At 46.5% G+C, this 56519-nt stretch carries 60 protein-coding genes and 1 riboswitch (1 of these 61 running past the window's edge); of the genes, 31 read left to right on the top strand and 29 right to left on the bottom strand.

Annotation, left to right across the window (positions count from 1 at the left end; translation table 11 throughout):
* Window positions 1–561: the 5' portion of a glutathione S-transferase family protein gene (locus BM099_RS16150; protein ID WP_090729407.1), read on the bottom strand. Its footprint begins 75 nt before the window's first position; only the first 561 of its 636 coding nucleotides appear in the window; its start codon is at window positions 559–561; the stop codon falls past the left edge of the window.
* A gap of 233 nt (window positions 562–794) precedes the next feature.
* Here BM099_RS16150 and efpL point away from each other — a divergent pair, with 233 nt between their 5' ends.
* Window positions 795–1361: an elongation factor P-like protein EfpL gene (efpL, locus tag BM099_RS16145; RefSeq protein ID WP_090729405.1), complete on the top strand. Its 567-nt coding sequence runs from the start codon at window positions 795–797 to the stop codon at window positions 1359–1361.
* A gap of 159 nt (window positions 1362–1520) precedes the next feature.
* On the opposite strand, the gene BM099_RS16140 is transcribed toward efpL, so the two are convergent.
* The gene (locus tag BM099_RS16140) at window positions 1521–1730 is read right to left on the bottom strand and encodes a cold-shock protein (RefSeq protein WP_054343568.1); all 210 of its coding nucleotides are present in this window, start codon (window positions 1728–1730) and stop codon (window positions 1521–1523) included.
* A 271-nt stretch (window positions 1731–2001) separates the two neighbouring features.
* Here BM099_RS16140 and BM099_RS20485 point away from each other — a divergent pair, with 271 nt between their 5' ends.
* Window positions 2002–2178 carry a hypothetical protein gene (locus BM099_RS20485; RefSeq protein ID WP_090729403.1) on the top strand — a complete coding sequence of 59 codons (177 nt, stop codon included), beginning with the start codon at window positions 2002–2004 and terminating at the stop codon, window positions 2176–2178.
* Between the two features lie 250 nt (window positions 2179–2428).
* Here the strand turns inward: BM099_RS20485 and BM099_RS16130 are convergent, their stop codons facing one another.
* A complete protein-coding gene (locus tag BM099_RS16130) occupies window positions 2429–3652 on the bottom strand; it encodes an aspartate aminotransferase family protein (RefSeq protein ID WP_090729402.1) in 1224 nt (407 codons plus the stop codon).
* Window positions 3653–3923: 271 nt separating this feature from the next.
* Here BM099_RS16130 and BM099_RS16125 point away from each other — a divergent pair, with 271 nt between their 5' ends.
* Window positions 3924–4958 (top strand): GlxA family transcriptional regulator, encoded by a 1035-nt coding sequence (locus BM099_RS16125; RefSeq protein WP_232348996.1) that lies wholly within the window; start codon window positions 3924–3926, stop codon window positions 4956–4958.
* On the opposite strand, the gene BM099_RS16120 is transcribed toward BM099_RS16125, so the two are convergent.
* The 6 genes from BM099_RS16120 to gatC form a co-directional block, all read right to left on the bottom strand.
* Complete coding sequence (locus BM099_RS16120; RefSeq protein ID WP_244889952.1) at window positions 4944–5474, bottom strand: DNA-deoxyinosine glycosylase; 531 nt, start codon at window positions 5472–5474, stop codon at window positions 4944–4946. The two genes, BM099_RS16125 and BM099_RS16120, sit on opposite strands and share 15 nt — an antisense overlap.
* A 10-nt stretch (window positions 5475–5484) precedes the next feature.
* Window positions 5485–5877: a hypothetical protein gene (locus BM099_RS16115; protein ID WP_090729399.1), complete on the bottom strand. Its 393-nt coding sequence runs from the start codon at window positions 5875–5877 to the stop codon at window positions 5485–5487.
* The gene (locus BM099_RS16110; protein WP_090729397.1) at window positions 5852–6847 is read right to left on the bottom strand and encodes a GTP-binding protein; all 996 of its coding nucleotides are present in this window, start codon (window positions 6845–6847) and stop codon (window positions 5852–5854) included. Before BM099_RS16110 ends, BM099_RS16115 begins: the two co-directional genes overlap by 26 nt.
* Window positions 6848–7068: 221 nt before the next feature.
* Window positions 7069–8520, bottom strand: coding sequence for an Asp-tRNA(Asn)/Glu-tRNA(Gln) amidotransferase subunit GatB (gene gatB, locus BM099_RS16105; protein WP_090729395.1), 1452 nt, complete (start codon window positions 8518–8520; stop codon window positions 7069–7071).
* 15 nt (window positions 8521–8535) lie between these two features.
* The gene (gene gatA / locus BM099_RS16100) at window positions 8536–9987 is read right to left on the bottom strand and encodes an Asp-tRNA(Asn)/Glu-tRNA(Gln) amidotransferase subunit GatA (protein WP_090729393.1); all 1452 of its coding nucleotides are present in this window, start codon (window positions 9985–9987) and stop codon (window positions 8536–8538) included.
* 33 nt (window positions 9988–10020) lie between these two features.
* The gene (gene gatC / locus BM099_RS16095) at window positions 10021–10308 is read right to left on the bottom strand and encodes an Asp-tRNA(Asn)/Glu-tRNA(Gln) amidotransferase subunit GatC (protein ID WP_090729392.1); all 288 of its coding nucleotides are present in this window, start codon (window positions 10306–10308) and stop codon (window positions 10021–10023) included.
* 148 nt (window positions 10309–10456) lie between these two features.
* On the opposite strand from gatC, the gene BM099_RS16090 reads away from it, so the two are divergent.
* From BM099_RS16090 to BM099_RS16060, 7 genes are all read left to right on the top strand, one after another.
* Window positions 10457–11494 (top strand): rod shape-determining protein, encoded by a 1038-nt coding sequence (locus tag BM099_RS16090; RefSeq protein ID WP_090729390.1) that lies wholly within the window; start codon window positions 10457–10459, stop codon window positions 11492–11494.
* Between the two features lie 61 nt (window positions 11495–11555).
* The gene (mreC, locus tag BM099_RS16085) at window positions 11556–12446 is read left to right on the top strand and encodes a rod shape-determining protein MreC (RefSeq protein ID WP_090729389.1); all 891 of its coding nucleotides are present in this window, start codon (window positions 11556–11558) and stop codon (window positions 12444–12446) included.
* The gene (gene mreD / locus BM099_RS16080) at window positions 12439–12927 is read left to right on the top strand and encodes a rod shape-determining protein MreD (protein WP_090729387.1); all 489 of its coding nucleotides are present in this window, start codon (window positions 12439–12441) and stop codon (window positions 12925–12927) included. The genes mreC and mreD overlap by 8 nt, the downstream gene beginning before the upstream one ends.
* 21 nt (window positions 12928–12948) lie before the next feature.
* A complete protein-coding gene (locus tag BM099_RS16075; RefSeq protein ID WP_090729385.1) occupies window positions 12949–13539 on the top strand; it encodes a Maf family protein in 591 nt (196 codons plus the stop codon).
* 57 nt (window positions 13540–13596) lie between these two features.
* Window positions 13597–15075 carry a ribonuclease G gene (rng, locus tag BM099_RS16070; RefSeq protein WP_090729383.1) on the top strand — a complete coding sequence of 493 codons (1479 nt, stop codon included), beginning with the start codon at window positions 13597–13599 and terminating at the stop codon, window positions 15073–15075.
* 117 nt (window positions 15076–15192) lie between these two features.
* A complete protein-coding gene (locus tag BM099_RS16065; RefSeq protein ID WP_090729381.1) occupies window positions 15193–19077 on the top strand; it encodes a YhdP family protein in 3885 nt (1294 codons plus the stop codon).
* Window positions 19077–19886: a carbon-nitrogen hydrolase family protein gene (locus BM099_RS16060; RefSeq protein ID WP_244889951.1), complete on the top strand. Its 810-nt coding sequence runs from the start codon at window positions 19077–19079 to the stop codon at window positions 19884–19886. Before BM099_RS16065 ends, BM099_RS16060 begins: the two co-directional genes overlap by 1 nt.
* Before the next feature lie 52 nt (window positions 19887–19938).
* Here BM099_RS16060 and yjgA read toward each other — a convergent pair whose 3' ends face one another.
* The 13 genes from yjgA to BM099_RS15995 form a co-directional block, all read right to left on the bottom strand.
* Window positions 19939–20475: a ribosome biogenesis factor YjgA gene (yjgA, locus tag BM099_RS16055; RefSeq protein WP_090729380.1), complete on the bottom strand. Its 537-nt coding sequence runs from the start codon at window positions 20473–20475 to the stop codon at window positions 19939–19941.
* Between the two features lie 4 nt (window positions 20476–20479).
* Window positions 20480–21832 (bottom strand): magnesium transporter, encoded by a 1353-nt coding sequence (gene mgtE, locus BM099_RS16050; RefSeq protein WP_090729378.1) that lies wholly within the window; start codon window positions 21830–21832, stop codon window positions 20480–20482.
* 98 nt (window positions 21833–21930) lie between these two features.
* Window positions 21931–22200 (bottom strand): HPr family phosphocarrier protein, encoded by a 270-nt coding sequence (locus BM099_RS16045; protein ID WP_090729377.1) that lies wholly within the window; start codon window positions 22198–22200, stop codon window positions 21931–21933.
* Window positions 22201–22235: 35 nt separating this feature from the next.
* Window positions 22236–23093: an RNase adapter RapZ gene (rapZ, locus tag BM099_RS16040; RefSeq protein ID WP_090729375.1), complete on the bottom strand. Its 858-nt coding sequence runs from the start codon at window positions 23091–23093 to the stop codon at window positions 22236–22238.
* Between the two features lie 10 nt (window positions 23094–23103).
* Window positions 23104–23562, bottom strand: a complete 459-nt coding sequence (ptsN, locus tag BM099_RS16035) for a PTS IIA-like nitrogen regulatory protein PtsN (protein ID WP_090729374.1) — start codon at window positions 23560–23562, stop codon at window positions 23104–23106.
* An 18-nt stretch (window positions 23563–23580) separates the two neighbouring features.
* Entirely contained in the window at window positions 23581–23871 is a 291-nt protein-coding gene (gene hpf, locus BM099_RS16030) for a ribosome hibernation promoting factor (RefSeq protein WP_090729373.1), read from the bottom strand.
* Between the two features lie 54 nt (window positions 23872–23925).
* Complete coding sequence (locus BM099_RS16025; protein WP_090729371.1) at window positions 23926–25419, bottom strand: RNA polymerase factor sigma-54; 1494 nt, start codon at window positions 25417–25419, stop codon at window positions 23926–23928.
* 70 nt (window positions 25420–25489) lie between these two features.
* Window positions 25490–26218, bottom strand: a complete 729-nt coding sequence (lptB, locus tag BM099_RS16020; protein WP_090729369.1) for an LPS export ABC transporter ATP-binding protein — start codon at window positions 26216–26218, stop codon at window positions 25490–25492.
* Window positions 26219–26220: 2 nt separating this feature from the next.
* The gene (gene lptA / locus BM099_RS16015; RefSeq protein WP_090729367.1) at window positions 26221–26730 is read right to left on the bottom strand and encodes a lipopolysaccharide transport periplasmic protein LptA; all 510 of its coding nucleotides are present in this window, start codon (window positions 26728–26730) and stop codon (window positions 26221–26223) included.
* Entirely contained in the window at window positions 26720–27289 is a 570-nt protein-coding gene (lptC, locus tag BM099_RS16010; RefSeq protein ID WP_090729365.1) for an LPS export ABC transporter periplasmic protein LptC, read from the bottom strand. Before lptC ends, lptA begins: the two co-directional genes overlap by 11 nt.
* Window positions 27290–27291: 2 nt before the next feature.
* The gene (locus tag BM099_RS16005) at window positions 27292–27828 is read right to left on the bottom strand and encodes a KdsC family phosphatase (RefSeq protein ID WP_090729362.1); all 537 of its coding nucleotides are present in this window, start codon (window positions 27826–27828) and stop codon (window positions 27292–27294) included.
* The gene (locus BM099_RS16000) at window positions 27828–28805 is read right to left on the bottom strand and encodes a KpsF/GutQ family sugar-phosphate isomerase (RefSeq protein WP_090729508.1); all 978 of its coding nucleotides are present in this window, start codon (window positions 28803–28805) and stop codon (window positions 27828–27830) included. The genes BM099_RS16005 and BM099_RS16000 overlap by 1 nt, the downstream gene beginning before the upstream one ends.
* Window positions 28806–28846: 41 nt before the next feature.
* A complete protein-coding gene (locus BM099_RS15995; protein ID WP_090729360.1) occupies window positions 28847–29803 on the bottom strand; it encodes a calcium/sodium antiporter in 957 nt (318 codons plus the stop codon).
* A gap of 188 nt (window positions 29804–29991) precedes the next feature.
* On the opposite strand from BM099_RS15995, the gene BM099_RS15990 reads away from it, so the two are divergent.
* From BM099_RS15990 to hisD, 9 genes are all read left to right on the top strand, one after another.
* Window positions 29992–30813, top strand: coding sequence for an ABC transporter ATP-binding protein (locus tag BM099_RS15990; RefSeq protein WP_090729358.1), 822 nt, complete (start codon window positions 29992–29994; stop codon window positions 30811–30813).
* A complete protein-coding gene (mlaE, locus tag BM099_RS15985) occupies window positions 30806–31588 on the top strand; it encodes a lipid asymmetry maintenance ABC transporter permease subunit MlaE (RefSeq protein WP_090729357.1) in 783 nt (260 codons plus the stop codon). The genes BM099_RS15990 and mlaE overlap by 8 nt, the downstream gene beginning before the upstream one ends.
* Window positions 31589–31591: 3 nt before the next feature.
* Window positions 31592–32050, top strand: coding sequence for an outer membrane lipid asymmetry maintenance protein MlaD (mlaD, locus tag BM099_RS15980; RefSeq protein ID WP_090729355.1), 459 nt, complete (start codon window positions 31592–31594; stop codon window positions 32048–32050).
* Window positions 32051–32064: 14 nt separating this feature from the next.
* Entirely contained in the window at window positions 32065–32694 is a 630-nt protein-coding gene (locus tag BM099_RS15975; protein WP_090729354.1) for an MlaC/ttg2D family ABC transporter substrate-binding protein, read from the top strand.
* A 3-nt stretch (window positions 32695–32697) separates the two neighbouring features.
* Window positions 32698–33006, top strand: coding sequence for an STAS domain-containing protein (locus tag BM099_RS15970; RefSeq protein WP_090729352.1), 309 nt, complete (start codon window positions 32698–32700; stop codon window positions 33004–33006).
* Between the two features lie 83 nt (window positions 33007–33089).
* Window positions 33090–33332, top strand: coding sequence for a BolA family protein (locus BM099_RS15965; RefSeq protein ID WP_090729351.1), 243 nt, complete (start codon window positions 33090–33092; stop codon window positions 33330–33332).
* 21 nt (window positions 33333–33353) lie between these two features.
* Complete coding sequence (gene murA / locus BM099_RS15960) at window positions 33354–34616, top strand: UDP-N-acetylglucosamine 1-carboxyvinyltransferase (RefSeq protein ID WP_090729349.1); 1263 nt, start codon at window positions 33354–33356, stop codon at window positions 34614–34616.
* Between the two features lie 12 nt (window positions 34617–34628).
* On the top strand, window positions 34629–35276 hold the full coding sequence (gene hisG / locus BM099_RS15955) for an ATP phosphoribosyltransferase (RefSeq protein ID WP_090729507.1): 648 nt from the start codon (window positions 34629–34631) through the stop codon (window positions 35274–35276).
* Window positions 35277–35279: 3 nt separating this feature from the next.
* On the top strand, window positions 35280–36587 hold the full coding sequence (hisD, locus tag BM099_RS15950; protein WP_090729348.1) for a histidinol dehydrogenase: 1308 nt from the start codon (window positions 35280–35282) through the stop codon (window positions 36585–36587).
* Between the two features lie 131 nt (window positions 36588–36718).
* On the opposite strand, the gene BM099_RS15945 is transcribed toward hisD, so the two are convergent.
* Entirely contained in the window at window positions 36719–37867 is a 1149-nt protein-coding gene (locus tag BM099_RS15945; protein WP_090729346.1) for a trypsin-like peptidase domain-containing protein, read from the bottom strand.
* 92 nt (window positions 37868–37959) lie between these two features.
* On the opposite strand from BM099_RS15945, the gene BM099_RS15940 reads away from it, so the two are divergent.
* Window positions 37960–38721, top strand: a complete 762-nt coding sequence (locus BM099_RS15940) for a Nif3-like dinuclear metal center hexameric protein (RefSeq protein WP_090729345.1) — start codon at window positions 37960–37962, stop codon at window positions 38719–38721.
* 108 nt (window positions 38722–38829) lie between these two features.
* Here the strand turns inward: BM099_RS15940 and BM099_RS15935 are convergent, their stop codons facing one another.
* Together BM099_RS15935 and BM099_RS15930 are read right to left on the bottom strand one after the other, a co-directional pair.
* Complete coding sequence (locus tag BM099_RS15935) at window positions 38830–39438, bottom strand: Z-ring associated ZapG family protein (protein ID WP_090729343.1); 609 nt, start codon at window positions 39436–39438, stop codon at window positions 38830–38832.
* Window positions 39439–39607: 169 nt separating this feature from the next.
* A complete protein-coding gene (locus BM099_RS15930) occupies window positions 39608–40345 on the bottom strand; it encodes a FadR/GntR family transcriptional regulator (protein WP_090729341.1) in 738 nt (245 codons plus the stop codon).
* A 112-nt stretch (window positions 40346–40457) separates the two neighbouring features.
* Here BM099_RS15930 and BM099_RS15925 point away from each other — a divergent pair, with 112 nt between their 5' ends.
* The 7 genes from BM099_RS15925 (at window position 40458) to BM099_RS15895 (ending at window position 47036) form a co-directional block, all read left to right on the top strand.
* Complete coding sequence (locus BM099_RS15925; RefSeq protein ID WP_090729339.1) at window positions 40458–41204, top strand: pseudouridine synthase; 747 nt, start codon at window positions 40458–40460, stop codon at window positions 41202–41204.
* A gap of 116 nt (window positions 41205–41320) precedes the next feature.
* The gene (locus BM099_RS15920) at window positions 41321–42928 is read left to right on the top strand and encodes an NAD(P)/FAD-dependent oxidoreductase (RefSeq protein WP_090729338.1); all 1608 of its coding nucleotides are present in this window, start codon (window positions 41321–41323) and stop codon (window positions 42926–42928) included.
* A 35-nt stretch (window positions 42929–42963) separates the two neighbouring features.
* Window positions 42964–43284 (top strand): MTH1187 family thiamine-binding protein, encoded by a 321-nt coding sequence (locus BM099_RS15915; RefSeq protein WP_090729336.1) that lies wholly within the window; start codon window positions 42964–42966, stop codon window positions 43282–43284.
* Between the two features lie 108 nt (window positions 43285–43392).
* Window positions 43393–43767 carry a hypothetical protein gene (locus BM099_RS15910; RefSeq protein WP_143083790.1) on the top strand — a complete coding sequence of 125 codons (375 nt, stop codon included), beginning with the start codon at window positions 43393–43395 and terminating at the stop codon, window positions 43765–43767.
* Between the two features lie 579 nt (window positions 43768–44346).
* Window positions 44347–44874 (top strand): peptide-methionine (S)-S-oxide reductase MsrA, encoded by a 528-nt coding sequence (msrA, locus tag BM099_RS15905; RefSeq protein WP_090729333.1) that lies wholly within the window; start codon window positions 44347–44349, stop codon window positions 44872–44874.
* A 79-nt stretch (window positions 44875–44953) separates the two neighbouring features.
* Window positions 44954–45937: an acrylyl-CoA reductase (NADPH) gene (gene acuI, locus BM099_RS15900; RefSeq protein ID WP_090729331.1), complete on the top strand. Its 984-nt coding sequence runs from the start codon at window positions 44954–44956 to the stop codon at window positions 45935–45937.
* Window positions 45938–46148: 211 nt separating this feature from the next.
* Window positions 46149–47036, top strand: coding sequence for a cobalamin-binding protein (locus tag BM099_RS15895; RefSeq protein WP_177201210.1), 888 nt, complete (start codon window positions 46149–46151; stop codon window positions 47034–47036).
* Between the two features lie 31 nt (window positions 47037–47067).
* Here the strand turns inward: BM099_RS15895 and BM099_RS15890 are convergent, their stop codons facing one another.
* The 4 genes from BM099_RS15890 to ppk2 all read right to left on the bottom strand — a co-directional run bounded on the left by BM099_RS15890 (window position 47068) and on the right by ppk2 (window position 50923).
* Entirely contained in the window at window positions 47068–47628 is a 561-nt protein-coding gene (locus tag BM099_RS15890; RefSeq protein WP_090729326.1) for a cob(I)yrinic acid a,c-diamide adenosyltransferase, read from the bottom strand.
* Between the two features lie 22 nt (window positions 47629–47650).
* Window positions 47651–49471, bottom strand: a complete 1821-nt coding sequence (locus tag BM099_RS15885; RefSeq protein ID WP_090729322.1) for a TonB-dependent receptor domain-containing protein — start codon at window positions 49469–49471, stop codon at window positions 47651–47653.
* A 33-nt stretch (window positions 49472–49504) separates the two neighbouring features.
* Window positions 49505–49669: riboswitch (cobalamin riboswitch) on the bottom strand.
* 109 nt (window positions 49670–49778) lie between these two features.
* Complete coding sequence (locus BM099_RS15880) at window positions 49779–50006, bottom strand: phosphatase (RefSeq protein ID WP_090729320.1); 228 nt, start codon at window positions 50004–50006, stop codon at window positions 49779–49781.
* A gap of 20 nt (window positions 50007–50026) precedes the next feature.
* Window positions 50027–50923: a polyphosphate kinase 2 gene (ppk2, locus tag BM099_RS15875; RefSeq protein WP_090729318.1), complete on the bottom strand. Its 897-nt coding sequence runs from the start codon at window positions 50921–50923 to the stop codon at window positions 50027–50029.
* 351 nt (window positions 50924–51274) lie between these two features.
* Here ppk2 and BM099_RS15870 point away from each other — a divergent pair, with 351 nt between their 5' ends.
* The 4 genes from BM099_RS15870 to BM099_RS15855 form a co-directional block, all read left to right on the top strand.
* Window positions 51275–53074, top strand: coding sequence for a type I secretion system permease/ATPase (locus tag BM099_RS15870; protein ID WP_090729316.1), 1800 nt, complete (start codon window positions 51275–51277; stop codon window positions 53072–53074).
* Window positions 53075–53076: 2 nt separating this feature from the next.
* Entirely contained in the window at window positions 53077–54420 is a 1344-nt protein-coding gene (locus tag BM099_RS15865; protein ID WP_090729314.1) for an HlyD family type I secretion periplasmic adaptor subunit, read from the top strand.
* Between the two features lie 442 nt (window positions 54421–54862).
* Complete coding sequence (locus BM099_RS15860; protein ID WP_090729312.1) at window positions 54863–55018, top strand: PEP-CTERM sorting domain-containing protein; 156 nt, start codon at window positions 54863–54865, stop codon at window positions 55016–55018.
* A gap of 252 nt (window positions 55019–55270) precedes the next feature.
* A partial coding sequence (locus BM099_RS15855; protein WP_280522156.1) for an SdrD B-like domain-containing protein occupies window positions 55271–56519 on the top strand: 1249 nt, incomplete at its 3' end.

Here is a 56519-nt window from a genome sequence, read left to right as displayed (position 1 = left end):
CTGTTGAAGCTTTGGATAATCTTGTGCCCGTCTTTCGTAGCGGCGACTCCAGTAGGCAATCATAAAAAGATGAAAGTCAGCACCACTTAATGTATCTCCCAGTATCCAGGGGCCTTTCTCGTGAAGGTCTTTTTCGATAACTTGCCAACAGCGTTCAAGCTCTTGAGAAGCTTTTGCTTGTAGCGAGTGTTGACCTGCTGTGTTATCACAGTAATGTTCGGGATGTGCCCAGCGGTTGGCGGCCTCTTGCAGAGTATTCGACATCCAGATGAGTGATTGGTAGTAACGGCCTCTTTGCGGTGACGTTGTGAGAGGGGATAAGCCTGATTCAGGGTGTTGATCCAGTAGGTATATAAGAATGGCGGCCGATTCATAAATAATATGGCCATCATGTAGCAGAGTGGGCACCTTGCCGTTTGGGTTAATGGCGAGATACTCAGGTGTTTTTTGCATCTGGCGAGTAAGGTCTATTTCAACAAGCTGATAATCAACGCCAAGTTCTTCCAACATTGCGTGAGTAGCCATGTTGGCACCGCCTCGATCCCAATAGAGAGTATAGATAAGGTACCTCCTGTCGAATTACTATTAGAAATGATTATACATAAACAAGCATCATCGTTTGTCTATTAATCTGAACAGATGCAGGCGCTTTAATAGTTAAGAAGCTGACTTGATGGTATGTCTACCAGACAAAATAGCTGCACTGTCTTCATCAGAAGAGATCACTTTTTCTTGCCTGTGAAGTATACTTCTGCTCCCCCTTTCAATAGCGTTTTTTTATTTTGGTCACTATCATGCCGAGAGCTTCAGAACTTAGAAAAGGTCATGTTGTAGAAATCAGCGGAACACTCTATCGAGTCCTGTATGTTGATGTGCGTAGCCCATCATCAAGAGGTGCGCAGACGCTTTATAAAGTGCGCTTTAATCAATTACCACAGGGTGGTAAGCGCGAAGAAACTTATACTGGAGACGATGTTATTACTTCAGTGGCGCTTGAACGGCGTCAGGTATCGCTACTTTATCGTGAGGGTAATGTTTACACCTTCATGGATCAGGATGACTACAGCCAGTACAGTGTCGAGGAGCCAATTATCAGTGAACAGCTAGCGTTTCTCAGTGATGGTTTGGGCGGTATTAATGCGATGCTGGTGGATGATCAGATCATTGGCCTGGAGCTGCCTACGACGATTGTTCTTGAAATCGTGGAATGTATACCGGGAATGCAAGCGGCTAGTGCTACAGGACGGACTAAACCAGCAAAATGTATCAACGGTTATCAGCTGCAAGTGCCTGAATATATAAAAGAAGGTGAAAAAGTGAGGATTAATACAGAAACGGGGAAATTCATTTCGCGTGATTGAGTTAATTCAGGTTTTACGGATGCTCTAAAACGACGAAAGCCCACACTAATGCGGGCTTTTCGAGCTTAACTCTGATCGGAAGATCGAGAGCGGTAAAGGTTAATCTACTGCTCTCAATTCAGCCTCAGCATTGTTATTCAACAATGCCCGAGAAGTTCTTTATACAGCTTCGATCTGGTCAGCCTGAGGACCTTTTTCGCCTTGTACTTCTACGAAACGAACTGTCTGTCCTTCGTGAAGAGTTTTGCGGCCTTCACCAACGATAGAACGGAAGTGGGCAAAAAGGTCTTTACCATTTTCACGCTCAATAAAACCAAAACCTTTCTCATCGTTGAACCACTTAACTGTTCCAGTCTGCTTGTCGGACATATTCAATATTTCTCATAAATAGTAAGTTAAAACCGGGAAGTCATAATGTCTTCAATACCGGTTGTTTTCAGATGTAGCTGATCAAAAAATCATATACATCAGAATCACAATACACAACTAATGTTAGAGATACAAGCTACTTAAGGGCAATCAAGGAGGGGAGTTAAATCAGAGATTAGGGGAGTTTGAGCGTTGCGACACTCAGGCCGCAAGATTCTTGCTTGTAAAACTGCTATACTAGGCCTCCAATCTCCCCAAAGGATTCTCTATTATGGCAGCTAAGCCTAAGAAAAAAGCAGCAACCGAAACTCATGACTCTATCGAAGAACAAACAGCGGCTTTCCTCCGTGCTGGTGGTCAGATTCAGCAAATTGCCAGCGGTGTTACTGGCCAGCAGAACCTTGCCGGGCCACGTCAGATTGTTTTGGGTAAGCCTGCGGACAAGTAATAGTCGGGATGGGCTGGTTGCGTATTAATCGAGTGCATGTTTAAACGAGTGTATCTTTGAATATGTACCGCCCTGTTTTTTTACCTCCTGTTTGACTGACAATCCTCTCCAGAAAATTCTTTTTGTCCCGTTCTGATTGCTAATAAGTGGTTGCTGAGCTTTATTCACACATCTGAAAGATGCCCGTGCTACTTATTACCTTACAAATAGCACTGGGCTTTGGTTACAAGTAGCACTGAGCTTTGGCAGATTAAGCGTTTTCCGCCATGAGTACTTTCGTTACGGCGCTTTCCAATAATGCCATACCGTCACGAATATCTTCATCGGGTATGATCAGAGAAGGTGCCATGCGCAGTACATTTGGGCCCGCCATTAAAATCATCAGTCCCTCTTCACGGGCGGCCGCCAGAAAGGACGCCGCTTTGCCATGCATGCTGTCGATTAATTCAACACCTATCAATAAGCCGTCACCACGAATCTCTTTAAAGATCTCATGTTTAGCGTTTATTTTTTGCAGTTCTTCTACAAACAATGCACGCTTATCAGCGACGCCATTCAGCAATTCGGGTTGATTGATCAGATCCAATGCGGTTTCTGCGACAGCGCAGGCCAATGGATTACCACCATAGGTGCTGCCGTGTGTGCCAAAACCGAAACTGGATGCGACTTTATTGGTTGTCAGCATAGCGCCAATGGGAAAGCCGCCTCCTAGTGCTTTAGCACTGGTCAGTATGTCGGGTTCTACCCCCATTCCCATATAGGCATACAGGTGTCCGGTTCGGCCTACGCCTGTTTGGATTTCATCGAAAACAAGCAGGGCGTTGTGTTGGTCGCATAGCTCACGTACGCCTTTGACGAATTCAGGATCTGCTGGAATAACCCCGCCTTCTCCTTGAATAGGTTCCATGACAACTGCACAGGTTTTATCTGAAATAGCGGCTTTGAGTGCTGCTAAGTCATTGAAGGGCACATGTGAAATACCACCTGGGGCAGGTTCAAAGCCTTCACGGTATTTGGCTTGTCCACCGACAGAGACCGTGAACAGTGTCCGGCCATGAAAACCTTGATAGAAGGCAATAATTTCATGCTTTTCAGGACCGACATTATCATAGGAGTATTTGCGAGCCAGCTTGAAGGCTGCTTCATTTGCTTCTGCGCCCGAGTTACAGAAAAATACTTTATCCGCAAATGTTGCATCGATTAGTTTTTTTGCCAGACGAAGCGCGGGTTCGTTGGTAAAGGTGTTGCTTAGATGCCACAGCTTATCTGATTGCTCTTTGAGTGCAGCAACCAGCGCCGGGTGCACATGGCCAAGTGCGTTGACAGCGATACCTCCAGCAAAATCGATATATTCATTATCTTCCTGATCCCATACTCGTGAACCACGGCCGCGAACTGGTACCATCTGTTGAGGGTTGTAATTGGGAACCATCACTTCATCAAAAAGTGCGCGGTTAACCGGTTGTTTCAACATGGGAGTACTACCTCATTAATAATTCGGAGCTTATGGTGGGCGTCCGTTCAGCCCAATATTAGGTCAAAGGCCAGTAACAACCAGCCTGTTGAGTTGTCTATATTCAGTATCAGTAAAAAACGTTCATGAAAACAGGCCTTTAATTTCTGTAGTGCGACATGAACTTGCGCTAAGCTGACATTTAGAAAAAAGGCTAAGGAATTAGGCTCTAAAGATCATTATTGTTAGGCTCAGATCTATTTACTAATAAGAATATGCAGAGGCAAGTCGGTTGGCAATATGGAAGCAGAGTACGCAAGAAAATAAACCCAGACCTAAAAAGTTTGGTTTTTTATTGCTGCCTAATTTTTCCCTCATTGCCTTCTCATCGGCAATAGAGCCGTTGCGGATGGCGAACTGGGTGAGTGGAGATGATCTCTACGAGACTGTCTTGGTGAGTCATGACGGTGAAGCGGTTGCCAGCAGCCTGGGTGTTGAGATTCTGGTAGATTGCAGCCTTAATGATATTCCCTCATTAGATACCGTTTTTGTCTGTGGTGCGAGTCCGATTGCCCGAACCGGCAATGAAGCCGTAATTGGCTGGTTACGACGCCAGAGCCGGGGTAGCATGGCATTGGGTGGTATCGGGACGGGCTCTTATCTGTTGGCTTGTGCGGGGCTTCTGAATAATTATAGGGCAACGATACACTGGTGGGATATCGCCAGCCTTAAAGATGAATTTCCCAATACTTTGGTAACAAATAACCTGTTTGAGATTGATGGCGCACGTTATACCTGCAGTGGCGGAACCGCTGCTATGGATATGATGTTGTTTTTGATTGCTCAAGGGCATGGTATGGAGTTGGCTGCATCGATATCCGAGCAGTTTGTTTATGAGCGTATGCGTACGTCAGAGGAGCAGCAGCGTATCCCCTTAAAGGCGCGAATTGGTGCCAGCCAGCCAAAATTGATCGAAGCGGTCACCTTGATGGAGATGAATATCGAAGAGCCCTTGTCGACAGATGATCTGGCACACCATGTCGGGGTTTCCAGGCGGCATCTTGAGCGCTTGTTTAAAAAACATTTGCAGACGGTGCCTTCTAAATATTACCTGGATCTTCGTCTGGAGCATGCGCGCCAATTATTACGCCAAAGCGATAAAACAATTTTACAGATTGGGTTAGCCTGTGGCTTTTCCAGCGCATCCTATTTTAGCACGGCTTACCGAAATCATTATGGTGTGACGCCACGAGAGGAACGAAAGCGTGAAACAGATCATAGTGGGGAGCAAAGTGCTATGGGGCGTTCTGTGTTAATGACGCCGTGAGGCGCCAGCGCGTAATATTTCTTTAACGATATGCCATGCTGCTAATTTATCAGCGAAGCTAAGCGAGGCATGTGCAGGGCTGGTAGATGGCAGGGTGATGAAAGAGATCCCGGGAGTGGTCAGCAAGTCTGGAAAATGTCGCTTAAACATTTTTGCTGCCGTTTGCCCGTTGAAGCAAATTGCCTGGATGCTCGGATTCGCTTTTAATAACCTGGCGATCTCGTTGGGTATGACGCTGTTTCGATCAATTTCACTGTCCAGGCTGCCGGGTCTGATGCATTGATGCGCAACATCCCACAGCGCAACGCCATGCCTCTGAATAATTTCTAATCGCTGTGTGTAATTCAGCTCATCATCAAATTCCAGCAGTTGCTTCATAATTTGCCAGAAAGCGTTACGAGGGTGTGCGTAATATTCTTGTTCCTGTAAAGATTTAACCCCCGGCATTGAGCCGAGAATCAAGAGCTTTGCTTGAGGCGCGACAATGGGGTTGAAGCTGGTGACGGGAGAGTTCACGATCTGTTTTTCAAACCTTAGGTGGGTGGGCTGAGGCTGCGTTTACAACTTTGCTCAAAATATTGACTGCACCACGAATAACTTTCTGGGCTTTGTGTACATCCTGATTCTGGCCAATCATGGATATATATAATGTATTGTTTTCTAGGCGGAAGCAGATCAAACGACGTTGTCCTAATTGCAAATGTGCTTCGTCGTATTTTTCTGCGATGTCATGAGTTGCCACTTTTTCAGCATCGGCTTTATCAGCATGTTTGAAAATGAGCGTAAATGCTTGCAGGGATAGCTTAAGGTAAACACTTTCTTCTTTAGTGAACGTGGTTGCGAGGGATTGACTGTTTTGCACAAGGGCGCTGCAATTTGTGCCGGCCATTCCCTCAAGTTTTCTGAGTATTTTCGACATTGTCGCTCCATTGGAGCAGGTCTTCTGCTTGTTGGCGGATCTGTTTGTGTGTAAGTGCAGGTAATGTCAGCAGCCCTAAAGACTGATCTTGTTCGAGAAAAACTGAAACTGAGTCTTTACGGGGCGCATGCAGTGAGATGTTACGTACCGGTTCGAGCTGAGGGGCTTTGCTTTTAATGGCTGCCGCCAGTTTGGCCAGGGATTTGAAAAGATTGTTACATTCCAGATCTTCCTGAGAGGTATCGATGGTATTAAATTCTTTATTCAGATGGGTGGCACCGGAAATGCCTCTTACTTGCATGGCTGCTTCGATAATAGATATTTTGGGCACATCCCGGGTTTTTCGTAGCCATTCAAATTGAGGAGAGTTGGGGTCAGGGTTGCGGTTCTTTAATTCGGTCATGGCAACGCGATGCAGGACTTCCGCCCAATCGATGTCGCTCTCTTGATTCAGAGCGGATACCACCAGATCCAAAACGTCCACCGACTTACGTGCATCGATGAAAAGAATAGGCGCCAGGATGCCTTTATCTTTCAGGTAGTTCTGGTAATCGGCCTCATTCGGACTAGCCATCAGGTCGGAACGTGTAACTGCGATAATAAAGTGTCGTTTGACAATGTAGTCCCAAAACTCACTCAGATAATAATCAATGTCGCGAAAAGGGTAGTTGCGTGTGTTGTCGATAAGCAGGATAAGCGCTGAAGCATCGTTCGCTAAATCGCTAACCATCAGATCCCACATGAACTTAAAACGTTCTTGTCCCGGCGTGCCATATAAATGAAGCACGCTATCCTCACCCAGGGATAACTTACCGTAGTCCATACCGACGGTCGTTGTTCTTTTTCGCTTAATAGTTGAGTCAGACACCTTAGTGTCGGTATCGACTACTTCTACATCGCTGATGGTTCTGATTGCTGTGGTCTTCCCCGAACCCGGTGAACCAACAAAAAGCACTTTATATGATTTCATGACGCACTTTTTATAAACTCCCTTTTGAGACTGTGTTTACGAGTGATATCAGCTGACAAGGTCAGAAGGCTGGTATTATCATGGAATTCGGTGAATCGACACTGAACTGAATTATAGCTTAAAAATTCCGATTGCTAGTCAGAGCGCTATAAATCTAAATAGAAAAGCCAGAAGCAATAAATTACTTCTGGCTTTTAAGTGGTTTTTCTATAGGGCAAACCCTAAGGGCAGAGAGCGTCCAGTTTTTGCTTCATCATGCCTTGTACCTGGCCTGGGTTGGCTTTGCCGCCTGATACTTTCATCACTTGTCCCATAAAGAAACCAATCATTTTTCCGCGCTTATCGGGTTCCGCAGCGACGTATTGATCAACTTGCTTTTGGTTATTAGCAATGACTTCGTCGACTATTTTTTCGATAGCGCCCGTATCGGTTACCTGTTTCAGGCCTTTTGCTTCGATAATTTCATCAGCACTACCGCCTTCTTTCCACATGGCCTCAAATACTTTCTTGGCAATGTTTCCTGAAACGGTATTATCTTTAATTCGCTGCAGCAAGCCGCCCAACTGCTCTGCCGATACAGGGCTGTCTTTGATGTCAGTATCGTGCTGATTCAAGTGCTTGGAGAGCTCCCCCATCACCCAGTTTGCGGAGAGTTTAGCGTCAGCCGATGTGGTGGCCACTGTTTCAAAAAAGTCAGATAGCGGTTTATAAGCAGATAACACGCCGGCATCATAAGATGATAATTGGTAAGTGTTGATAAAACGCGCCCGGCGGGTATCGGGTAATTCTGGCAGTGTTTTACGGATCGCGTCGATATACTCGTCATCAATGACGATAGGGAGCAGGTCCGGGCAAGGGAAGTAGCGATAATCGTTGGCTTCTTCTTTACTGCGCATTGAACGGGTTTCATCTTTGTCGGCATCGTACAGGCGGGTTTCCTGAGTAATGCGGCCACCATCTTCGAGAATATCGATCTGGCGCGCGACTTCACCCTTAATCGCTTTTTCTATAAAGCGAAAAGAGTTGATGTTTTTGGTTTCTGTGCGGTTGCCCAGAGCCTCTCCTTTGTAGCGAACAGATACATTGCAATCGCAGCGGAAAGAACCTTCTGCCATATTGCCGTCACAGATCCCCAGATTAGTCACCAGAGAGTGGATTTTTTTCACGTAGGCCACGGCTTCTTCAGCAGAGCGCATATCCGGTTCAGATACTATCTCCAGCAGTGGTGTGCCGGCGCGGTTCAGGTCGATACCTGTCATGCTGGCGAACTCTTCGTGGAGTGATTTTCCCGCGTCTTCTTCAAGATGGGCACGTGTTACGCCAATGCGTTTTGTGCTGCCATCCTCTAATTCGATATCAATGTGCCCTTCACCCACAATAGGGTAGAAAAGTTGACTGGTTTGGTAGCCTTTCGGCAAATCCGGGTAAAAATAATTCTTACGATCAAAGACAGATACCTTGCCAATTTCAGCATCAATCGCCGTACCAAACATAACGGCCATACGTAGCGCGTTTTCGTTGAAAACGGGTAGTGTACCCGGTAATGCTAAATCGACAGCGCACGCCTGGGTGTTTGGCTCCGCCCCGTAGGCAGTGCTGGCACCCGAGAAAATTTTAGTGGTTGTCGCGAGCTGAGCATGAATCTCCAGCCCGATCACTGTTTCCCATTCCATTATTCGTTATTCCTCTTAAAGACCTGCAGGCTTCAGGGTGTGCCAGTCAGTTGCCTGCTGGAATTTGTGGGCGACATTTAAAAGTTTTTCTTCAGCAAAATAGTTACCGATAATCTGTAAGCCTACCGGCAGACCATTGCTCATACCGCAGGGAATAGACATGCCGGGTAATCCTGCCAGATTTAACGATAATGTGAAGATATCTTCCATATACATTTCTACAGGGTCAGATGTCTTTTCGCCTAGCTTGAAGGCCGGCGTTGGCGTTGTTGGCCCCATGATGACATCGACTTCAGATAATACGCGCACAAAATCTTGTTGGATTAAGCGGCGGATCTGCTGCGCTTTTTTGTAGTAAGCATCATAAAACCCTTCAGAAAGGGCATAGGTGCCGACCATGATGCGACGTTTGACTTCGGTGCCAAAGCCTTCTCCGCGGGTGCGCTTATACATGTCTTCAAGATCTGTCGGATCTTCGCAGCGATAACCGTAACGTACACCGTCAAAACGGGACAGATTTGATGACGCTTCCGCTGGTGCAACGATGTAATAGGCGGGCACTGATAAGGCTGTATTTGGCAGGCTGACTTCTTTTACTGTTGCGCCTAATGCTTCATATTCTGTGACAGCGGCGCGAACCAGTGCGGCGATTTCAGGGTTCAGGCTGGCAGAGAAAAACTCTTTTGGTAAGCCAATTTTTAAACCTGCCAGTGGTGCATCCAGGTTGGCTGTGTAGTCAGGAACCGCACGCTCAACACTGGTAGAGTCGAGTGGATCCATACCTGCCATGACATTCAGCATCATAGCCGCATCTTCAGCCGTTTGAGCCATGGGGCCGCCTTGGTCTAATGAAGATGCGTAGGCAATCATGCCGTAACGGGAAACACGGCCATACGTAGGTTTAAGGCCTGTGAGGTTGCAAAATGCAGCGGGCTGGCGAATCGATCCGCCAGTATCTGTGCCGGTTGCTGCAGGCGCGAGTCCGGCGGCAATGGCTGCCGCTGAACCACCAGAAGATCCACCAGGCACATGCTGCGTATTCCAGGGGTTGCGGGATGGGCCGTAAAAGCTGGATTCATTTGACGAGCCCATAGCGAACTCATCCATATTGGTTTTACCCAGCGTCACTGAGCCTGCTGCATTAAATTTGCGGATAACTGTTGCATCATAAGGTGATATGAAATTATCCAGCATTTTTGAACCAGCGCTGGTGCGTACGCCTTGTGTGCAAAAAATATCTTTATGCGCAATTGGCAAGCCGGTCATTATGCTGGCGTTACCTGCTGCACGGCTGGCATCGGCAGCCGCGGCTTGCTGTAGTGCGAGTTCTTCAGTAACAGTAATAAAACTGTTGTATTTACTGTCTTCGTTTTTGATGCGCTGAAGATATGCCTGAGCCAGCTCAACGCTACTGAATTCGCCCTGTTGAAGCCCTTTGGCCAATCCGGCCAGTGTTTTATTTAACATCTTTATTTAGTCCTAAATCGTTCGCGGGCGCTATTATTCAATCACTTTAGGCACTAGAAACAGGCCGTTTTCTACTGCAGGTGCGGCTTGTTGAAGGTGCTCGCGCTGATTTTGCTCAGTAATGATATCCGCTCTCAGGCGCTGCACTGCATCGAGTGGATGGGCCAGTGGTTCCACATCGGAGGTGTCGATATCTTGCATCTGGCTGATAAGGTCCAGTATGTTGGACAGATTTTTTGCATATTCGGGTACATCGTTCTCATCTATTTGCAAACGCGCCAGATGGGCGATTTTTTCTACATCGGTTCTGTTTAGAGCCATGGTGATCTCGCTAACTGTCTCGGTTTTGGCGAAAAAAAGACTAACTTAACATATTTGCTCCTTGCTCTAAATGCCTGCCGTTGCTAGAGTTACGTGTTTTTAAAAATACCTCAGCTATACCTGTAACTCTTTAAGGTTTCCATTCGACATGTTCAAAAAAATACGGGGTCTGTTTTCGAGCGACCTATCAATCGATCTGGGTACAGCTAACACGCTGATTTTTGTACGTGATAAAGGCATTGTTCTTAACGAACCTTCTGTCGTTGCGATCAGACAAAGTGGTAATCAAAAGTCTGTCGCTGCTGTTGGTAAAGACGCTAAGCGCATGCTGGGCCGTACACCAGGTAATATTACAGCGATCCGTCCAATGAAAGACGGTGTTATTGCAGACTTTCATGTTACTGAAAAAATGCTGCAGTATTTTATTAGCAAAGTACATGATAATAGCTTTTTCTCGCCTAGCCCGAGAGTGCTTGTGTGTGTTCCCTGCAAATCAACGCAGGTAGAGCGACGTGCCATTAAAGAATCTGCTTTGGGTGCCGGTGCACGTGAAGTCTATCTGATTGAAGAGCCGATGGCTGCTGCGATAGGTGCTGGTTTACCTGTTGAAGAAGCCAGTGGTTCGATGGTTGTGGATATCGGCGGTGGGACTACTGAAATCGCCGTCATCTCTTTGAACGGTATTGTTTATGCAGAATCTGTGCGCATTGGTGGGGATCGCTTTGATGAAGCAATCGTTACTTATGTGCGTCGCAACTACGGTAGCCTGATCGGTGAAGCTACCGCTGAGCGTATCAAACAAGAGATTGGCTCTGCATATCCAAGTAAAGAAGTACTTGAAATCGATGTGCGCGGTCGCAATCTGGCAGAAGGTATTCCACGTAGCTTTACACTCAATAGTAATGAGATTCTGGAAGCTTTACAGGATCCACTTTCTGCTATTGTGCAGGCGGTTAAAAGTGCGCTTGAGCAATGTCCTCCTGAGTTGGCATCTGATATCGCAGAGCAAGGTATCGTGTTAACCGGTGGTGGTTCAATGTTGCGCCATATTGATCGTTTGATCAGCGAAGAAACAGGCCTTCCTGTTATTCTGGCGGAAGACCCTCTTACATGTGTAGCCCGTGGTGGTGGTCGAGCGTTGGAGTTGCTGGATAAGCACGCGTTTGAGCTGCTAACGTTCGAATAACAGCGGTTGTTGTTATGAATAGCTGTGAAACCCCTTCTTTGAGATTGAGGAGGGTGGTCGCGTGAAGCCAATATTTAAGGGCGGTATACCTCGTCTTTTTTTCATTGTTTTGGTCTTGCTTGCCATTTTATTTATAGTCAGCGACCTGAACTCTTCCCGTACTCGCGAAGCACGTAGTGTGCTCTCTCTCGTGATGACGCCTGTCCAGTGGTTGGTGGATCTGCCCACCCGTGTAGCAGATGATCTGTCTGATGTACTGGTGAGTCGTCGTTCTCTTGTCAGAGATAATATTCAGTTGCGTTCTGAAGTTATCCTGTTGGATGAGCAAGTCCAGCAAATGTCCGCACTGACGACTGAAAACTTGCGGCTTCGTGAGCTATTGAGCGGTCGTCAGCGGATTAAAAATGAGGTGCAGCTAGCCGAGTTGATTGGCGTTAATCCTGATCCCTTCCAGCATCAGATCATTTTGGGAAAAGGCCAGGAGGACGGTGTTTTCCTTGGTCAGCCTGTTTTGGATGCAAGAGGCGTGCTTGGGCAAGTCGTAGATGTATCGCACTATACCTGCCGGGTTATGCTGATTACAGATGCACGCCATGCGCTGCCGGTTGAGATTAATCGCAATGGATTTCGTGCTATTGCACTGGGTAAAGGCACATTGGATGAGCTGGAGTTAGAGCATGTTCCTGATACGGCGGATGTGCGTGTTGGTGATCTGTTGGTATCTTCTGGATTAGGAGGGCGTTTCCCGTATGGGTATCCGGTGGCGAAAGTGACCAGTGTTGTGCGTGACCCGGGGCGGCCATTTTCAATTGTAAAAGCAGTGCCTGCGGCACGCTTAGATAAAAGCCGGCATTTGTTACTGGTTGAGCCAGTGAGTGAGAATCGGGAAGAGCCCTTGCAAGACACTTTGCAAAACCCAGTGCTTCCTGAGGAAAAGAAAGCAGATGAATGAACGGCATAATGGGGGCGTGCTGATAGTTATCGGCACCTTGATCATTGGATTTATTCTAAGTCAAATGCCGTTGCCCGCCATGTTTGTTTGGTGGCGGCCTGAATGGGTTGCCATGATTGTTATTTATTGGGTCATGGCATTACCGCACCGTTTCGGCATTGGTATGGCGTGGGTATCAGGGCTGGCACTGGATGTGTTAAAGGGCAGTTTGCTTGGCATGAATGCGCTTTCACTAACGATGGTAGCATTCCTCACCTTGATACTGCATAAAAGGTTGAGAATGTATCCTTTGTGGCAGCAGGCGATGATGGTGCTGGTGCTGGTGGGTATTAATCAATTGATCTTCCACTGGATTCAATCTCTGTCCGGTAGTACCGGCGACAGTCTTATTTTTCTGTTGCCGGCTGTTGTTAGTGCGATTTTGTGGCCTTGGGTTTTTGTTATTTTAAGAGGCATACGACGGACTTTTCACGTCAATTAAATTTTCTGATTAGAGTCGCTTATGTGTGATTTGATTCTGGCTTCGGCTTCTCCCAGGCGCAAGGAGTTATTGGCACAGATAGGTGTTGTTTTTAAACAATGCAGTGTGGATATTGATGAAAGCGTCCTGCCTGGTGAGCGGCCTGAAGATTATGTGCGTCGTTTAGCCTGTGAAAAATCGCAAGCAGGATTCCAGCGCAACCCTCTCCCTAACTCTCAGCAGAGTGCAGTGTTGGGTGCAGATACGACGGTCGTTGTTGATGGCGTAATATTGGGTAAACCAGACTCTGAAGAACAGGCAGTAGAGATGCTGCAGCAATTGTCTGGCAGAACGCATCAGGTTATGACGGGTATCGCGTTGACCGGTAATGGTTATGCTAATAGCCAGGTGGTCGTGACACATGTTACTTTTAAAGCCTTGGATGTCGCGCAATGTCGCCGTTATTGGCAGACAGGGGAGCCATGCGATAAAGCCGGCGGATATGGTATTCAGGGATATGCCGCTGTATTTGTTGGCAAGATAGAAGGGAGTTATTCCAACGTTGTCGGTCTGCCATTAGCAGAAACCGCGGAACTCTTAGGTAAGGCTGGGATCAAAATTTGGCAAGTCTAATGTTTTAAAATCTAATATTTAAAAAGCTAACATTAAAAAATAGATAGGAATATTGCTGTGGCAGCAAACGTTGGAGAAGAAATCCTGATTAATTTCACCCCGATGGAAACCCGCGTTGCTGTTATTGAAAACGGGATGCCGCAGGAGATCTATGTAGAGCGTTCGGCGAAACGGGGAATAGTCGGTAATATTTATAAAGGGAAGGTCGTGCGGGTGCTGCCTGGTATGCAAGCGGCATTTATTGAAATTGGCCTTGAACGAGCCGCCTTTATTCATGTTGAGGATGTGTTACCACAGCCTGCCAATGGTGAAGAGAAAAGCAGTATATCGATTTCACAGGTGCTAAAAGAGGGACAGGCGCTGGTCGTACAGGTGACTAAAGACCCGATCGGTACTAAAGGCGCGCGTTTAACCACACATATTTCAATCCCTTCCCGCTATCTTGTTTATATGCCGGGTAACAGCCATGTGGGTATTTCGCAACGTATAGAAGATGTTGAAGAGCGCGAGCGGCTGCGTACGGCATTGCAGAACAGCGTTGCATCAGATGAGTCTGATACCGCAGGCTATATCTTAAGAACGGTGGCCGAAGGCGCTTCTGAAACAGAGCTAGTGGCCGATGTTCAGTTCTTAAGGCGTTTGTGGAAATCTATTGAAGCCGATATTAAGACCGCGGCAGTACCCTCAAATGTATATGAAGATCTACCGCTTAATATGCGTGCGTTGAGAGATATGGCACATACAGGGATGGAGCGAATTCGTATTGATTCCAAGGAAACCTTCCAGAAAGCGCAGTCCTTCTCGAAAGCGCTGGTGCCTGAAATATTTGATCACCTTGAGTATTATCCAGGTGAAAGGCCTATATTCGATCTTTATAACGTTGAAGACGAGATGCAAAGGGCGCTGGGGCGAAAAGTTGATTTAAAGTCCGGTGGCTATTTGATTTTTGATCAGACAGAAGCGATGACGACCGTTGATGTAAATACGGGTGGTTTTGTCGGTCATCGTAATCTGGAAGAGACTATTTTCAAGACCAACCTTGAAGCAGCGACTGCTATTGGCAGGCAGTTGAGACTAAGAAATTTGGGTGGCATTATTATTATTGACTTCATTGATATGGAGTTAGTTGAGCATCAGCGTCAGGTGCTGAGAACGCTTGAGCGGGTGCTTGAGCGTGATCATGCTAAGTGTAAAGTGACGGGTGTATCTGAGCTTGGGCTGGTCGAAATGACCAGAAAACGTACCCGGGAAAGTCTGGAGCATATTCTTTGCGAACCCTGTAGCCAATGTCAGGGGCGAGGTTCTATTAAAACCCCTGTCACGGTATGTTATGAAATTTTCAGGGAGATTTTACGTCAGCATCGGGCTTATGATACTGATGCTTATCTGGTGCTTGCCTCCGCCGCTGTTGTCGAATATTTAACAGATGACGCTTCAGACCATGTGGCCGAACTGGAAGCCTTTATTAATAAAACTATTCGCTTTCAGGTGGAAGCGATGTATAGCCCTGAGCAATTTGATGTTGTACTGCGATAACCGTGTTTGGTTAGTGGTATAGCGTATATTTTTCGCGTTATTTTTTCATTAATAGTACTTTCCGTAATAGTACTCTGCAAAACAGTACTCTCCGACACGGCGAGTGGATAAAGTCTGATGCTGAATCGTATCTATAGCTGGGTTGGTTGGGCAATACTGGTGTTATTGCTGTTAGTGGCAATATTGGTCGCGGTTAGCCGTCAGTTCTTGCCTTCTATAGCAGAACATAAATCTACTATTGAGCTTTTCCTTTCTGAAAGAACCGGGGCTGCGGTCAGTATTGGCGAACTTTCGGCGCATTGGGAAGGGCGTTATCCGGTTTTTCAATTGCGCGACATCAGAACCCTGACTGAGTCTGAAGCAGGACCTGATATTAACTTCAGTGTCCGACAGCTGGATGCTGAAGTGGATCTATTGGCATCCTTGTGGTCGCTGTTTCCTGTATTTGCGAAATTATCGGTTGAGCAGACGGAGGTAAACGTCCATCAGCGCGAAGGACGCTGGGGAGCCGCTGCTTCGAATGATAATATGCCTGCCAATGCCTCGGCTTTTGTTCGTCAAATTATCGCGATATTGTCGCGGCAACCTGAAGTCTCCTTTAGCAATGCCAGCTTGTCACTGTACCCGGAGCAGGGCGAGATGCAACGGTTATTCCCGATCACTTTTCTGTTAAACAATGCGGCTGAACAGCACTACCTGCATGGCTCGTTAACATTGCCAGTGGCGGGTAACAGTGAGTCTCAAGTTGAGTTTGCCATTGAAACAGAAAACCTTCCTTTAGATCCGTTGGCGGGCGATTACCGGCTTTATGCAAAAGTCAGTAATCTAGGGCAGCAGTTACTAAACCTGAACCTTATCGAGTTGCCGTTTAGTGTAAAACGCCTTGATATGGGTGCTGAGCTGTGGGGGCGTTGGAATAACCGCAGGCTCGACTCTGTGCAGGGGGCATTACAGATTACTCAGTTGTCTTTTGAGCAAAGTTCGCTGGAGAATATTACGGACAGCGCACTGACTTTTACGCTGCAACCGAGCAACCCCCAACAATTTAATGTCGTTGTATCTGATCTGATTGTTCAGAATAGTAAGGCGAAATTAACTATGCCTTTTGTCTCCGCCGACGTTATCTGGGGTAAAGATGAAGTCGCTTTGCAGCAGATCAATGTGAAGGAGATAGATCTTGGCATGTTGTCAGAATGGTTTACTGATAAGCCCTACCTTCCTGAGAGCCTTAACGATGCGTTGTTAAAACTCAATGCAAAAGGATCTCTGAAAAATCTGCAAATAGCCTGGTCAGATAGACATGATTACTCACGCTTCCAAGGCGCTGCTGATCTGCATCAGGTCAGTGTTGAGAATTATTATGGCGCGCCCGTATTAAAAAATGTAACGGGTCGTTTGGGCTTTACCAAGGATACGGGATCTATTGATCTTAATACTGAAAATTTCCACATGGGTTTTCCTCATCTTTTCCCACAGGGGTGGGAATATAGTCACGCCAAGGGTCGGGTTAACTGGGTTATCGAGAGCAGAGTAGGGCACGAGCGCCCAGTGGTGACGGTTAATAGTAGTTTACTCAATCTTGAAAGTTCAGCAACAACGGCAGCCGGGCGTTTTAGTATGTATCTGCCGTTAGATAGAGAGTATCAGACAGAGCTGACATTATTAATCGGCATGAAGGATACTGATGGTCGCCAGGCTTCTTTATATATTCCTCCTGAAGTCGTTGGCGAGTCGCTGCATCAATGGGTATCTGATGCTATTCAGGGAGGCCATGTTAATGAGGGGATGGTAGTTCTCAGAGCCGGCACCAGGAGCTTACCTGATCGCTTGCCGCCATCCGTGCAGCTCTACTTTGACGTGTCTGATGCGACCGTTAAGTTCCAGCCTGACTGGCCGGTTATCAGTCAGGCCGACCTGAAAGTTCGTCTGGATGAGACGGGATTAGATATTAAAGCAGAGCGTGGCGCATTGCTGAACAGCCGTGCCAGCAGGGTAGAGGTTCAGTTGCCGGCGGGATCGACTGATTTAAGTGTAAAAGCCACAGTAGCGGGAGATGCCGGCGATATTTTGACAGTCTTACGTACCACATCGCTGCACGATAGCGTTGGGGCAGGGCTGGATACCTGGGAACTCAGTGGGAAGCATAATACAGATGTCAGTCTAGTGGTGCCGTTACAGGGAAAAACAACACCTGTGGTGACGGTGAGTTCCCATTTGGCCAATAGCCTATTTCAGGATCGGGCGGCTAAATTGGCTTTTAGTCAGGTAGTTGGCGATATTAAATTTAGTTCAGAAAAAGGCCTCACTAGTAACAATCTTCAGGCAAGCCTAATGAACGCGCCGGTGAGTATTCGTATAGAACCGGTTGTAAAAAGGCAGGGGGTTCCGGCACTTACACGCGTCTACCTTTCCGGTAATATTGGTATTGATGCACTAAAAAAACAGATAGATTTCAATCTGTTACAAAGTGCGGCAGGAAGCGCCGCGATTAATGCACGGCTGGATATTTGTTCCGGTTCTGCCGCGTGTAATAAGCTGGTGATCGACTCCGATCTGAAGGGGGTGTCGTTACAGGCGCCGGTGCCGTTTGGTAAAGAGGCCGCTGCGCTTTTGCCACTGCAGATAGTTGCACAAATAGGTATTACAGACCCTGTCTGGCGCTATAAGCTCGGAGATCAACTTCGTGGTGTGACCAAGGCTATTGACGGTGCGCCACGTACGCGCATTAGTTTTGGTGGTAAGCGTCCTCTTGAGCCATCTGAGCCGGGGCTTTGGATAGAAGGGAGTCTTGCTCTGGTTGATATTGACGTACTAAAAGCCTTTATGATCCGTAACCAGTGGTGGGGTAATGAGAGTTCGTCTTCTTCCCGGGCAGGCCTGAAACAACTTGTTCTGAAAGTAGCGCGATTAAATGCAGGGAGTGTGCAGATCAATGATGTTGATCTGGTGCTGAGTACGGCTCCAGCTACCCATACAGCCATAGGTTTTGCTAGTCCAAAAGTTGCTGGTGAAATAAAAGTGCCTGTTAATTCAGGGCCTTATCAGATCAATCTTGATTATTTGTATCTGAATCAGAATAAGGAGCAGGGAGAGGATTCAGTCAGTAGTAAAAATGGCTCGCGGGTTATAGATACACAAGAGTGGCCAATGATAGACCTTACTATTAAGCAGCTGTATATCGATTCAAAAAAGTTTGGCCATTGGTCGATGCGAATTGAGCCTGATGTTGTGGGTCAGTTGACCATGAAAAACATTCTGGGCAGCTTTAATGACTTCATTATGAAGGGAGAGGCGGGTTGGCGACTGCAGAATAACAATGCCGATAGCTTTGTGAATATGACTTTGGAGGGAGGGGATCTTGGTAGCTTGCTCGGGCACTTTGGCTATAAGGGTGTTATCGAGTCGGAGTTTACGAAGATGCAGAGTGATTTCTCATGGCCAGGGTATCCGTGGGACTTTGAAACAAAGCGCTTGAATGGCCGTTACACTATGCTATTGAAAAAAGGGCGCATTATTGAAACAGGGGAGAGTAGTAATATTTTACGCCTGTTCGGTATTTTGAATCTCAATACTGTTGTTCGTCGTTTGAAGCTTAATTTTACTGATCTTGTTAAAGCCGGTGTGGCTTTTGATAGTATCAGAGCAAACTATTTGTTAAATAATGGTGTTGCCTACAGTCAGGAGCCCCTCACGATGGATGGCCCTTCTGCGAATGTAAACTTGCAGGGTAGTATCAATATCGCTGAGCAAACGTTGGATAGTAAGATGGATGTCGTGTTGCCATTAACCAGTAATGTACCTATTGCAGCCGTTTTACTCGGTGCGCCGCAAATAGCAGGAGCCGTTTTCTTGTTGGATAAACTGATTGGCGATAAATTTGAAAAAGTATCGACATTAACTTACCAGTTATCAGGGGCATGGGCAGAGCCCGAGATTAAAATTGTGACCCCTGGTAGTGCAAAATCGCGTAAGCTTCATCCCGGTTTATCAGGAGATAAATAGTGAGTTGTGTTGCTGTTATACAGATGGTTTCTACGAGTGACCTTAATAGCAATTTACGTGTGGCGGAACGCTTGATCCGCGAGGCTGTGCAGGCGGGTGCAAGATTAGTGCTGTTGCCAGAGAATTTTGCACTCTTTGATAGTCAGCAGCTTTTCAGGTTGGCAAAACATGAAACTGAAGCAGGCAATATAAGCCGTTGGCTGAGTGAGCTTTCGAGGTCTTTAAAGGTATGGATATTTGCCGGCAGTTTTCCGTTACTTGCCGAAACCCCTGAAAGCCAGAAAGTCCGCTCAGCACTGCGGGTATATAACCCAGAAGGTGATGTGGTAGGTCGTTATGATAAACGCCATCTGTTTGATGTGGATGTCAGAGATGGTCACGGCAGTTACCGTGAATCAGATGTGATTGCGCCAGGCAATGAGTTGATCGTGGTGGACACGGAGATGGGGCGGGTGGGTTTGAGCATCTGTTACGACTTGCGTTTTCCTGATCATTTCTGGAAATTGAGAGAGCTGGGCGCAGAGATCATTGTTGTGCCATCTGCCTTTACTAAGGTGACTGGAAAAGCACATTGGGAAGTGTTGTTAAGAGCTCGTGCGATTGAAACACAGTGTTTTGTCCTTGGCGCTAACCAAGGTGGTGTGCATAGCGTCTCACGTGAAACATCAGGTGATTCAATGATTATTGATCCATGGGGCTCGGTACTCTCTCGTTGTGAAAGCGGAGAAGCCGTTGTGTTAGCCGGGTTAGACTTTGAACTGTTGCGCCAAGTGCGGCAGCGTATGCCTGTTCTGCTGCATCGTCGCTAAAATACACAGGCCCGGGGTTGTGTCACTGTTTAACCCCTAAGCCTGTCTGATATTATTGGTTTTCTTCTAATTCTCGTAAATATTTAAATAATTTACGGGCGGCGGCCGGTGGCTTGTTTAGCGCAACTTCTTTCTGCGCATTTCTAACCAACTGGCGAAGGTGTTGAATATCGGTATGCGGGTATTCTGAGATGATAACATCCAGCATGCTGTTGTCTTTATCATTTGCAATCAGGCGGTCACGCCACTTTTCCAGTTTATGGAAAACTTTATTATGCGCCTCTTTTGTAACATCAAAACGGTCGATCGCTTCTGCGATCGCTTCTCCGTCAGCAAAACGCATCAGTTTGCCGATATATTGCATTTGACGACGCAGTGCGCTGCGGTGCGGTAAGGTTTTGGCGAAATCAATAGCGGTGCGCAATGTTTCATCGATAGGGAGCTTATCCAGATGGGCGGGTTTGAGTTCAACCAAACGCTCTCCCAATAACTGCAAAGCTTCCACTTCCCGTTTTTTTTGCGAGCGACTAACGAAGTTTTCGTCATCGTCATCGTCATGCTCTATATTTTCGAAATTATCTTCGTTCATTGTGTTATCCGTAGAAGTAGGTTGCCAGACCTAAAAATGCAAAAAAGCCTACAACATCAGTAATTGTTGTTAATAATACGCTGCCAGCCAAGGCAGGGTCGATTCCCCATGACTTAAGAATCATGGGGAGCAGAGTGCCGGCTAATGCCCCGGCAATCAGATTGATAATGATCGCTAGCCCAATGACTAACCCTATGGTGGTGTCATCAAACCAATAGATGGCCACAGCAGCGACCACAAGTGCCCACAGTACGCCGTTTAAAGTACCAACAAGCAGTTCACGATTTAATAGCCAACCGGCATTTGAGCGTTCTACGTGCCCTAATGCTTGTCCTCGAATCATTAATGTCAGTGTCTGGCTGCCCGCTATTCCTCCCATAGAAGCAACAATAGGCATCAGTACAGCAAGTGCGACGACTTGATTGATGGTGGCTTCAAAAAGCCCGATAACGGCCGAAGCGAGGAGCGCTGTCATCAGGTTGATGCCTAACCAGACGGCGCGCCGTCGGGTGGTTTTCATCAGCGGTGCAAAGGTGTCTTCATCATCATCCAGGCCGGCCATGCTCATCATGGAGTGGTCAGCGTCCTCACGGATTACATCGACCACGTCATCGATGGTGATACGGCCGAGCAATTTGCCTTTTTTATTGACTACGGGTGCTGAGACTAAGTCGTGTTTTTCAAACAGCGATGCCACTTCATCATCAGGCATGTCCACAGGGATCGGCTCGACATCGGTGTTCATGATCTCACGAACAGTAATATCGGGATCGGACACCAGTAGTTTAGTCAGTGGTAACGTGCCGATGTAAGATTCTTTGCGACGACTGACGACAAACAGGCTATCAGTCATTTCCGGAATTTCACTATGGCGGCGAAGATAACGTAATACGGTTTCTACGGTGATATCCGGACGAATAACAACGGTATCCGTATTCATCAGGCCGCCGGCAGTATCTTCCGGATACGCAAGAATGACTTCTAAGCGTTCACGATACTGCTGATCCATGATCTTCAGCAGTTCTTTAGTTACCCGTTCGGGTAGTTGTTGCAAAACATCAGCGACATCATCGGCATCCAGCGTTTCTGTGATGGCAAGAACGCGATCGGTGTCCATTTTGCTGAGGAGGTCTGACTGTATGTCGTCGGCGAGGTATTGAAGTACTTTACCTTCGTTATCCGGGTGTATCAGATTCCAGAGAATTTCACGCTCTTTAGGCGGAGATTTCTCTAGTAAATGTGCTACTTCGGCAGGACGTAGCGAGTTATTAAGCGTAAAACGTGCATGTTGAAAAGCTCCGCTCTCTAAAGAGCGATTGAGTTTATCCAGCGCTGTCGTTTCGTCACTCGTAGCCATATTGCCCTTAACTGCGAAATATCACGGTATTATTTCTTGATGGCGTAGTATAGCGGATTGCGAGGATGGGTTCAGTAATTGCGGCTAGCCATCGGTGTTTATTCTTCTTCGTCGAAGCGATTATTTATCAAGGTTGCAATGGCTGAAATGGCGTCTTCCTGATCAGTACCGTCAGCGGTGATAGTTAGTTCAGTGCCTTTGCTGGCGGCTAGCATCATGACTGACATGATGCTCTTGCCGTCCACTTCCCGGCCGTCTTTAAATATGCGTATATCAGATGAAAAGCGAGTGGTTGTGCTGATTAATTTGGCAGCGGCACGCGCATGCAAGCCCAGTTTATTTATTATGGTTATTTTCAAATCGAGCATAGCGCCCTGTTCCTTTCTGAATAGTAGAACTATATCTAATGTAGTTCACGATGCCTGATATTCACATTATCCATATGTGTTTTAAAATGACTAGCGAGTTGTTCTGTGACATACACAGAGCGGTGTTGTCCACCGGTGCAACCGATACCTACTGTGACATAGCTACGGTTGTTTTTCATGAAGTGGGGTAACCATTTGCTGAGATATTTCTGAAGATCCTCAATCATTTCTTTGACATCTTTTTCTTTATCCAGAAAGTCGATAACCGGCTGGTCACGACCGGTGAATTTTCTTAATTCAGGAATCCAGAAGGGGTTAGGTAAAATCCGCATATCAAACACCATGTCTACATCCATGGGGACACCGTGCTTGAAACCAAAGGATTCAAATTGTAATGAAAGAGACTGTTCGCTGCGTTCTGCGACTCTTAGCTTAATAGAATCTCTAAGATCGTATATAGAGAGGAGGGTCGTATCTATACGCAGATCTGCCAAATCGGCAATGGGTTCTAACAGGGTTCTCTCGTATTCAATAGCGTCAGGTAAATTGCTAACCAGTTCGGCCATAGGATGTCGCCGTCGGGTGGAGCTATACCTTTTAAGCAATGTATCGTGAGAGGCGTCCAGATAAAGTAGCTCTACTGAAATTTGAGTATGTTGTTTAAATTGACGCCAGATATCGGGTAGCTTTTCCAGGTTGCTTGATAAGTTCCTTGCATCAATGCAGGCCGCAATACGAGTTAATTGTGCGTCATCTTCTAGCATGTGGTTAATTAAATCAGGTAAAAGCTTTGCCGGAAGATTATCAATGCAATAGAAACCAACATCTTCAAGCGCCTGGAGTGCAGTACTTTTACCTGAGCCTGATCGCCCGCTGATGATGACAAGTTTCATAAATCCCATCCTATGTTCGAAATAGCTCGGTGGCTACTTCTAATAGCTGTTCTTTTGAGTGGGTGTCTCTTAACTTTGAACGAAGCTCTTCCTGGCTGAATACTTCAGCCAATTTTCCTAATGTGCTTAAGTGATCATCGCATGCTTCTTCAGGAACTAGCAGGAAAAAGAGTAAATCTACCGGTCGGTTATCGATCGCATCAAAGTCGATGGGCTCGGATAAGGAAATAAGAGCGCCGATGGCTTGGTTAACGCCGGCAAGGCGACAGTGCGGTATTGCTACACCCTCGCCAATGCCGGTACTACCCAATCGTTCTCTGCCAATGAGGCCGCTGAAGACCGCTTCCGCGGTGAGGTCATCGTCAGACTCAGCAATGATTTTGCTGACTAACTCAATGATACGTTTTTTGCTTCCGCCTTCAATATTTTGAAGAACGCGTTCAGGTGTTAACAATGACAGAATGGGCATGTGATTTCAGTTTTCAGGTTACTTATGGCTTTTGGTTTTTTCTTTGTGTTTGATTATCTGGCGATCTAGCTTATCAATCAATCCATCAATAGATGCATACATATCATCTTGTTCGCTGGTGGCAAACAGTTCTCCACCGGCAATATGCATATCAGCTTCTGCTTTTTGGCGTTGCTTATCAACGCTTAAGGTCACTTGTACATTGGTAATATTATCGAAATGTCGCTCAAGCTTCTGAAACTTATTATGTACATACTCAGATAACGCTTCAGTTAGTTCTACGTGATGACCTGTAATATTGATTTGCATAGGTATCTCCTTAAACAACGAGAAACAACGACGTTTGTCGTCAGAACATATTCATTAAACCAGACACTTCCTTTCATTAGAAGGAGCAATGCCCATCGCTTCGCGGTATTTTGCAACCGTTCTTCTTGCCACCTGTATCCCTTCCTGGTCTAGCAGTTGTGCAATTTTATTATCACTGAGTGGTTTGGTTGTGCTTTCAGCAGCGATCATTTTTTTAATAACGGCACGGATAGCAGTAGATGATGCCGCGCCTCCATCGTTCGTACTTACATGACTGGAAAAGAAGTACTTTAACTCAAAAATCCCTCGTGGGGTGTGCATGTATTTTTGCGTGGTGACACGAGAGATCGTAGATTCATGCATCTCAACCGCTTCGGCTATATCATGCAAAACCATTGGTTTCATTGCCTCTTCGCCATGCTCAAGGAATTCAGATTGGCGTTCGATAATCTGGCTGGAAACTTTGAGTAACGTTTCGTTACGGCTTTGTAAACTCTTAATAAACCAGCGTGCTTCCTGCAAATGGTTTTTCAGATAGGTGTTATCGGCACTGCTATCCGCACGGCGGATAAGATCTGCGTAACTGGTGTTAATTCTGAGGTTGGGAGAGGATTCCTGGTTGAGTCTGACCGTCCAGACGCCTTGGAATTTCTCAACATAGACATCGGGAATCACGTATTCAGCTTTACTACTCGAAATCATTGAGCCCGGGTAAGGGTTAAGTGACTGAATAAGAACAATAATGGCTTGGAGTTGATCTTCTTTCAGCCTGAGTTTGCGTAACAGTTGTTTGTAATCACGCGTACCCAGTAAGTGAATATATTGCTTGCACAGTGTGAGTGCTTGCGAAAGAAGAGGTGTGTCAGCAGGCAGTTGACGCAATTGAATGCTGAGGCATTCTCCCAGGTCTCTTGAGGCAACACCGGGCGGGTCGAACTGTTGTATACGGTGTAACACTGCTTCGACTTCATCTAATTCGGCTTCGGCAAACAGGTCCGGTTCACTTTCTTTGAAATGTTCCAGAATCTCTTCGGTTGTGGTGCGTAAATAGCCTTCGTTATCAATGCCATCAATGATGGCTTCTGCGATGAGTTGATCGGCAGGGCTCATTGGCGTGAGATTCAGTTGCCAGTTGAGATGATCTTGTAGTGTTTCTTCGGCCGAATCATTGGATTCAAAAAAGGAGTCATCGTCTCGCTGGCCAGAGCTTGTTGTTGATTGAAAGGTATCTTCCCAGGACGAGTCAGTTGAAAGGTCTTCTGGAATGCTGTCGCTCCATTGATCGACAGCAGAGTTGTCGATATTTTCATCTTTTGACGCGTTTGATTCTGCGAAATCGTGATCTTCGCTGGGGGTGGTTATTTCTCGTTGTGCCTCAGATGGCTCGTCAGATTCATCTCCGGTTTCGAGCATGGGGTTGCTGTCCAGCGCTTCTTGTATCTCATGCTGGAGATCAAGCGTGGATAGCTGCAACAAGCGAATAGCTTGTTGTAACTGAGGGGTCATTGTCAGATGTTGACCCATTTTTAGTTGCAATGACTGCTTCATAAAATTACAACGTTACTCCGAAAAACTTGCTTATTGTGCTTACTAAAGAGTACTTACTATTTAAAAATGCTTAAAGTGTAAATGCGTGCCCCAGGTAGGCTGTTCTTACTTGTTCGTTAGCCAGAATTTCTTTAGGTGTACCTTGAGCCAGAATGACGCCTTCACTAACAATATAGGCTTTTTCACAAATATCGAGTGTTTCTCTGACATTATGATCGGTAATTAATATGCCTATCCCTTTTGATTGTAGGTGTTTTATTGTTTGTTTTATATCATTAACTGAGATCGGATCGACACCAGCAAAAGGCTCATCTAATAAAATGAATGTGGGTTCCGATGCGAGCGCCCGGGCAATTTCTACACGACGGCGTTCACCTCCGGACAGACTCATACCAAGGCTGTCGCGAAGGTGTGTGATATGAAACTCGTCAAGCAGGCTTTCCATTTTTTCAGTACGCTGTTCGGCACTTAACTCTTTGCGCATCTCTAAAATGCCCATCAGGTTGTCATGGACTGAGAGTTTGCGGAAGATCGAAGCCTCTTGTGGCAGGTAGCCAATACCTTTGCGGGCGCGTTCATGCATAGGTAGCTTGGTAACATCATCGCTTTGAATACGGATGGCACCTTTATCCGAATTAATCAGTCCGACAATCATGTAAAAGCAGGTTGTTTTTCCCGCACCGTTAGGCCCCAGCAGACCGACAATTTCGCCACTGCGTACTTCCAGGGATACGTCACGTACAACCTGTCGTTTTTTATAGGACTTAGCTAAATGTAAAGCTTGTAAAAGAGTGCTCATCGTTATTGTTTGCCCTTGGGCTGAATGACCATCTGGACGCGCTGCCCAGATGACCCTTTTCCACTGTATGCGTTTACTATGGCTTTATCCATTTGATAAACAATACGTTCACCGCTGAAGGTATCGCCAGCTTGTTCTACGCGTGCTTTTCCGCTGATGGTGACCGTCTGATCTGTAATCTGGTAGTCAAGTTTTTCGCCAAAAGCATCAGTTACCGCTTGACCCGGAGATGGCTGTTGGCGAAAGTTTGCCGGGCTGCCGGTCGCTATGATCTGGCTGACTTCATCATTAATCCGGTAAAGGGAAACGTTGGCAGCACGGATTTCCAGGCTGCCTTGCGTCATTAGCACATTGCCTTTGTAGGTGGTCGTGCCAGTGTTGTCATCGATCTGTGCGCTGTCAGCACTAATGTGTATGGGTTGCTGACGATCAGTTGGCAAAGCGAAACAGAGTGGGCTTAGCCAGGCACTGATAATAATAGTCAGCTGTATGAGTGATCTGTTATTTAACATAGAAAGTGCCTTTAACATCGGAAAGTAACTCTGATGTATTAGTTTTATAGTTAATAATCATGCCAGTGGCTGTCGTGATGTGTGCTTGCTTAGTTATCACGACCGGGGCGCTGGTTTTGGCAATCCCCTGGGCTTGATGCAAGCTCAGTGTAGATGTTTTCAACTCGCTGGATTCTGCGCTTAATGGTTTATGGGTGATGATGACCTGTTCAACCAGATCCAGCTGATCAGTGTCATCAAAGGAGATGCCTGATTGGCTTTGCACTTGCAGGGTGTGCGTGTTTTTTGAGAATAGATTGATGCGAGGTTGCTCAAGTTTGGCTAGTTTGTCCTGAGGGAAATGCTGCAGTGTATCCGCGCTTAAGGTGCGTAGCAGCTCCCCGTTGGAATCAAATTCTTTGGTAGAGACTTCTTTCATAAAGTAATCTACACCATGAGTGATCACTGGCTGAGGCGTATTTGTAACCCTGGTATCAGCGTTCATAATCCAATATGAAAAAACAGGTACGAGCAGCAGCGCAGCCAATGTGATTCTGGTTTTACTGCGCGTAAAAAACATGACTATAAGAACCTCTCATAGGCGCTGTCTAGTTTTTCCTGAGCATCCAGTATCGCTTCGCAAAACTCACGTGCAGCGCCATACCCTCCAGTCAATGCAGTACACCAGTCGGCATGTTCAAGTACGAAAGGATGCGCGTTTGGAACGGTTGCGCCGAAAGTGACGGCGCGGATGGCAGAAAGATCAGGTAGGTCGTCACCGATGTAGGCTGTTGTTGATGCAGAGTGCGCCGAGATAGCCCAAATTTCCTTTAGCGCTTCCAGCTTGTCATCGCGTCCTTGGCGTAAGTATGTAATGCCCAGAGCTTCTGCGCGGATCTCTACTTGCGGAGAGCGCCTGCCGGTGATGATGGCGGTTTCGATACCGGCATTGTGGAGTAATTTAACGCCGAGGCCGTCAAGTGTATTAAACATTTTCACTTCACGTCCGTCGGGTAAAAAATGCAGGCTGCCGTCAGTCATGATGCCGTCTACATCGAAGACAGCCAGTGTTACCTTGGCTGTTAGTGAACGCAAAGCCGGGTTGTCAATTTTGCGCATTAAATGACTCCTGCTTTGAGCATATCGTGCATGTTTAATGCGCCAATAGGGTGTTTTTGGTTGTCACAGATAATTAATGCGTTGATTTTCTTATCTTGCATGATTTTAAGTGCTTCGGCGGCTAACAGATCCCCGGATATTGTAGAGCATTGTTGAGTCATGACGCTTTCAATAGCCGTGGTTTTGAGATTTAACTCCTGATCCAGGGTGCGGCGTAAGTCACCATCAGTGAAAATACCCACTAGCTCGCCTTGATCGTTGACTACCGTTGTCATGCCCAGACGTTTTTCGGTCACTTCAATTAGTGTCTGGTTAATCGGTGTGCCCTGTTTGACGATAGGAATATCTTCACCGCAATGCATGATATCTTTAACTTTCAATAATAGTTTTCGGCCCAGGCTGCCGCCGGGGTGAGAAAAAGCAAAATCTTCAGCGCTGAACCCTTTGGCTTCTAGCAACGCGATCGCTAATGCGTCACCCAATACCAACTGAGCGGTGGTGCTTGATGTGGGCGCGAGTCCCAGCGGACAGGCTTCCTTTTCTACACCGATGTGAAGATTGGCATTGGCTGCCTGAGATAGCGTTGAAAGTGGGTTGGCAGTAATGCTGATGAGCGGCGCGCCCATTCGCTTAATTAAAGGTAAAATGGTGATAATCTCGGCAGTTTCGCCAGAGTTAGACAGGGCCAGTACCACATCGTTAGATGTGAACATTCCCATATCACCATGACTGGCTTCGCCGGGGTGGACGTAAAACGCAGGTGTTCCGGTGCTGGCCAATGTTGCCGCAATTTTGTTGCCTATATGACCAGACTTACCCATTCCTGTAATGATCACACGCCCTGTACACGCCATCATGAGGCTGCATGCCATATTGAAATTGTCATCTAAGTAGACGAGTAGTTCATTAACAGCATCGGCTTCCAATTTAATGGTGCGGATAGCCGACTCAAGAAAAGGTTTGCTAGTGTTGTTCATATCGTTCATAAGGCTCTGCTTTTATAACCAGGTGGACATAATCAGGTAGACATATTGTACAGTACAAGCATATATGCCGCATACGAAGCTGTTAGTATGCCGCCTTCCAGTCTGCTAATGCTAGCGGGGCGCTGCAGAAGGCAGAAGATAATCAGTGCTACGGTCATCGCCAGCATCACCAGATAATCACGATTAAATGCGATGGCGTCGAGCGTCACCGGATTAACGAAGCCAGGTATGGCCATGACGGCTGCAAGGTTGAAAATATTGGAGCCGACGATGTTGCCTAATGCAATATCGTGGTGCTTTTTCAATGCACTGGCAACAGAAGCCGCCAATTCCGGAAGGCTTGTGCCAATGGCAACAATCGTCAGGCCAATGACCAGTTCGGATACACCTAATTGCGTTGCAATATCTACGGCACCCCACACCAGCATGCGAGAACTGACGATGAGTAATGTAAGACCCAGAAAAAGCCAGAAAAGCGCTTTACGGGTGCTCATCTCAGGGATCTCTTCTGCTTCGTCGTTAAGCTGATCGTCCGGCGAGCTATTTTTTTGGAACTTAGCAAACAGCACTAAGCAGCCGATCAGAGCACAAAATAGCAAGATTGCATCGATAAGGCTGATGTTTAAATTGATCAGTACTGCCCCTGCTAACAGGGTGATGCCTAGCAATAGTGGGATTTCTTTACGTAAAACGGCTGATTTAACAGGTAAAGGTGCAATTAATGCAGTGATACCTAATACTAAACCAATGTTGGCGATGTTGGAGCCTAGCGCGTTTCCCACGGCCAGGCTGCCTGAGTCGCTGATAGAGGCCATAATAGACACTAAGATTTCAGGTGCGGATGTACCAAAAGCGACAATCGTTAAACCGATCAGCATAGGTGACATTCCCGAATTTTTGGCGGTTGCCGCGGCACCAATCACGAAACGATCAGCACTCCAGACTAAAATAATCAGTCCGGCGATGATGGATAAAATCGGAAATAACATAGTGTTTATTGTGCTCGTTGATTAAAAGCGACCTATTAAATCAGAACCAAAAAATGGTGCAAGTTAAAAGGAAGTTCTGTTCATGTTTTGTTCTGCGGATGGTATAGTGCGCCGCTGTATTTTAATACGTATAAAACGATTCACTAAAATTCCTCATTAGCAGGAAACAGGTTTTAAATTATATGTCGATGAACAAAGGTTCTGAGTCGATTATCGATATCGAGGGGTTGAGTTTTAGTCGTGGATCTCGGCAAATATTTCGCTCAGTGGATATGCAAATTCCTCGTGGCAAGATAAGCGCTATCATGGGGCCTTCAGGCACAGGTAAAACTACGCTGCTGAAGTTAATCGGTGGTCAGTTACGACCTGACGCTGGTTCTATTAAAGTTGATGGGCTGAATGTGCATCAGATATCTCGGCAGCGGTTGTTCCTGTTGCGTGAAAAAATGGGGATGCTGTTTCAGAGTGGCGCTTTATTCACGGATATGAGCGTCTTTGAGAATGTCGCGTTTCCTATAAGAGTACACACAGAGCTGCCAGAAGACATGATCCGCGATATTGTCTTGCTGAAGCTGCAGGCTGTTGGATTACGCGGGGCCAGGGGATTAATGCCGAGTGAGTTATCCGGAGGTATGGCGAGGCGAGTTGCCCTTGCCAGAGCGATAGCCCTGGATCCTGATCTTGTTATGTATGATGAGCCTTTTACCGGGCAGGACCCTATCGCCAAGGGTGTGCTGGTCAAATTGATACGTCAGATTAATCAAGCCTTAGGTCATACCAGTATTATTGTTTCCCATGATATTCAGGAAACCCTGAGTATTGCAGACTATATTTTTCTTCTGGCAGATGGGCATGTTATTGCTTCAGGGACACCTGAGGAATTGTTGAATAATGACACAGAACAGGTGCAGCAGTTTATGCGAGGGTTGCCTGATGGTCCTGTTCCTTTCCATTTTTCGACGGATGATATGCTCACTGATCTTTTTTCACAGGAGAGTGCTAATGCTTGATCAGATTGCCTCATTGGGGCGTTTGGGGCTTGATCGGCTGGCAGGCGCGGGGCGTGCGGGAGGCGTATTGTGGCAATCCTTAGTAGCCAAGCCTGAGCCCGTGGTGATGTTTCCATTATTGCTTAAGCAGATCTATTTTGTCGGCGTGTTATCGCTGGTTATTATTATTGTCTCCGGGCTGTTTATTGGCATGGTGTTAGGCCTGCAGGGCTACACTATTTTGGTAGATTATGGATCAGAGCAAGCCGTTGGCCAGATGGTTGCATTAAGTCTTGTGCGTGAGCTGGCGCCGGTGGTGACTGCCTTGCTGTTTGCTGGGCGGGCAGGCTCTGCGGTAACGGCTGAAATTGGCCTGATGAAAGCGACGGAGCAGCTGTCCAGTCTTGAAATGATTGGCGTTGACCCATTGCGGCGTATTCTGGCCCCCAGGTTGTGGGCAGGTTTTATCTCAATGCCTATCCTTGCCGTCATATTCGCGATGGTTGGCGTTTTTGGTGGCGCATTGGTGAGTATTGAGTGGCTGGGGATTTTTGAGGGTTCTTTCTGGTCGAATATGCAGAACTCAGTCGATTTTTCAGAAGACGTGCTTAATGGTGTTATTAAAGCGCTTGTGTTCGGGGTGGTAGTGACCTGGATAGCCGTTTTTCAGGGATATGATTGCGTGCCGACGTCAGAAGGCATTAGCCAGGCAACCACTCGTACGGTTGTTTATTCGTCTTTGGCTGTGTTGGCATTGGATTTTATTTTAACCGCATTGATGTTCGGAGATTTATAAAAAATGCGTATGCGATGGATTGAAATTATGGTTGGCTTCTTTATGGTGCTGGGTATTCTGGCATTATTGGGGCTGGCATTGAATGTAAGTGGTTTAAAGTTAGCCACAAAAGCTAATACCTATACGGTTCAGGCCCGTTTTGAAAATATTGGCGGGTTAACATCGCGAGCAAAAGTGACGCTTTCAGGTGTGCAGATCGGTGAAGTGAAAAGTATTCAAATCGACAAGAAGCGCCTTGTGGCGATAGTGACAATGAAAATATATTCAGATGTAGATTACCTGTCTACCGATAGCTCAGCTAAAATACTGACAGCGGGGTTGTTGGGGGAGCAATATATTGGTATATCCGTTGGTTTTGAAGAAGCCTCCCTTAAAGACGGTGATACTATAAACGATACTCAATCAGCTATGGTCTTAGAAGAACTGATTGGCAAGTTTCTTTTTAATAAAGTGAGTAACTAGAAGAGGTTCTCCTGATGCAGCGTTTTTTTGTTACAGTTTTTCTTGGATTAAGTCTGTTTCTGCAGTCTTTTATGGCTGCCGCAACCTGGCAGGAAGCGAGCGTTGAGGTTCGACAGACAATCGAAGATATGATTGTTGTCATCGATACACATCGGGCTCAGCAGCCGGTCGACATCACTGCTGTGAGCACGGATATCGAGAAGATAGTTGACCGGGATGTGGATTTTGAATACATATCGAAATGGGTAATGGGTAAATATTATCGCCAGGCAAGCGATGATCAACGTGCCAAATTTGCCGTGGTATTCAAGCAAACGTTGATTAAAACGTATGCTAAATCGTTGCTTGAATTTGATATTGATGCTTATAAGTTAGTCGAACCAAACGCTGTCAGCCCTGAAGATGACAAACAGATTGTTTCGGTGGAAGTTACGTCAAAGGCGGGTGTAAGCTACACCCTGGTCAATTACATGGTTAAAGCTAATGGGGACTGGAAGTTAGTTAATGTCATGTTGGATGGCATTAATTTGAGAATTACATTCCAGAATCAGTTTGCAGAGATGATGCAGCGCACACAGTATGACGTAGGTCGTGTAGTGGATTCCTGGGAAGCTAAAGTTGACGATAAGCCGGTACAGAGTTAGCCCGTGAAAGATAATAGCGATGAGATGAAAATGAATCAGATCCGCTTAACAGGAGATTTGATTATTCCTGAAATCGATAGCATCAGAGAAAAGATTGAAGCAGAACTATCTACCAGGGACGGTGACTGTGTTCTCGATTTTGCCAGTGTAAATAGAGTTGATAGCTCATCGCTTTCTTTATGTTTATGTTTTTTAAGGTTGGCCAAAAAGCAGGGTAAACAGCTGACCTTTATAAACTTACCGGAAGAGATGATAGCCATTGCTGACCTGGTTGGGTTAAGGGCAATCCTGCATGCCAACCAAGCTAACTAACAGGTATTAATTTCGCCTTTTAGACGCTAATTCGTTATCATTGCGCCCCTATATTGTAATCGTAACTCGTTTAGGAGCGCTGCATGAACGCTGAAGAAGTTAAAAATATTATTGAATCGCAGCTGCAAGGCTCGCAGGTAATTACTGGTGGTGAAGGCTGCTCCTTCGAAGTTACCGTCATCGATGAACAATTTGCGGGTCTGATGCCCGTCAAGAAACAACAGTTAGTCTATCAGTGCCTGAATGAATATATTGCCGATGGCACTATTCACGCACTCACTATCAAAACCTATACGCCTGAACAGTGGAAAAAACTGCAGAGCTAATAAACGGTTGGAATTTTCTGAATGGATAAACTGATTATTGAAGGTGGGGTGCGTCTAAACGGTGAAGTCCGTATTTCAGGCGCAAAAAACTCTGCACTGCCTATCCTGGCGGCAACCTTACTGGCTGATGAGCCAGTGACTATCTGTAATTTGCCGCATTTGCACGATATTACTACCATGTTGGAGCTGATTCGTCGCACCGGTGTTGAGCTAACCGTTGATGAAAAGCTAAGCGTCGAAGTCGATACACGTAACATTAAAGACTTTCATGCGCCCTATGAGCTGGTCAAAACGATGCGTGCCTCAATCCTGGTACTGGGCCCCTTATTGGCTCATTACGGGCAGGCTGATGTATCCCTTCCCGGTGGTTGTGCGATTGGTAGCAGGCCTGTCGATTTGCATATTCGCGGATTAGAGGCGATGGGTGCAGAAATCACTGTGGATGCAGGTTATATTCATGCGCGCAGCAATGGGCGCCTGAAAGGTGCCAAAATCTTATTTGATATTGTGACTGTCACCGGAACAGAGAATCTTTTGATGGCTGCCACCTTGGCGGAAGGTCAAACTATTCTCGAAAATGCGGCGAGAGAGCCGGAAGTTGTTGATTTGGCCAATTGTCTGATTGCCATGGGCGCAGATATCAAAGGAGCGGGTACCGATACAATTATCATCAATGGTGTCGAGTCTCTGAAAGGTTGTCGATATTCCGTTATGCCGGATCGTATCGAAACCGGAACTTATCTGGTGGCGGCTGCTGCGACACGCGGATATGTCAAAACTAAAAATACACGTGCCGATATTCTCGATGCAGTTTTGCTGAAGCTGACCGAAGCGGGTGCAAAAATTGAAGTTGGTGACGATTGGATCTCGTTGGATATGGAAGGTCGCCGGCCGAAATCAGTCAATATTACAACGGCTCCTTATCCCGCTTTTCCGACAGATATGCAGGCGCAGTTCGCTGCGTTGAACTCAGTCGCTGAAGGGGTTGGGCATATTAAAGAAACGATATTTGAAAACCGTTTCATGCATATGCAGGAGATGATTCGTTTGGGCGCAAATATTCTTATCGACGGTAACTCAGCTACCATCGAAGGGGAAGAGCGTTTACAGGGCGCGCCAGTGATGGCAACTGACTTAAGAGCGTCAGCTAGCCTGGTTATTGCCGGGCTTGTCGCCGACGGAGAAACAACCATTGATCGTATCTATCATATCGACCGTGGTTATGAGTGTATTGAAGAGAAACTGCAGATGATGGGTGCGCGAATTCGCCGCATCCCGGGCTAAGTGAAAAGTATGATGAAAAAACAACAGCTTACGATTGCGCTGTCAAAAGGTCGTATCCTCGAAGAAACGCTGCCCTTATTGGAAGCGGCGAATATTATTCCGGCAGAAAATATCTTCAAAAGCCGTAAGCTGATTTTTGACACCAACCATGACAACATCAAACTTGTGGTCATTCGAGCGACTGATGTGCCCACTTATGTAGAGTACGGTGGTGCAGATATGGGCATCGCCGGAAAAGATGTGTTGATGGAGCATGGTGGAAAAGGGCTTTATGAGCCTTTGGATCTTGAGATTGCCAAATGTAAGCTTATGGTGGCGGGTTTGACGGATGCTGATCCCGTTGATGGGCGTATGCGCATTGCCACAAAATTTGTCAATATTGCCCGTCAGTATTTCGCTCAGCAAGGCTGTCAGGTAGATATCGTAAAACTTTATGGCGCGATGGAGTTGGCACCTATTATGGGATTGGCCGATCGTATCGTGGATATCGTCGATACAGGTAATACATTACGTGCCAATGGGCTTGAACCTATGGACTTTATCGCCAATATTAGTTCACGCCTGGTTGTTGGTCAGCCAGCATTAAAGATGAAACACCGCCAGATTCAGCCGATCATTGATATGATGTCGGCTGCTGTTGTGCAGCGACGGGAGGGGTAGACGATGAGTGAGTTCTCTATCACGCGTTTGAGTAGCACCGAGGAAAATTTTGACACTCAGCTTGAAAATCTACTGGCGTGGGAAAGTGTTTCCGACGCAAAGGTTAATCAGATAGTCGATGATATTTTATCGGAAGTGAAGCAGCAGGGTGATGCTGCGGTTGTTTCATATACTAATCGTTTTGATTTAACCACTGTCAGCAGCATGAGTGAGCTCGAATTAAGCCCTGATCGCCTTACAGACGCTTTAACGACATTGCCGCAGGCGCAGCGTACAGCGCTTGAAAAAGCCGCTCAGCGTATTCGTCAGTATCATGAAAAGCAAAAAAGCGACTCATGGCAGTATACGGAAGATGATGGCACTATGTTGGGCCAGAAAGTTACACCGTTAGACCGTGTCGGCTTGTATGTGCCTGGCGGAAAAGCGGCTTATCCATCATCTGTGTTAATGAATGCGATTCCTGCCAAAGTGGCCGGTGTTACTGAAATTATTATGGTTGTGCCAACACCCCGTGGTGAGCTTAACCAACTGGTTTTGGCTGCAGCCGCATTGGCTGGTGTCGATCGGGTGTTCACTATCGGTGGTGCGCAGGCCGTTGCGGCCCTGGCCTACGGTACTGAAACGATTCCTAAAGTAGATAAGATTGTTGGGCCGGGTAATATCTATGTCGCCACCGCAAAGCGCGCTGTTTTTGGTGCTGTGGGTATTGATATGATTGCCGGGCCTTCAGAAATCCTGGTGGTCTGTGACGGAAAAACCAATCCTGACTGGGTTGCCATGGATCTGTTTTCACAGGCCGAGCATGATGAAGACGCCCAAGCGATTTTGATTACACCGGATGTTGATTTTATTGATCAGGTTGAAGCAAGTATCCGAAAGCTATTACCGACGATGGAACGTAAAGAAATTATCGAAGTTTCATTACGTAATCGTGCTGCGTTGATTCTGGTTCAGGATATGGATGAAGCGATTGAGATCGGTAATCGCATCGCGCCCGAACACCTGGAGTTATCTGTAGAAGATCCGCAAGCCTTATTGCCTGGCGTTCGGCATGCAGGTGCCATCTTTATGGGGCGTCATACTGCAGAAGCGCTTGGTGATTATTGTGCAGGCCCTAATCATGTATTGCCAACCTCGGGTACGGCAAGATATTCATCGCCATTAGGTGTATATGATTTTCAGAAACGCTCTTCGCTCATTATGTTTTCTGCCGATGGTGCCTCTGACATTGGTGGGGTTGCTTCCATTCTGGCGAGAGGAGAGGGCTTGACTGCTCACGCCCGCTCTGCTGAATACAGAATCAAAAAATAGTTCTCTGAATGGAGTCAGAACGTCGAAAGTTCGCAGAATGCAGATAGTTTTATAATGTAAAAAAGGCCTCAATTGAGGCCTTTTTCTTGTCTTCTTACTCAAGAGAGCGCGTGGGATTTAGCTTTCCCTGCTTAGGAGTTAGGGCGTGTCAGCGGCCTTTCTCCAACGGTTACTTCTGTGCTTAAGTGCTTGCCTTCTCGTAAAAACTCAACGCTTAATGGCTCACCAGGTCTGAAATCGGCGATGCTGATCATTGAGCGACGTCCTTCAACGGGTTTGTTATTTAAGGAAAGCATAATATCACCTGGTTGAAGGCCCGCTCTATGCGCCGGGCCGTCACGATAAATTCCGGCGATGATTAAACCATTCATCTCCTCCAGGCCAAATGATTCAGCTAAGTTGGGCGTCAGTTCCTGGATTTCAATCCCCATCCAGCCGCGAACTACCCGCCCCTGGGTGATTAGGTCAGTCATGACTTTTTTTGCCAGGTTGGACGGGATAGCGAAACCAATACCTTGAGATCCACCCGATTTAGAAAAAATGGCAGAGTTGATACCAATGAGATTGCCATGAGCGTCTACCAGCGCTCCTCCAGAATTACCGGGATTAATGGCTGCATCTGTCTGTAAAAAATCCTCATAGGTATTCAGACCCAGGCTGTTGCGGCCTGTGGCGCTGACAATACCCATGGTAACGGTTTGGCCCACGCCGAAAGGGTTACCGATGGCTAAGACGACATCCCCTACACTTAATGCATCTGAGGGAGACAGAGTGACGCTGGGTAGATTTTCCATCGAGGTTTTAAGGATGGCCAGATCTGTTTCCGGGTCCGTTCCAATAACCTCTGCGGGTGCCTCGCGGCCATCTTTCAACGCAATTATGATGCTATCGGCACCAGCGATGACATGGTTATTCGTAATAATATAACCTTGCGAGTTCAGAATGACACCAGACCCGAGACTCGATTGAATTCGCTCGCGTTGTGGCATATCTCCTAAGTCATAAAACTTCTTAAAAAGTGGATCTTCTTTTAGGGAGTACTGCTGCTGTTTAACAACGGTGCGTGTATATATATTGACGACGGCAGGCGCCGCTTTTTCAACGGCCTCTGAATAGGAAACAGGGCCATATCCCACTGAAACATGGGTGGGTAACGGTGTTTCTCGTATCTCGACGGTCGTTACCGGCGGTGAAAGCAGTTGGGGGAAAAACTGTAACAGGATAATGGCTATAAGTACGCCTGTTACTGTTGGCCAACCGAGAAAGCTGAATCTTCGCATTAAAATAAATCCCGCAAACACTGGTGAAAACAAAACCACACCGTAGAATTATACGTTTAGTGTTAAGCGGTTGCTAATGAGGATCTTATTTTATGTCTGTTTTATTGCCTGAGTTAGTGCGTTATTGCGAAGATTTATTGAGCGTCAGTCTGTTTCGGGATTACTGCCCTAACGGGCTTCAGGTCGAAGGAAGACAGCAGGTTAACAAGATTGTATCCGGAGTGACAGCATCACAGTCGTTGTTGGATGCTGCTGTTGCTATGCAGGCGGATCTTATATTGGTGCATCATGGCTACTTTTGGAAAGGTGAAAATGAGCGGGTTGTCGGAATAAAAAAACAGCGCCTCAGCACCTTGCTGTGCAATGATATCAGCTTGCTGGCATTTCACCTGCCATTAGATGCGCATGCTGAACTGGGAAATAATGCACAGCTCGCTAAAAAGATGCACTGGAATGTTGTAAGCGGTTTGGATGGTGAGCTAGGACAGGCTATCGGTATGGTTGGTGAATTGACACAGGCACAAAATGCAGATCAATTTTCTGCTGACATGGCACGGGTGCTGAACCGTCCGGTGCAGCATATACAAGGGATCAACCGGCCTATTAAAAAAATTGCATGGTGTACGGGGGCCGCTCAGGGCTATATTGAAAAGGCATTAGAACGGGGAGTGGATGCCTACATTTCGGGTGAGATCTCTGAGCAAACGGTACATGTAGCAAGGGAAGCGGGTATCGACTATTTTGCTGCCGGCCATCATGCGACAGAGCGCTATGGTGTGCAGGCTTTGGGAGAGCATTTGAAACAACACTTTGGTGTCGAACATTGTTATGTAGAAATTGATAATCCGGTATAAAGCCAGTCTGTCTCAAATTCTGTGTTCAATAAAGTCTAGCGCTCTTATATAAAGTCAATCGGCCTCATAGAGAGGCCGATATTTTAAGCATTAAGATCTGATGGGCATTTATGCTTTTTCAGCAACGTCGTCCTTATCAGATTTTTTTGCAGTTTCTTGTTTCTCAGGTTTTGTTTCCGGTTTTTTTGCAGTTTCTGGTTTGTCAGACGTTTTTTCAGATTTCGCTTCAGACTGCTTAATCGCTTCTTTATCCAAACCATAGGATTCAGAAAGGGTGCCTTTTTGGTCGGGTTTCTTTGGCGCATAATCACGTGGCGGTTCAGCATTTGTGATTTTTTCTTCGTCAGTGTTTGCTTTTGCTTTATCTGCCGTTGTTGAGTTTTCGGGTTCCTCAACTATAACTTCTTTCTGAACGGTTAACTGTGGCGTCATGCTGGACTCTATAGAACGTGCGGTATCGGCATCACACAACGCCTGAGCACTGGTTGCCAGGTGTTTATAAACACCTCGGTAAGATTCCGTCATTTTATTTACCAAATCAGCCGTTTCTTCAAAATGGCTAGCCACTTTGGTTTTGTAGTCTTCCAGCTCTTGTTTCGCTTCTTCCAATTGTTCTTTTTCGCCTGAGTTTCCACCCGCACGACCAAGTAGATAGCCAATCAGTGCACCAATAAGCAGTGCGACAATACCAATAATCCAAATATTACTCTCTTCCACAGTAAGTCCTCACTGTATATTCACGTTATTTTTTTATTTGAGGCCATTTTCACTAAGCTGTTGTAGTGAAGTCTGCTATTACAGTACAGAATAATAGCAGTGCCCCTAAAGCTTATTAACCCTCGTCAAGGAACTGACAACTTAACATGCTTTTAGTTTTAATTTTAGCCTAACTTGATTGTTTGTTTTGTTGGGCCGCGTGATGTTGTTCGCTTAAATAAAGCACTTGTTCTGAAAGAATCTGTGTCGCTAGTACGCAATCTTGTGAAGAGATAGCGGCGAATAAACGCTCATGCTGGCTATGGATAACTTCTTTCTGGCGATAACGATGTGCCACCATGTTAGCCACAGGCTGTAAAGCTTCAATGACGGTATGCATGACAAAGCCTAGCATACGGTTGCCCGTTGCATTAGCGATCAAACGATGAAAATTGACGTCAGATGCGCAAAATTCTTCTGCAGAAATGCTGGGATCCGCTTGAGTCCGGAGTTCGAGAAGCATAGCGTCCAGATCTTCGGCGCTACGATTCTGCGCAGCTAGCCTGCAGCAAATACTTTCAAGTTCCAAACGTGTTTGAGTGATCTCTTCCAGTGAAAAAGCATTTAATCCCATTAAAAGAGTCGTTGCTCCTGCCAATGAGTCGCTTAGGTCACTTATACTGGGGCGGTTAACAAAGGTTCCCCCGGTTGGGCCGCGTTTAGAGCGCACAAGATTTTGCGCTGCTAAGCGTTTTAGTGCTTCGCGGATAGTTGGGCGTGAGACCTTGAAGCGTATTGCTAGCTCGTCTTCGGTTGGCAAACGATCATCAGCCGCTAATGACCCATCGATAATAGACTGACGTATCTGGTCTGCTATTTGGCGAGAGAGGCTTTGTTGGCTGACGGGTTCAAAATCTATAGATTTCACACGGTATCACTCATAAAAAACAGAATCAGAGTATTTCATAGATTGGACTTATTGTTAAATTGTAAAACCAATATTACGGCCGCCATAGACATAACGGTCAGGAAATAAAGTAATGCAGTCAAAGCGGGCAAGGCTCGATCGTTTCTTGAGTAGTTATCTGCAGATTAATCGTAAAGATGTCAGGCTGATGCTGGCACATAACCGCGTGACGGTTGATGGTGTGGTGGCGAAGAATATTGACCAGTTGGTTGATGAGTTCTCACGTATTGTCTTGGATGATCGGGTATTGCAGACCAATAGCCGCGTTTATCTGATGATGCATAAACCGGTAGGTGTGGTTAGCGCCACTAAGGATGAGCAGCACCGGACTGTGATTGACCTGCTGGATAACAGGGTCGATAAAAACGCTCTGCATATTGTCGGGCGTTTGGATCTGAATTCATCAGGTTTATTGCTGCTGACTAATGATGGCCGCTGGTCGCGACAGCTGACCTCGCCGCAAAATAAAGTCACTAAGGTGTATCAGGTCACGTTACAAAATCCCCTTTCACAAGAGTATATCGCGGCGTTCGAAGAGGGGATGTATTTTGCGTATGAGAATATCACCACGCAGCCGGCTAAACTGCAAATTCTCTCGGAATTTGTCGCTCAGGTGAGCCTGACCGAAGGGCGTTATCATCAAATAAAGCGGATGTTCGGTCGATTCAGAAACCCTGTTTTGCATTTACATCGCACCGCTATTGGTGCGCTGTCACTTGACCCTGGATTAGCGCCCGGTCAAAGCCGGGAATTAACAGCCTATGAAAGCACTCATATTAATATGCCTATTGAGCATAAATTAACAGCGGATGATGGCTGACTCTGCGACAGACCGGGAATAAATGCGTAAAATGCAGCCTTTACTCTAACTAAGTAACCTTTTTTCTGGAACGGTTCTCTGAACAGTTCTCCGGAACGATTCTCTGGAAGCCCCGAATGATACGTTTAACCAATATTCAATTACCGCTTGATCACGATGAACAGGCAATCAGCAACGTTATATTGTCGCGTTTATCTATCAAAGCTGATGACCTGGTCAGCTATAACGTGCATCGGCGCGGCTATGATGCCCGTAAAAAAACCAATATCGTCCTCATCTACACGCTGGATGTTGAGACAAAAAATGATCAAGCGCTTCTGGAAAAATTTGCAGATGATCAGTTAATCAAAGCAACACCGGACATGAGTTACCAGTTTGTTGCGCAGGCTCCGGCTAACTTGCAGGAACGTCCTGTCGTGATCGGTTTCGGCCCCTGCGGCCTGTTAGCCGGCTTAGTACTGGCGCAAATGGGCTATAAACCTATCATCCTTGATCGCGGTAAAGAGGTACGTGAGCGTACCAAAGATACCTTTGGTTTCTGGCGTAAAAAAATTCTCAACACCGAGTCTAACGTGCAGTTTGGCGAAGGCGGGGCAGGCACCTTCTCTGATGGCAAGTTATATAGCCAGGTGAAAGATCCGAATCATTATGGGCGTAAAGTATTAAGCGAATTTGTAGACGCCGGTGCGCCGGACGAAATTATGTTTGTCAGTAAGCCGCATATCGGTACCTTCCGTTTGGTTTCAATGGTTGAAAAGATGCGCGCAAAAATTATCGAGCTGGGCGGCGAAATACGTTTTAGCGCTCGGGTGGATGATGTGCAGATCGAAGCGGGGCAGATTTGCGGCGTTACGTTGGCAGATGGCGAAGTGATCAAGTCCAAACATGTCGCCTTGGCGATCGGTCATAGTGCGCGTGACACTTTTCAGATGTTGTATGATAAAAATGTCTATATCGAAGCCAAGCCGTTTTCTGTTGGTTTCAGAATAGAACACCAGCAATCCCTGATTGATGAAGCACGTTTTGGAGCCAATGCCGGTAATGAGATTTTGGGGGCTGCCGATTACAAACTGGTGCATCACTGTAAAAGTGGTCGTTCTGTGTATAGCTTCTGTATGTGCCCGGGCGGTACTGTGGTGGCAGCGACGTCAGAGGAGCACCGTGTAGTGACTAACGGTATGAGCCAGTATTCACGTGCAGAGCGCAATGCAAACAGCGCTATCGTTGTCGGTATTGATCCATCGGATTATCCGGGCGGCCCACTCGCCGGGATCGACTTCCAGAGACAGCTGGAAAGTAACGCTTACGTTCTGGGAGGTGAAAACTATGATGCGCCCGCGCAAAAAGTCGGTGACTTCCTCAAAGGTGTCTCATCAGAAAGCATCGGTAGTGTCGAGCCATCGTTTAAGCCGGGCATCAAGCTGACTGATCTGTCGAAAGCGTTGCCCGATTTCTGCATTGAGGCAATTCGCGAAGCAATACCGGCGTTCAACAGAAAGATAAAAGGCTTTGCGCTGGAAGATGCGCTGCTGACTGGAGTGGAAACCCGCACCTCTGCCCCTATCTGCATCAAACGCGGCAAAGATTTCCAGAGTATCAATACTCACGGTCTGTTTCCGGCGGGTGAAGGTGCAGGCTATGCAGGTGGTATCATGTCAGCAGCAATAGACGGTATTAAAATCGCAGAAGCCATGGCGCTGAGCCTTAATAGTCAACAAGAGTAACCAGCAAAGCAGCCACCGCTGGTAAGGAGTAACGTATGTACGTACTGATGGATATCATGGTATCGCCCAGCGGCGTAGGTGTTTCCATTTCACCTTATGTGGCTATGTGCCAGAAGATCTTTGAAGAAGCAGGGCTAACCCACAGCATGCATGGCTACGGCACCAACGTAGAAGGCGAATGGGATGATGTGATGGCCGCGGTGAAGCGTTGCCATGAAGATCTACATAAGGCTGGCGCAGTAAGGATTATCAGCCACATGAAGCTGGGTACGCGTACAGACCGCATGCAAACCATGGAAGATAAAGTCAGCAGTGTTCATGAAAAAATGGATCATGAAAAAACAGCTCAGGACTAAAGTTCTTAGGACAAAACAGCTCAGACAAAGCTCGTCACTGAATAGCGGCTAAACTTACCAGGCTATTAGACCCGCTGGCCTGTCACTCTCAGATCAGTGGGCTTTTCTTTGAAATATGGTCATTTCAGCACAGTGAAAACATATCACTTTTTAGCTCTCTTTTTTGTCATCACGCTGGCGGTCACGTCCGGTAATCTACTGTCCAATTACATCTCTGTGCGCCTTGTAGCCTATGGCGTACAACAAGCGAATGCCGCTATGGATGTAGAGCGCAAGAGAATCGTAGACAAGATGAAAGTGGATTTAGATCAAAAGCACGAAGCTGCCAAAAAGCAGCGTTCACGTAGTAAAAAAGCACAAGCTATGTGGCGCTCCTGTTTAGACTGGACAGCCATGCACCAGCAAAAACCAACCTACACCACTGAAAAAGAAAGCAAAAAGCAGTGTGATATCTATCATCGATATGTCGATACGGGGGTGTGACTTTTATCGAGCCTTATTTTATTGCTCAGCGTGCTTTATTCGGGCGCAGAGTAGCGTGCATGTCTGATTCGGGCTTCAATCTTTTTGAAAAAGTGAGGATGATGGATAACCCAGCCCCCCATAAAGCCAATTAGGCTGCCCAGCGTAATATCAACTAAGCGGAAATAAACTAAAGGTTCGCGCTGGGGATTGTATCTATACGCTCAAAGTCGCTTTGTGTACTTTTGTTGAGTGAAAAATAAGCAGTGCCTGAATCACTGCTATGCTGGGCTTTAGAGGAGATGTTCAGTTGAAATAGACACACTTATCCACAGGAAGTGTGAGTATCTTTATTGGTTTTCATTTTTCGCATGATTGTTATCACTATGCCTGCTTCAATGGAAGCGATTGTTGTTGATAGCTTTGATAAAGAGTAAAACTCTTTATTTGAAAACCTTAGTTATTTAACTTCTGTTTGAAAACAGCGGTTATATAACGGAACTGCTTGCCGTACTTTAGCGTCGAAGCATCATACCGTTAGTTAACAAGCCATTAGAACAAGCCTTTAAAACAAGACACTTTTCAAGCGGGGACACACACATGACAGAAGACACAACCCAACTCATTACACAACAACGCGCAGTGCTGGCAGGTGGTTGTTTTTGGGGTATGCAGGATCTGATTCGAAAGTTGCCGGGTGTTGTGGCGACACGGGTCGGTTATACCGGTGGTGATGTGCCCAATGCGACGTATCGTAATCATGGGACCCACGCTGAGGGTATTGAGATTCTATTCGACCCTGATCAGGTCTCTTACCGTCGTATTCTGGAATTGTTTTTCCAGATTCATGACCCTACAACGCCTAATCGGCAGGGGAATGACCAAGGGATGTCTTACCGCTCAGCCATTTATTATGTTAATCCAGAACAGAAACAGGTGGCTGAGGATACGATTGCCGATGTTAACGCTTCAGGTTTATGGCCGGGATTAGTAGTGACTGAGTTGCAACCGGTGGGGGATTTCTGGGAAGCTGAACCTGATCATCAGGATTATCTTGAGCATTTCCCTGGCGGTTATACTTGCCATTTTCCGCGGCCGGACTGGGTGCTGCCAAAGTCTTCTGCTTAATAATTAAGCAACGGTGTAGTATTTAGATAAGCACCGATGTTATGATTTGTTAAATTGTAAGACAAATAGGGGTTTTGTGATGTTTAAAGCACTGGTTCTGGATCAAGTAGACGGTAAAACGATTGCCGAAATTAAAACGTTGGATGTCAGTGATCTGCCTGATGAAGATGTATTAGTCGATGTAGATTACTCATCGATTAATTTCAAAGACGGCTTGGCCATTACCGGAACAGGTAAAATTGTCAGCAAATTCCCTATGGTTCCGGGTATCGACCTGGTCGGTACTGTGGCAGAAAGCAGTAGCGATGCTTATAAAGCCGGTGATCAGGTTGTTCTCACGGGTTGGAGTGTTGGTGAGCGTTTCTGGGGTGGATTGTCGCAGAAAGCGCGTCTTAAATCAGAATGGCTGGTACCGCTGCCAACTGGTATGTCGCCTGAAGTGTCGATGTCGATTGGTACCGCTGGTCTTACTGCCATGTTGTGTGTGATGGCGCTGGAAGAGGGTGGCGTAACTCCGGATAAAGGCCCTGTGGTTGTGTCGGGTGCAGCTGGCGGTGTAGGTTCTGTTGCCGTGGCTATACTGGCAAAACTGGGATACGAAGTGGCAGCGATTACTGGCCGCGCAGAAACTGAACCTTATCTGCGTGGTTTAGGTGCGACGACTATTTTAACGCGTGAAGAGATGAGCGAGAAAGCTCGCCCACTGGAGCGCCAACGTTGGGCGGGTGGTATCGATACGGTCGGTGATGCCATGCTGGCGCGGATTCTGGCAGAAGCGGATTATAATGCGACGGTTGCGGCCTGTGGTTTGGCTGGCGGCTTTAAATTGCCAACCACCGTGATGCCGTTTATTTTGCGTAATGTGCGTTTGCAGGGTGTCGATTCGGTCATGTGCCCGGTTGAGCGCAGAGTAAAGGCGTGGAACCGTTTACAAACAGACCTGCCTGCCGCGGCCTTGGGCGAGATCAGTCAGGTTATCAGTTTAGATCAGGTTCCTGAATACGCTTCAAAAATTGTTAACGGCCAGGTTCAGGGCAGAACTATCGTAGATTTAAATAAGTAATGATCTGAGCAAGCTTTCTTTATCTGAATAGCGCTTGGAGTTTTTATCCAGCAAAAGAGTGCTGTTTAAAAAATAGAAAGAGACCTTTTCGTCATTTCAGCGTTACTCTAAAGCCGCCTGTCGTTATCTCTTGTTTCGTCATAACAGAGATTAACGGTAGGCGGCTTTGTCCGTTATGATGGCGCTATTATCAATATAAGGACACGCCATCGTGTTGTATCCGCTTACTTTTATTCTGTTATTTTGCTTCTCGTTTACAGCGCATGCAGTGTCGGTAGTGGATGATGCTGGCCATGATGTCATTCTTCAGCAGCCCGCGCAGCGTATTGTGACGTTGGCCCCTCACTTAACCGAGCTGTTGTTTTCATTAGAAGCCGGGGAGCGGATTATCGCTACGGTTGATTATAGCGATTACCCGGCAGCGGCTTTGTCGATCCCGCGCATTGGCGGGGCAGAAGATATTAGCGCTGAAGTGATACTGGCATTGCAGCCGGATCTGGTGGTTGCCTGGGATAAAGGCAGTCCTGCAGAGGTTCTGGCGCTGTTGGAGTCTTTGGATGTTGTGGTGTATCGGGCTTCTAGTCAGGCCATTATCGGGGTTGCGAAGACCTTGCTTGATCTGGCGGTGTTAACAGGAAAAACACACATAGCCACACCGCTGGTGGAGCAGTTTAAGGATGAGGTAGCCAATGTAAAAAATCGGTATCAGGATAAAGCGCCGGTCAGTGTTTTTTATCAGTTGTGGAGTGAACCTTTGATGACGGCCAATAAGCAGCAGATGATCAATGAGATGATCACGCTCTGTGGAGGTTCTAATCTGTTCTCTGAGCAGCTTGAAGTCGTACCCCAAACCAATGTTGAAAGTATTTTAGTGCTTAATCCCGATGTTATTTTAGCGCCAGAACAAGGTACGCCACCAGACTGGCGACAGCGTTGGCAGGCATGGCCGGAGATTACAGCAGTCAAAGGGCAGCATCTTTATTCGCTTAATGCAGACTTGATAAACCGCCCGACACTGCGCAGCGTTGAAGGACTGAAGCAGGTGTGCCAGTTATTAGATCGGGTGCGTGCAGACCAGGGGCGCTCAGAGCAGCGTTAGTAGGTTTTTCACTTCCATTACGCTCGTCGGGTCAGGATTTTTTCCTTGGTTTCCAATAGATCTCGGTGCTACCCGCTCTGCGCGCCAACGTGCGGGCACAGACAAACAGCAGATCTGATAAGCGATTCAGGTACATCGCGCCTATCGGGTTTTGCTTTTCTGCATCGCAAAGCCGAATCATCTGACGCTCTGCACGACGACAGATGCTTCTTGACTGGTGACAGTATGCCGCCGCGCGGCTTCCTCCGGGCAGTATGAACTCTGTTAGCGGAGGAAGTTGTTCATTGAGTGTGTCGAGATGATTTTCCAGCTCAGTGACGATGTCGGGTGTGATCGCCTGATAGTCATGATTCGCCATAGCGATCTCTCCTCCCAGGTCGAAGAGATCATTCTGAATCTGAAAGAAGACAGGCTTTAACGGATCTTCGGCTGTTAGCTCGGTCAGCAAAATACCCAACACCGAATTAAGCTCATCAATATCGCCCAGCGTTTCAATACGCGCAGAGGTTTTTGAAACTCTGCTGCCATCGGCAAGACCGGTGGTACCTTTATCGCCGGTGCGGGTATAGATTCGTGTCAGCCTGTCTTTCATCGGTATTTCCTTTCTATTAACCTTAGAGCACTGCTTTAAGCGTCACAAAGCCAGCACGTCCTTGAGTATTGTAACCAGAGACTTGCTCGTATTCTTTATCCGTTAGGTTAAGCAGTTTTCCTTCAATAGTGAAGGTCTGGTTAAGTTGCTTGCTAACCGTCAGGTTAATAATGCCGTAGCCAGCGACATCACTGGGTGTGTCTTTCTTGCTACTTTGAGCAATGAATTCAGTACGCAGCCGATATTGGCCCACACGGTAGCTGACCGAGCTGCTCAAGGTTCGATGGGCGCGACGAAGCAGGCTCGTATCAGTCACTTCGTTGTGCGGGCTTTGAATCACCACCGAAGTGCTCCAGTTCAGATTGTCCAGAGACAAGCTATGGCCCAGCTCTACCCCTTGGATTAGTACTTTATCCACATTCTGCCCTTGGTAAATACCACTAAAAGGAGCGGTTTCAACAAAATTTATCAGGTTATCTATTTGATTGTAGAACGCGGCAGCACTGACGTGGTTCGTTGTGTTGATCTGGTATTTTGCACCGACCTCATAGTTTTTGGAGGTTTCTGGTTGAAGGTTAGTATTGCCTCCGTAACCATATAGGTCAGATGCGCTTGGTGCCCGAAAAGCGGTGGCAATACTGGCGTATAGATTAAGATCAGGGGTTGCCTGGTAGCCGTAGCTGGTTTCCCATGTATTATGCTGACCGAAGGTTTCATGGTCGGTAACTCGCGCGGCTAATACCAGACTGTGTTTGCCGATCTGAATATTGTCCTGTAGAAAAAGCGCATGAGTATCGAGGGTTTCGTCAAAACCAGTGCCGAACGATAACGATTCTATTGCTTCGCGCTGCAATGAGATGCCTGCAGTGAGTGCGTGATCACCTACAAAATAATCGTTCTGCCACTCTAACTGAGTACGCCGTGTGTGTGCAAAATCAGGCGATTGGTTTTGATCTAACTCATCGTTAAATAGACCTAATTTAATGCGGGACAACCAGCGATCACTAACCTGTGTATCGATATCAAGATTAATCGCCTGTTGTGTGAAATCCTGATCTTGTTTGATAATCGCGATCGTGGGGTAGTTTGAGTAATCTTCAGCCAGGTATTCGGTATTACCTTCATTGTGTATCAGGTTCAGTTTTATCTCAGTTTCGCCCAGTGTATGCGCGGCTGTCGCGTTGAGGCTGAGGTTGTCGTGTCCGGTTTTAATATCCGATCCTTGTAAAGCCGGAAAACCGTCAGTGCTGCTGTTGTTCAGGCTAAAACCCAAACGAGAGCCTTGTTGTGTCTTATGGAAGGTTTGAAAGCCCGCTTCCTTAGTATTATTGCTACCCGCTGTTGCATGCGCAGTGAATGCAGGGCCTGTCTGGCGGGTAAATATCTGAATAACTCCGCCGATCGCTTCAGATCCATAAAGCGTCGAGCGGGGGCCTTTAACAACCTCGATGCGCTCAATGTTATCGGGATGAAGGTAGCTGATATTAGCTGATCCCAGAGTGCCGGGATTTATCTTCATGCCATCAACCAAGACCAGAGTATGGTCACCCTCAGTTCCTCGGGTGAAAATAGAGGTGATCTGCCCTGGGCCGCCGCTTCGCGTTATCTCTACACCAGACACATAACGCAGAATATCAGTCAGGTCAGATGCCTGCATTTGTTCAATCTGCTGACGAGAGATAACAGTAACACTGGCAAGTGCTTCATCCGTTGTTTGTGCTGAACGAGTTGCCGTGACTGTGATGGTATTTAAGTGTGCAATCTGTGATTCAGAAAGTATATCTGAAGCAAACGAGCTACTCGCTACAAAAAATGCAGCTGCAGTAATAAAATGGGATTTCATGTAAACGACCTTTATATGCGCCCGCCGCGCATTGGGTTAGATGAGAAACAGGCCGATATCCGGACTTTCGACTGCTCTGAGAGTAATCGATTACCGTTGCGGGGGCAGTGTCGGCTTTGTATTAGCGCTAATAGTAAGAGCAATACGCACCGTTCTTCCCGTTTAACCTTTGCAGGCACCTGAGTAACTGGAGGCGGAGTTTACAGGGTGGTTTTTAGTGATGCAATCAGAGAGGCGTTGGCGGTTAGCAGGTTGCCCATAGGTGCACTATGAGCAACTATTTAAATGATGCTTCTTTCATAGCGTATTATGCATCATAGTGCTCAGCAAAGTTACGAATCTCGTGTGAGAGGCGTTCGACCCGATCTGCTGCTTTTTCCAGCTCTTCCAGTACCGCAGTGCTGATCGCTGATTCAACGATTAATTCTAAATCAGAGAACTTGGACTCGCCAATCTGACTGCGAAGTTCCGCTGTTAATTTTCCCTTAAATGCTTCAACAACATTGTGAGAGTGCTGTGTTTGCTTCTGTGACATGGACAGATCCTCCTTGTGAATTATTTGTTGTTGGGTAGCAGAATATGTTCATCTTGTTCGTGAATATCGCGTGCGTTACCTACAACACGTGGGTCTGGTGTTAGCAGAATATCGGGGTTTTTATTGGGGTAGGGCAGCGAGTTCAATATAAAGCGCATGGCATTTATACGGGCGCGTTTCTTGTCATCTGATTTGATAACAGTCCAGGGGGCATCTGCAGTATCGGTATAAAAAAACATCGCTTCTTTGGCTTCAGTATAAGCATCCCATTTATCCAGTGATGCCAGATCAATGGGAGATAATTTCCACTGTTTTAGCGGGGCAACTTTACGTGCCTGAAAGCGTTCAAACTGCTCATCTCTGCTAACGGAAAACCAGAGCTTATATAGACGAATACCGCTACGCACTAACATACGCTCAAAGTCAGGTGTCTGGCGCATAAATTCAAGATATTCGGCAGGAGAGCAAAAATTCATAACTCGCTCGACACCGGCACGGTTATACCAGGAGCGGTCAAATAGTAAGATGTCACCTTTGGTCGGGAAGTGTTTTACATAGCGCTGGTAGTACCACTGGCCCTTCTCTTCTTCGGAGGGCTTTTCAAGTGCAATCACTTTTGCGCCACGAGGGTTCAGGTGCTCCATAAAACGTTTTATTGTGCCCCCTTTACCGGCAGCATCCCGCCCTTCAAATAGAATAACAATACGTTCGCCGGTTTCGCGTGCCCAGCTTTGCATTTTCAACAGTTCTATCTGTAGATCTTTTTTGAGCTTTTCGTATTCCTTTCGGGATAATTTTTCTTGGATTGCAGTTTCGTCTGAGCTGTTTTTTATTTCTACAGGTGAATCCTTCAGCTCAGATGCCGTCTCAGGTGTTTCAATAGTTTCTTGCGGCACTACTTGTACAAGATCATCCATCAGTTTCTCCTCTTAAAGACTGGTTGTAATAATAATTATCCTCTCTCTTGTGACAATTCCTTTGACCGAGATCACTTAATTAATGATATCTGATATAAGAGCGATAAAGGCGGTAAAACAATCGATGAATTTTGAGTGAAGGCGCGGGATGAGAGCCCGAAATGAGAACCTGGTATGCGAGCCCGGCATTATAATCCGCTATGAGCGCCGAAATATTTTGTATTCCTTGGAGTACTCGATATAGTTCGTACGTTGGGATGTTTTAATTTATTGCGTTTGAAACACGTTGCAAAGTTAATACGACCGTTTAAATATTGTGCGCTTAAAAATAAAATGGAAATCAGCGAAGTTATGAAAAAGCAGTCACTGAATCAAAAGGAATCGGTAGAGAAATCAGAGCTATATAAGGCATTGTCTGCTTCGCGTACGTCATTTATATCAACCGGTGTTTTTAGTTTCTGTATCAATATACTGATGCTGGCACCGATTATTTACATGCTGGAAGTTTACGATCGGGTGCTCACCAGTAGCAGTGAATCAACCCTGTTGATGCTTACATTGTTGCTGGTATTTCTTTTTATTGTGATGGGAACGCTGGAGTGGGTTCGCTCACAGGTGTTGATTGTCACCGGTAATCGATTAGAGAAAAGCCTGGGTCCACGTGTGTTTGATTCGTTGTTTAAGCAGTCACTGGCGTCGGGAGGGAGTGTCTCCACAGCGCAACCTTTGTCAGATCTTTTAACACTTCGGCAGTTTTTGGGAGGCGCCAGCCTGCTAACGCTTTTTGATGCGCCGTGGCTGCCTATTTATCTGGGAGTTGTATATCTGTTCCATCCCCTGATGGGCAGCGTAGCGCTTGCTGCCGCTATTTTTCTGATTATTCTCGCCATCGTTAACGAGCGCCTGACACGACGTGATATTCAGGATGCTAACAAGCTGAATATCGAAAACACCCACGAAACTCAATTGAATTTACGTAATTCAGAAGTAATTGAAGCGATGGGGATGTTGCCTCGATTGCGCGATCGCTGGCAGCAGAAGCAGAATGAGTTACTGGCGCTGCAAACCCGAGCAAGTCGGCAAGGTGGTTTGATAACAACACTGTCTAAGACTTTTCGAATGACCATGCAGTCTTTGATGCTGGGGCTCGGGGCTTATCTGGCAATACAGGGAGATATCTCCGGTGGTACTGTGATTGCCGGATCAATTTTGTTGGGTAGGGCACTGGCTCCGATCGATCAGTTGATTAATTCATGGAAGGGCTTTTTAGGTGCCAGGGGAGCATATACGCGTTTGTCGGCCCTGCTGGAAGCGAATGCCTCGCAGGAGCCGCCTATGCAACTGCCGCCACCACAGGGGCGGGTCGAGTTTAAAAAAGTATTTGTGGCGCTGGGTGAAAACGCGGAGCCTGTATTACAGGATATTAGTTTTGCCATTGAATCGGGTACGTCAGTCGCCATCATCGGGCCAAGTGCGGCCGGTAAGTCCACTTTAATACGTGCCATGCTCGGCATCTACCAGACTACTAGGGGCGCGATTCGCTTAGATGGCGCTGAGCTTAAGCAGTGGGACCGAGAAGTCTTGGGTGAGCATATAGGCTATTTGCCGCAGGATATTGAGTTGCTGGAAGGGACGGTGAGTGAGAATATCGCCCGCTTTGGGGAAGTCGAACCAGAAAAGGTAGTCGCTGCGGCTACGGCGGCAGGTGTGCATCAGATGATCTTGCAGTTGGCTGATGGCTACTCAACCAGAATTAAAGCGCATTTGTTATCAGCTGGCCAACGGCAACGTATTGCGCTGGCACGTGCGCTATATGATAACCCTAAGCTCGTCGTGCTGGATGAGCCCAATTCGAATCTGGATACGGAGGGTGACCTTGCGTTGGCAAACGCATTACGGAGCTTGAAAGCTGCCGGGTCTACGCTGATCGTTGTTACCCATCGGAATAACTTATTACAGTTAGTTGATAAGGTAATGGTGCTGTCAAACGGTACCCTAGTGGCATTTGATGAAACGGCAGTAGTGATGAAAAAGTTAAGTCAGGGGGCCGCCTCGCCTAGTCCCGCCGTACAGTCAGCACCTGGTATAGCTCCTATAGCAGCCCAGTCCACAACTCAGTCAGTAACCCATAACGCTGTGGTAGAGAACTAATTATGTCTGATGTAAAAAAAGCTGACACGACAACCCAATATCTCGAAAAATCGGTGGATGACAGCCGTTTTCTGATGATTGGTTTCATCATTATTCTTGTGGTTTTTTTCGGTTTGGGTACGTGGGCGGCGGTTGCTCCTATCGCCAGTGCTGCGCATGCTCAGGGTAAAGTACGTGTCGAGAATAATAAGAAAACGGTACAGCATCTTCAGGGAGGGATTGTTAAGTCTGTGTTGGTGCGAGATGGTGATCATGTCGAAAAAGGCCAGGTATTAATGGTCCTGGATGATACCCAGGCCAAAGCTCAGTTAGAGGTGATTCAGGGGCAATATATCTTGTCTCGCGCGCGTGAAGCGAGGTTGATTGCTCAGCGTGACCAATTGGAGTCTGTTGTGTTTCCTCAGGATTTACAGGATCTTAAGGAAGATAGAAGGGTGCAGGAGGCGATCGATGTACAGCGCCAGATCTTTCAGGTGCGCAAAGAATCCTATGAAAATGAGTTGGCGCTATATGTTCAGCAAGCCGAGCAGCTGGAATCTCAGTTAACCGGTCTTGATGCACAAAGAAAGAGCCAGGAGCGACTGGTGTATTCATACTCTACTCAGCTTAAGGATCTGAAATCTCTGGAAGCAAAAGGCTTTGCTGAAAGAGGTCGTGCACGCGAAATTTATCGGGAATTGGCGCAGAGTCGCGGCGAGTTAGGCGAGCTGCTGGCGAGTATTGCCTCAACAAAATCTGAAGTAGTGGCTTCAAAGCTACAGGCCTTACAATTACAAAAAGAACTGCAAAGAGAGGTCGCAGCAGAAGTTGATGAGCTGCAAGAGCGGTTGTTTCAACTGGTAGAGCAGCGTCAGGCTTTGCTGGACACCTTGGCTCGTACTCAGATCCGTTCGCCGCAATCTGGCACAGTACTAGAGCTTGCAGTTCATACCGTCGGTGCCGTCATAGGCGAAGGTGAAAAGCTGATGGAAATTGTCCCTATGGGCGTGCGACTGATCATAGAGGCGCGGGTATCTCCTATAGATATCGATCGAATTGCTATTGGACAGATTGTTGATGTGCGCTTTTCAGCATTCAAAATGAGAGAGACGCCAAAAATAGAGGGCAAACTGATAAACCTATCGGCTGATAGTATCCTCGACCCGAATGATTCGACGCAGACACCTTATTATCTGGCGATCGTCGAATTGACCGAAGAAGGGCTCCGGTATTTACAGGGCAGCGACCTTAAACTGGTCGCTGGTATGCCTGCTGAGGTCTTCATCAAAACAGGTGAGCGCACCTTGTTCCAGTATTTCGCTGATCCGCTAGTTAATACTGTTGCGCGTTCATTTATTGAAGATTAGCCAAGATGGCTTTTTTCGTATCCGACTGATTTCTAAACAGTTAGCGAAATCAAAATAGAACATCTGTTTTAATTTCTTCTTCTATTGTGTCTTATTGAAAAAAACCTGTCTAAAACGTCAGGTTTTTTTACATATTGAGAACGTAATCAGACAGAAAAAATTAGTTCATTAGTGTGACTAAATTATTCCTCAATAAAAAAGGTGGCAGTCTCTTCTAACTCATTGTTTTTTATTGTTAATATTCTTTAGATTATTCTTGTTAATATTCTGTTCAGCTTAGGCTTTTCTGTTGGTATGTTAATTGCTGGTTTTAAATTTAGCTTAGTGCTGGTATGTGGCTAGTCGCTTTTAAAATCAGCACATATCAAATAAAGGAGTTTCTTGAAACCCCTACATCTGTTTAATACAGGTGGGAAAACCCAACTTAACAAAGGTGTTTAACATGAATAAATTGATCGCTGTATCTGCTTTGATGGTGGCCGCTGCTCCTGCTTTTGCTAATCCTGTTCCAAATGGAACTGTTCCTGAGCCAGGTGTGTTGGCGTTGATGGGGGCTGCCGCTGTTGCATTCTTTATTGCACGTCGTATGAAAAAGTAAAAAGAAAAATGCGAGACGTTTACGTCTCGCTTTTTTTAGTACAGTTTTGCATATAAAAATAAGTTCTGGATGACGTGTTAATACTTACGAGCATAATTTTCTTTTTTCTAGAAGTAAGGTCTTAAAAAACGCTGCTACCCAGATCGATTCCACTAAGAAGTAAGAATAAGAAGGAATTTTGTTATGTCCACTATGACTATTCGTGTGACTTCACCAGCTTTAAACGGAACAGATCAGGGTGCTCCAAGTTATATGGATGTAGAAATCACACACAGCAGCACCTTAAACGGGATTTATGACGCTTACTGTCTTCACCCTGGTTTGTTTATCACAGTAGCACCTCATACATATGATGATGCTAATGCTAATGCTGGTAATGACGTTGATAATAATACCAGTAATTATACCGACGCAGGCGTCACTTCTAGCATAACTCAGAAACAAATTTCTCAGATCAACTGGCTTTTGTCGCAAAACTTTACTTCAGATCCCAAATATGACGATCAGTTTAACTATGGTGAAGTGCAAGCTGCTATCTGGGAGATCTTGGGATACACACCGTTGTACTATAACAACGTCGGTATTACTTCAGAACTTTTATCTAATTATGGCGATCAAGAAGTTGATCCGCTTGATATTAAATTTTTAGTGACTAAATCCCAAGCTGCAGTTGCCAGTGGTATTAATGTTCTTCCTTCAGATACCTTCTTCACGATGGTTGTCGATCCTGATGGTGGTACTGATGGTAATGTTCAGCCGCTGATTATCCAACTAAATTCAGCAAAATTGGGTGATTATGTTTGGTTGGATGAAGATGCAGATGGTATCCAGGATGAAAATGAACTGGGTGTTGATGGCGTTGTTGTAGAGCTTTATGATGCCAGCAATAATTTGGTATCAAGCACAAAAACAGGCGACGATTACAGCACCGCAGAAGTTGAAACAGGCTATTACCAATTTACAGGCCTGAAAGCAGGTGATTACACTGTTAAGTTTTTAACACCTGCAAATATGCTGCTAACAGTTGCTGATGCTGCAGACAATTCACAAGATAATTTTGACAGTGATGCCGGTGTTCTGACGGGCATGACTGAAAAAATTACCCTAGCCGAAGGCGAATCAAATCAAAGCATTGATGCGGGGCTCTATCAGGCGGCGAGCATTGGCGACCAGGTGTTTAATGACAAGAACGCCAACGGTATTCAGGACACTGGCGAAGGTGGTGTCGCGGGAGCGAAGGTCAGCCTGTTCAACTGTGATGGCACGGCGGCCAATGACATCAATGGCAATCCGGTGGCATCGATCACGACCGGTGGGGACGGGATTTACAATTTCACGAACCTGGCCCCGGGCGAGTACTACGTGCAGTTCACGGCGCCAAGTGGCTACGTGATCACGCAGCAGCTGGCAACGGACGCGGATGCGGCGGGCGATGACTCGGATGCGAATGCGGCGGGTATCACCAGCTGTGTGGTGCTGGAGTCGGGCGAGACCGAGGAAC

It is taken from the genome of Neptunomonas qingdaonensis (assembly GCF_900113275.1).
Classification (GTDB): Bacteria; Pseudomonadota; Gammaproteobacteria; order Pseudomonadales; family Balneatricaceae; genus Neptunomonas; species Neptunomonas qingdaonensis.
The sequence above is the reverse complement of the archived record's forward strand: the minus strand, read 5'-3'. Positions and strand labels throughout refer to the sequence as shown.

Excerpts from the sequence above, each read along its gene's own strand:
- efpL (WP_090729405.1), top strand. The coding sequence starts at position 795 with ATGCCGAGAGCTTCAGAACTTAGAAAAGGTCATGTTGTAGAAATCAGC.
- BM099_RS16140 (WP_054343568.1), bottom strand. The coding sequence starts at position 1,730 with ATGTCCGACAAGCAGACTGGAACAGTTAAGTGGTTCAACGATGAGAAA.
- BM099_RS20485 (WP_090729403.1), top strand. The coding sequence starts at position 2,002 with ATGGCAGCTAAGCCTAAGAAAAAAGCAGCAACCGAAACTCATGACTCT.
- BM099_RS16130 (WP_090729402.1), bottom strand. The coding sequence starts at position 3,652 with ATGTTGAAACAACCGGTTAACCGCGCACTTTTTGATGAAGTGATGGTT.
- BM099_RS16115 (WP_090729399.1), bottom strand. The coding sequence starts at position 5,877 with ATGTCGAAAATACTCAGAAAACTTGAGGGAATGGCCGGCACAAATTGC.
- BM099_RS16110 (WP_090729397.1), bottom strand. The coding sequence starts at position 6,847 with ATGAAATCATATAAAGTGCTTTTTGTTGGTTCACCGGGTTCGGGGAAG.
- gatB (WP_090729395.1), bottom strand. The coding sequence starts at position 8,520 with ATGGAATGGGAAACAGTGATCGGGCTGGAGATTCATGCTCAGCTCGCG.
- gatA (WP_090729393.1), bottom strand. The coding sequence starts at position 9,987 with ATGTTAAATAAAACACTGGCCGGATTGGCCAAAGGGCTTCAACAGGGC.
- gatC (WP_090729392.1), bottom strand. The coding sequence starts at position 10,308 with ATGGCTCTAAACAGAACCGATGTAGAAAAAATCGCCCATCTGGCGCGT.
- BM099_RS16090 (WP_090729390.1), top strand. The coding sequence starts at position 10,457 with ATGTTCAAAAAAATACGGGGTCTGTTTTCGAGCGACCTATCAATCGAT.
- mreD (WP_090729387.1), top strand. The coding sequence starts at position 12,439 with ATGAATGAACGGCATAATGGGGGCGTGCTGATAGTTATCGGCACCTTG.
- BM099_RS16075 (WP_090729385.1), top strand. The coding sequence starts at position 12,949 with ATGTGTGATTTGATTCTGGCTTCGGCTTCTCCCAGGCGCAAGGAGTTA.
- BM099_RS16065 (WP_090729381.1), top strand. The coding sequence starts at position 15,193 with ATGCTGAATCGTATCTATAGCTGGGTTGGTTGGGCAATACTGGTGTTA.
- yjgA (WP_090729380.1), bottom strand. The coding sequence starts at position 20,475 with ATGAACGAAGATAATTTCGAAAATATAGAGCATGACGATGACGATGAC.
- mgtE (WP_090729378.1), bottom strand. The coding sequence starts at position 21,832 with ATGGCTACGAGTGACGAAACGACAGCGCTGGATAAACTCAATCGCTCT.
- BM099_RS16045 (WP_090729377.1), bottom strand. The coding sequence starts at position 22,200 with ATGCTCGATTTGAAAATAACCATAATAAATAAACTGGGCTTGCATGCG.
- rapZ (WP_090729375.1), bottom strand. The coding sequence starts at position 23,093 with ATGAAACTTGTCATCATCAGCGGGCGATCAGGCTCAGGTAAAAGTACT.
- ptsN (WP_090729374.1), bottom strand. The coding sequence starts at position 23,562 with ATGCCCATTCTGTCATTGTTAACACCTGAACGCGTTCTTCAAAATATT.
- hpf (WP_090729373.1), bottom strand. The coding sequence starts at position 23,871 with ATGCAAATCAATATTACAGGTCATCACGTAGAACTAACTGAAGCGTTA.
- BM099_RS16025 (WP_090729371.1), bottom strand. The coding sequence starts at position 25,419 with ATGAAGCAGTCATTGCAACTAAAAATGGGTCAACATCTGACAATGACC.
- lptB (WP_090729369.1), bottom strand. The coding sequence starts at position 26,218 with ATGAGCACTCTTTTACAAGCTTTACATTTAGCTAAGTCCTATAAAAAA.
- lptA (WP_090729367.1), bottom strand. The coding sequence starts at position 26,730 with ATGTTAAATAACAGATCACTCATACAGCTGACTATTATTATCAGTGCC.
- lptC (WP_090729365.1), bottom strand. The coding sequence starts at position 27,289 with ATGTTTTTTACGCGCAGTAAAACCAGAATCACATTGGCTGCGCTGCTG.
- BM099_RS16005 (WP_090729362.1), bottom strand. The coding sequence starts at position 27,828 with ATGCGCAAAATTGACAACCCGGCTTTGCGTTCACTAACAGCCAAGGTA.
- BM099_RS16000 (WP_090729508.1), bottom strand. The coding sequence starts at position 28,805 with ATGAACAACACTAGCAAACCTTTTCTTGAGTCGGCTATCCGCACCATT.
- BM099_RS15995 (WP_090729360.1), bottom strand. The coding sequence starts at position 29,803 with ATGTTATTTCCGATTTTATCCATCATCGCCGGACTGATTATTTTAGTC.
- BM099_RS15990 (WP_090729358.1), top strand. The coding sequence starts at position 29,992 with ATGAACAAAGGTTCTGAGTCGATTATCGATATCGAGGGGTTGAGTTTT.
- mlaE (WP_090729357.1), top strand. The coding sequence starts at position 30,806 with ATGCTTGATCAGATTGCCTCATTGGGGCGTTTGGGGCTTGATCGGCTG.
- mlaD (WP_090729355.1), top strand. The coding sequence starts at position 31,592 with ATGCGTATGCGATGGATTGAAATTATGGTTGGCTTCTTTATGGTGCTG.
- BM099_RS15975 (WP_090729354.1), top strand. The coding sequence starts at position 32,065 with ATGCAGCGTTTTTTTGTTACAGTTTTTCTTGGATTAAGTCTGTTTCTG.
- BM099_RS15965 (WP_090729351.1), top strand. The coding sequence starts at position 33,090 with ATGAACGCTGAAGAAGTTAAAAATATTATTGAATCGCAGCTGCAAGGC.
- murA (WP_090729349.1), top strand. The coding sequence starts at position 33,354 with ATGGATAAACTGATTATTGAAGGTGGGGTGCGTCTAAACGGTGAAGTC.
- hisG (WP_090729507.1), top strand. The coding sequence starts at position 34,629 with ATGAAAAAACAACAGCTTACGATTGCGCTGTCAAAAGGTCGTATCCTC.
- hisD (WP_090729348.1), top strand. The coding sequence starts at position 35,280 with ATGAGTGAGTTCTCTATCACGCGTTTGAGTAGCACCGAGGAAAATTTT.
- BM099_RS15945 (WP_090729346.1), bottom strand. The coding sequence starts at position 37,867 with ATGCGAAGATTCAGCTTTCTCGGTTGGCCAACAGTAACAGGCGTACTT.
- BM099_RS15940 (WP_090729345.1), top strand. The coding sequence starts at position 37,960 with ATGTCTGTTTTATTGCCTGAGTTAGTGCGTTATTGCGAAGATTTATTG.
- BM099_RS15925 (WP_090729339.1), top strand. The coding sequence starts at position 40,458 with ATGCAGTCAAAGCGGGCAAGGCTCGATCGTTTCTTGAGTAGTTATCTG.
- BM099_RS15920 (WP_090729338.1), top strand. The coding sequence starts at position 41,321 with ATGATACGTTTAACCAATATTCAATTACCGCTTGATCACGATGAACAG.
- BM099_RS15915 (WP_090729336.1), top strand. The coding sequence starts at position 42,964 with ATGTACGTACTGATGGATATCATGGTATCGCCCAGCGGCGTAGGTGTT.
- msrA (WP_090729333.1), top strand. The coding sequence starts at position 44,347 with ATGACAGAAGACACAACCCAACTCATTACACAACAACGCGCAGTGCTG.
- acuI (WP_090729331.1), top strand. The coding sequence starts at position 44,954 with ATGTTTAAAGCACTGGTTCTGGATCAAGTAGACGGTAAAACGATTGCC.
- BM099_RS15890 (WP_090729326.1), bottom strand. The coding sequence starts at position 47,628 with ATGAAAGACAGGCTGACACGAATCTATACCCGCACCGGCGATAAAGGT.
- BM099_RS15885 (WP_090729322.1), bottom strand. The coding sequence starts at position 49,471 with ATGAAATCCCATTTTATTACTGCAGCTGCATTTTTTGTAGCGAGTAGC.
- BM099_RS15880 (WP_090729320.1), bottom strand. The coding sequence starts at position 50,006 with ATGTCACAGAAGCAAACACAGCACTCTCACAATGTTGTTGAAGCATTT.
- ppk2 (WP_090729318.1), bottom strand. The coding sequence starts at position 50,923 with ATGGATGATCTTGTACAAGTAGTGCCGCAAGAAACTATTGAAACACCT.
- BM099_RS15870 (WP_090729316.1), top strand. The coding sequence starts at position 51,275 with ATGAAAAAGCAGTCACTGAATCAAAAGGAATCGGTAGAGAAATCAGAG.
- BM099_RS15865 (WP_090729314.1), top strand. The coding sequence starts at position 53,077 with ATGTCTGATGTAAAAAAAGCTGACACGACAACCCAATATCTCGAAAAA.
- BM099_RS15860 (WP_090729312.1), top strand. The coding sequence starts at position 54,863 with ATGAATAAATTGATCGCTGTATCTGCTTTGATGGTGGCCGCTGCTCCT.